Annotated in this window: 57 protein-coding genes, 1 tRNA gene and 1 other RNA gene (1 of these 59 only partly in view); 25 read left to right on the plus strand and 34 right to left on the minus strand. The window is 59.7% G+C overall.

Annotated features, from left to right (window positions below; translation table 11 throughout):
• Nucleotides 1-283: 283 nt before the first annotated feature.
• Nucleotides 284-466, minus strand: coding sequence for a hypothetical protein (locus EV130_RS12665; protein ID WP_074059775.1), 183 nt, complete (start codon nt 464-466; stop codon nt 284-286).
• A gap of 233 nt (nt 467-699) precedes the next feature.
• On the opposite strand from EV130_RS12665, the gene EV130_RS12670 reads away from it, so the two are divergent.
• The 4 genes from EV130_RS12670 to EV130_RS12685 all read left to right on the plus strand — a co-directional run bounded on the left by EV130_RS12670 (nt 700) and on the right by EV130_RS12685 (nt 6,981).
• Entirely contained in the window at nt 700-2,985 is a 2,286-nt protein-coding gene (locus EV130_RS12670; protein ID WP_074059774.1) for a transglycosylase domain-containing protein, read from the plus strand.
• A gap of 280 nt (nt 2,986-3,265) precedes the next feature.
• A complete protein-coding gene (gene dnaK, locus EV130_RS12675) occupies nt 3,266-5,176 on the plus strand; it encodes a molecular chaperone DnaK (protein WP_074059773.1) in 1,911 nt (636 codons plus the stop codon).
• A 78-nt stretch (nt 5,177-5,254) separates the two neighbouring features.
• The gene (dnaJ, locus tag EV130_RS12680; RefSeq protein ID WP_074059772.1) at nt 5,255-6,397 is read left to right on the plus strand and encodes a molecular chaperone DnaJ; all 1,143 of its coding nucleotides are present in this window, start codon (nt 5,255-5,257) and stop codon (nt 6,395-6,397) included.
• A 377-nt stretch (nt 6,398-6,774) separates the two neighbouring features.
• Nucleotides 6,775-6,981, plus strand: coding sequence for a hypothetical protein (locus tag EV130_RS12685; protein ID WP_074059771.1), 207 nt, complete (start codon nt 6,775-6,777; stop codon nt 6,979-6,981).
• An 80-nt stretch (nt 6,982-7,061) separates the two neighbouring features.
• On the opposite strand, the gene EV130_RS12690 is transcribed toward EV130_RS12685, so the two are convergent.
• Both EV130_RS12690 and EV130_RS12695 read right to left on the minus strand, forming a co-directional pair.
• Nucleotides 7,062-7,418, minus strand: a complete 357-nt coding sequence (locus tag EV130_RS12690) for a helix-turn-helix domain-containing protein (RefSeq protein ID WP_022713250.1) — start codon at nt 7,416-7,418, stop codon at nt 7,062-7,064.
• Between the two features lie 103 nt (nt 7,419-7,521).
• On the minus strand, nt 7,522-8,565 hold the full coding sequence (locus tag EV130_RS12695) for a SagB/ThcOx family dehydrogenase (RefSeq protein WP_074063002.1): 1,044 nt from the start codon (nt 8,563-8,565) through the stop codon (nt 7,522-7,524).
• Between the two features lie 402 nt (nt 8,566-8,967).
• On the opposite strand from EV130_RS12695, the gene EV130_RS12700 reads away from it, so the two are divergent.
• Nucleotides 8,968-9,186, plus strand: a complete 219-nt coding sequence (locus EV130_RS12700) for a hypothetical protein (protein WP_074059770.1) — start codon at nt 8,968-8,970, stop codon at nt 9,184-9,186.
• Here EV130_RS12700 and EV130_RS12705 read toward each other — a convergent pair.
• Nucleotides 9,183-9,986 carry a helix-turn-helix domain-containing protein gene (locus EV130_RS12705; RefSeq protein ID WP_074059769.1) on the minus strand — a complete coding sequence of 268 codons (804 nt, stop codon included), beginning with the start codon at nt 9,984-9,986 and terminating at the stop codon, nt 9,183-9,185. The genes EV130_RS12700 and EV130_RS12705 overlap by 4 nt on opposite strands.
• A gap of 342 nt (nt 9,987-10,328) precedes the next feature.
• Between EV130_RS12705 and EV130_RS12710 the strand changes: the two genes are divergently transcribed.
• A complete protein-coding gene (locus tag EV130_RS12710) occupies nt 10,329-11,117 on the plus strand; it encodes a YdcF family protein (protein WP_074059768.1) in 789 nt (262 codons plus the stop codon).
• 4 nt (nt 11,118-11,121) lie between these two features.
• Here EV130_RS12710 and EV130_RS12715 read toward each other — a convergent pair whose 3' ends face one another.
• The gene (locus EV130_RS12715) at nt 11,122-11,589 is read right to left on the minus strand and encodes a hypothetical protein (RefSeq protein ID WP_074059767.1); all 468 of its coding nucleotides are present in this window, start codon (nt 11,587-11,589) and stop codon (nt 11,122-11,124) included.
• A gap of 119 nt (nt 11,590-11,708) precedes the next feature.
• On the opposite strand from EV130_RS12715, the gene EV130_RS12720 reads away from it, so the two are divergent.
• Nucleotides 11,709-12,344, plus strand: a complete 636-nt coding sequence (locus tag EV130_RS12720) for a trimeric intracellular cation channel family protein (protein ID WP_074059766.1) — start codon at nt 11,709-11,711, stop codon at nt 12,342-12,344.
• A gap of 4 nt (nt 12,345-12,348) precedes the next feature.
• On the opposite strand, the gene irrA is transcribed toward EV130_RS12720, so the two are convergent.
• Nucleotides 12,349-12,765, minus strand: coding sequence for an iron response transcriptional regulator IrrA (irrA, locus tag EV130_RS12725; RefSeq protein ID WP_074059765.1), 417 nt, complete (start codon nt 12,763-12,765; stop codon nt 12,349-12,351).
• Nucleotides 12,766-13,062: 297 nt separating this feature from the next.
• Between irrA and fabA the strand changes: the two genes are divergently transcribed.
• The 3 genes from fabA to fabI are packed head-to-tail and all read left to right on the plus strand — an operon-like array spanning nt 13,063 to nt 15,671.
• On the plus strand, nt 13,063-13,578 hold the full coding sequence (gene fabA / locus EV130_RS12730; RefSeq protein WP_027510463.1) for a 3-hydroxyacyl-[acyl-carrier-protein] dehydratase FabA: 516 nt from the start codon (nt 13,063-13,065) through the stop codon (nt 13,576-13,578).
• 58 nt (nt 13,579-13,636) lie between these two features.
• Nucleotides 13,637-14,860 carry a beta-ketoacyl-ACP synthase I gene (gene fabB, locus EV130_RS12735; RefSeq protein WP_132660488.1) on the plus strand — a complete coding sequence of 408 codons (1,224 nt, stop codon included), beginning with the start codon at nt 13,637-13,639 and terminating at the stop codon, nt 14,858-14,860.
• 4 nt (nt 14,861-14,864) lie between these two features.
• Nucleotides 14,865-15,671 carry an enoyl-ACP reductase FabI gene (gene fabI / locus EV130_RS12740; RefSeq protein WP_074059763.1) on the plus strand — a complete coding sequence of 269 codons (807 nt, stop codon included), beginning with the start codon at nt 14,865-14,867 and terminating at the stop codon, nt 15,669-15,671.
• 334 nt (nt 15,672-16,005) lie between these two features.
• Here fabI and EV130_RS12745 read toward each other — a convergent pair whose 3' ends face one another.
• The 10 genes from EV130_RS12745 to rimP form a co-directional block, all read right to left on the minus strand.
• The gene (locus EV130_RS12745; protein ID WP_074059762.1) at nt 16,006-17,022 is read right to left on the minus strand and encodes a class I SAM-dependent methyltransferase; all 1,017 of its coding nucleotides are present in this window, start codon (nt 17,020-17,022) and stop codon (nt 16,006-16,008) included.
• A 73-nt stretch (nt 17,023-17,095) separates the two neighbouring features.
• Nucleotides 17,096-19,237: a polyribonucleotide nucleotidyltransferase gene (gene pnp / locus EV130_RS12750; protein WP_074059761.1), complete on the minus strand. Its 2,142-nt coding sequence runs from the start codon at nt 19,235-19,237 to the stop codon at nt 17,096-17,098.
• Nucleotides 19,238-19,575: 338 nt separating this feature from the next.
• Nucleotides 19,576-19,845, minus strand: coding sequence for a 30S ribosomal protein S15 (gene rpsO / locus EV130_RS12755; RefSeq protein ID WP_026283114.1), 270 nt, complete (start codon nt 19,843-19,845; stop codon nt 19,576-19,578).
• 156 nt (nt 19,846-20,001) lie between these two features.
• Entirely contained in the window at nt 20,002-20,853 is an 852-nt protein-coding gene (locus EV130_RS12760) for an alpha/beta fold hydrolase (RefSeq protein ID WP_074059760.1), read from the minus strand.
• Nucleotides 20,854-20,981: 128 nt separating this feature from the next.
• On the minus strand, nt 20,982-21,914 hold the full coding sequence (truB, locus tag EV130_RS12765) for a tRNA pseudouridine(55) synthase TruB (protein ID WP_074059759.1): 933 nt from the start codon (nt 21,912-21,914) through the stop codon (nt 20,982-20,984).
• A gap of 12 nt (nt 21,915-21,926) precedes the next feature.
• Nucleotides 21,927-22,334 carry a 30S ribosome-binding factor RbfA gene (gene rbfA, locus EV130_RS12770; RefSeq protein ID WP_074059758.1) on the minus strand — a complete coding sequence of 136 codons (408 nt, stop codon included), beginning with the start codon at nt 22,332-22,334 and terminating at the stop codon, nt 21,927-21,929.
• 76 nt (nt 22,335-22,410) lie between these two features.
• Nucleotides 22,411-25,095 carry a translation initiation factor IF-2 gene (infB, locus tag EV130_RS12775; RefSeq protein WP_074059757.1) on the minus strand — a complete coding sequence of 895 codons (2,685 nt, stop codon included), beginning with the start codon at nt 25,093-25,095 and terminating at the stop codon, nt 22,411-22,413.
• Between the two features lie 99 nt (nt 25,096-25,194).
• On the minus strand, nt 25,195-25,881 hold the full coding sequence (locus EV130_RS12780) for an RNA-binding protein (protein ID WP_132551428.1): 687 nt from the start codon (nt 25,879-25,881) through the stop codon (nt 25,195-25,197).
• Nucleotides 25,881-27,485 (minus strand): transcription termination factor NusA, encoded by a 1,605-nt coding sequence (gene nusA / locus EV130_RS12785; protein ID WP_074059755.1) that lies wholly within the window; start codon nt 27,483-27,485, stop codon nt 25,881-25,883. Before nusA ends, EV130_RS12780 begins: the two co-directional genes overlap by 1 nt.
• A 59-nt stretch (nt 27,486-27,544) precedes the next feature.
• Nucleotides 27,545-28,150, minus strand: a complete 606-nt coding sequence (rimP, locus tag EV130_RS12790) for a ribosome maturation factor RimP (RefSeq protein WP_074059754.1) — start codon at nt 28,148-28,150, stop codon at nt 27,545-27,547.
• A gap of 234 nt (nt 28,151-28,384) precedes the next feature.
• Here rimP and EV130_RS12795 point away from each other — a divergent pair, with 234 nt between their 5' ends.
• Both EV130_RS12795 and EV130_RS12800 read left to right on the plus strand, forming a co-directional pair.
• On the plus strand, nt 28,385-30,016 hold the full coding sequence (locus tag EV130_RS12795) for an MFS transporter (protein ID WP_074059753.1): 1,632 nt from the start codon (nt 28,385-28,387) through the stop codon (nt 30,014-30,016).
• A gap of 8 nt (nt 30,017-30,024) precedes the next feature.
• Nucleotides 30,025-30,483 (plus strand): GNAT family N-acetyltransferase, encoded by a 459-nt coding sequence (locus tag EV130_RS12800; RefSeq protein WP_074059752.1) that lies wholly within the window; start codon nt 30,025-30,027, stop codon nt 30,481-30,483.
• 6 nt (nt 30,484-30,489) lie between these two features.
• Here EV130_RS12800 and EV130_RS12805 read toward each other — a convergent pair whose 3' ends face one another.
• Both EV130_RS12805 and recR read right to left on the minus strand, forming a co-directional pair.
• Nucleotides 30,490-31,713: a lytic murein transglycosylase gene (locus EV130_RS12805; protein ID WP_074059751.1), complete on the minus strand. Its 1,224-nt coding sequence runs from the start codon at nt 31,711-31,713 to the stop codon at nt 30,490-30,492.
• A gap of 162 nt (nt 31,714-31,875) precedes the next feature.
• Entirely contained in the window at nt 31,876-32,481 is a 606-nt protein-coding gene (gene recR, locus EV130_RS12810) for a recombination mediator RecR (RefSeq protein WP_074059750.1), read from the minus strand.
• A 58-nt stretch (nt 32,482-32,539) separates the two neighbouring features.
• Between recR and EV130_RS12815 the strand changes: the two genes are divergently transcribed.
• Complete coding sequence (locus tag EV130_RS12815) at nt 32,540-33,163, plus strand: MOSC domain-containing protein (RefSeq protein ID WP_074063001.1); 624 nt, start codon at nt 32,540-32,542, stop codon at nt 33,161-33,163.
• 305 nt (nt 33,164-33,468) lie between these two features.
• Here the strand turns inward: EV130_RS12815 and EV130_RS12820 are convergent, their stop codons facing one another.
• The 4 genes from EV130_RS12820 to ffs all read right to left on the minus strand — a co-directional run bounded on the left by EV130_RS12820 (nt 33,469) and on the right by ffs (nt 36,479).
• A complete protein-coding gene (locus tag EV130_RS12820) occupies nt 33,469-34,080 on the minus strand; it encodes a LysE family translocator (RefSeq protein WP_132551442.1) in 612 nt (203 codons plus the stop codon).
• Between the two features lie 33 nt (nt 34,081-34,113).
• On the minus strand, nt 34,114-34,437 hold the full coding sequence (locus EV130_RS12825; protein ID WP_022713223.1) for a YbaB/EbfC family nucleoid-associated protein: 324 nt from the start codon (nt 34,435-34,437) through the stop codon (nt 34,114-34,116).
• A gap of 21 nt (nt 34,438-34,458) precedes the next feature.
• Entirely contained in the window at nt 34,459-36,336 is a 1,878-nt protein-coding gene (locus EV130_RS12830) for a DNA polymerase III subunit gamma/tau (RefSeq protein WP_074059748.1), read from the minus strand.
• 46 nt (nt 36,337-36,382) lie between these two features.
• An RNA gene (ffs, locus tag EV130_RS12835) (signal recognition particle sRNA small type) lies at nt 36,383-36,479 on the minus strand.
• Nucleotides 36,480-36,568: 89 nt separating this feature from the next.
• Here ffs and EV130_RS12840 point away from each other — a divergent pair.
• The 5 genes from EV130_RS12840 (at nt 36,569) to EV130_RS12860 (ending at nt 39,423) form a co-directional block, all read left to right on the plus strand.
• Nucleotides 36,569-36,979, plus strand: a complete 411-nt coding sequence (locus EV130_RS12840) for an HIT domain-containing protein (RefSeq protein WP_196776299.1) — start codon at nt 36,569-36,571, stop codon at nt 36,977-36,979.
• On the plus strand, nt 36,976-37,938 hold the full coding sequence (gene nudC / locus EV130_RS12845; protein WP_074059746.1) for an NAD(+) diphosphatase: 963 nt from the start codon (nt 36,976-36,978) through the stop codon (nt 37,936-37,938). The genes EV130_RS12840 and nudC overlap by 4 nt, the downstream gene beginning before the upstream one ends.
• 9 nt (nt 37,939-37,947) lie before the next feature.
• The gene (locus EV130_RS12850; RefSeq protein WP_074059745.1) at nt 37,948-38,631 is read left to right on the plus strand and encodes a helix-turn-helix transcriptional regulator; all 684 of its coding nucleotides are present in this window, start codon (nt 37,948-37,950) and stop codon (nt 38,629-38,631) included.
• A 70-nt stretch (nt 38,632-38,701) separates the two neighbouring features.
• A complete protein-coding gene (locus EV130_RS12855; protein ID WP_074059744.1) occupies nt 38,702-38,932 on the plus strand; it encodes a hypothetical protein in 231 nt (76 codons plus the stop codon).
• Between the two features lie 122 nt (nt 38,933-39,054).
• Complete coding sequence (locus tag EV130_RS12860; RefSeq protein ID WP_074059743.1) at nt 39,055-39,423, plus strand: VOC family protein; 369 nt, start codon at nt 39,055-39,057, stop codon at nt 39,421-39,423.
• A gap of 32 nt (nt 39,424-39,455) precedes the next feature.
• On the opposite strand, the gene EV130_RS12865 is transcribed toward EV130_RS12860, so the two are convergent.
• Together EV130_RS12865 and EV130_RS12870 are read right to left on the minus strand one after the other, a co-directional pair.
• Nucleotides 39,456-40,316, minus strand: a complete 861-nt coding sequence (locus EV130_RS12865) for a prephenate dehydratase (protein WP_074063000.1) — start codon at nt 40,314-40,316, stop codon at nt 39,456-39,458.
• An 11-nt stretch (nt 40,317-40,327) separates the two neighbouring features.
• The gene (locus tag EV130_RS12870) at nt 40,328-41,083 is read right to left on the minus strand and encodes a 3-deoxy-manno-octulosonate cytidylyltransferase (RefSeq protein WP_074059742.1); all 756 of its coding nucleotides are present in this window, start codon (nt 41,081-41,083) and stop codon (nt 40,328-40,330) included.
• Between the two features lie 155 nt (nt 41,084-41,238).
• On the opposite strand from EV130_RS12870, the gene EV130_RS12875 reads away from it, so the two are divergent.
• Nucleotides 41,239-41,817: a c-type cytochrome gene (locus EV130_RS12875; RefSeq protein WP_074059741.1), complete on the plus strand. Its 579-nt coding sequence runs from the start codon at nt 41,239-41,241 to the stop codon at nt 41,815-41,817.
• Nucleotides 41,818-41,877: 60 nt separating this feature from the next.
• Here EV130_RS12875 and EV130_RS12880 read toward each other — a convergent pair whose 3' ends face one another.
• Nucleotides 41,878-42,825, minus strand: coding sequence for an AEC family transporter (locus EV130_RS12880; protein ID WP_074059740.1), 948 nt, complete (start codon nt 42,823-42,825; stop codon nt 41,878-41,880).
• 410 nt (nt 42,826-43,235) lie between these two features.
• Here EV130_RS12880 and EV130_RS12885 point away from each other — a divergent pair, with 410 nt between their 5' ends.
• Nucleotides 43,236-44,228: an adenosine kinase gene (locus EV130_RS12885; protein WP_132660490.1), complete on the plus strand. Its 993-nt coding sequence runs from the start codon at nt 43,236-43,238 to the stop codon at nt 44,226-44,228.
• Here EV130_RS12885 and EV130_RS12890 read toward each other — a convergent pair.
• On the minus strand, nt 44,221-44,760 hold the full coding sequence (locus tag EV130_RS12890; protein ID WP_074062999.1) for an SH3 domain-containing protein: 540 nt from the start codon (nt 44,758-44,760) through the stop codon (nt 44,221-44,223). The two genes, EV130_RS12885 and EV130_RS12890, sit on opposite strands and share 8 nt — an antisense overlap.
• 185 nt (nt 44,761-44,945) lie before the next feature.
• Between EV130_RS12890 and EV130_RS12895 the strand changes: the two genes are divergently transcribed.
• The gene (locus tag EV130_RS12895; RefSeq protein WP_074059739.1) at nt 44,946-45,947 is read left to right on the plus strand and encodes a 2-hydroxyacid dehydrogenase; all 1,002 of its coding nucleotides are present in this window, start codon (nt 44,946-44,948) and stop codon (nt 45,945-45,947) included.
• Here the strand turns inward: EV130_RS12895 and EV130_RS12900 are convergent.
• From EV130_RS12900 to EV130_RS12920, 5 genes are all read right to left on the minus strand, one after another.
• On the minus strand, nt 45,944-46,417 hold the full coding sequence (locus EV130_RS12900) for a GNAT family N-acetyltransferase (RefSeq protein WP_132660492.1): 474 nt from the start codon (nt 46,415-46,417) through the stop codon (nt 45,944-45,946). The genes EV130_RS12895 and EV130_RS12900 overlap by 4 nt on opposite strands.
• Nucleotides 46,414-47,238 (minus strand): molybdopterin-synthase adenylyltransferase MoeB, encoded by an 825-nt coding sequence (locus tag EV130_RS12905; protein ID WP_074059737.1) that lies wholly within the window; start codon nt 47,236-47,238, stop codon nt 46,414-46,416. Before EV130_RS12905 ends, EV130_RS12900 begins: the two co-directional genes overlap by 4 nt.
• A complete protein-coding gene (recF, locus tag EV130_RS12910) occupies nt 47,235-48,359 on the minus strand; it encodes a DNA replication/repair protein RecF (RefSeq protein WP_074059736.1) in 1,125 nt (374 codons plus the stop codon). Before recF ends, EV130_RS12905 begins: the two co-directional genes overlap by 4 nt.
• 548 nt (nt 48,360-48,907) lie before the next feature.
• A tRNA-Ala gene (locus EV130_RS12915) sits at nt 48,908-48,983 on the minus strand.
• Nucleotides 48,984-49,131: 148 nt separating this feature from the next.
• On the minus strand, nt 49,132-49,515 hold the full coding sequence (locus EV130_RS12920; RefSeq protein ID WP_074059735.1) for a TIGR02300 family protein: 384 nt from the start codon (nt 49,513-49,515) through the stop codon (nt 49,132-49,134).
• A 216-nt stretch (nt 49,516-49,731) separates the two neighbouring features.
• Between EV130_RS12920 and EV130_RS12925 the strand changes: the two genes are divergently transcribed.
• From EV130_RS12925 to rpsA, 3 genes are all read left to right on the plus strand, one after another.
• Complete coding sequence (locus tag EV130_RS12925; RefSeq protein WP_074059734.1) at nt 49,732-50,022, plus strand: hypothetical protein; 291 nt, start codon at nt 49,732-49,734, stop codon at nt 50,020-50,022.
• The gene (gene cmk, locus EV130_RS12930; protein ID WP_074059733.1) at nt 50,019-50,663 is read left to right on the plus strand and encodes a (d)CMP kinase; all 645 of its coding nucleotides are present in this window, start codon (nt 50,019-50,021) and stop codon (nt 50,661-50,663) included. The genes EV130_RS12925 and cmk overlap by 4 nt, the downstream gene beginning before the upstream one ends.
• Before the next feature lie 176 nt (nt 50,664-50,839).
• Entirely contained in the window at nt 50,840-52,540 is a 1,701-nt protein-coding gene (gene rpsA, locus EV130_RS12935; protein WP_022713201.1) for a 30S ribosomal protein S1, read from the plus strand.
• Between the two features lie 65 nt (nt 52,541-52,605).
• Here rpsA and EV130_RS12940 read toward each other — a convergent pair whose 3' ends face one another.
• From EV130_RS12940 to EV130_RS12950, 3 genes are all read right to left on the minus strand, one after another.
• Nucleotides 52,606-54,105, minus strand: coding sequence for a hypothetical protein (locus tag EV130_RS12940; protein ID WP_074059732.1), 1,500 nt, complete (start codon nt 54,103-54,105; stop codon nt 52,606-52,608).
• Nucleotides 54,106-54,327: 222 nt separating this feature from the next.
• Nucleotides 54,328-54,954: a ribonuclease D gene (locus EV130_RS12945; RefSeq protein ID WP_074059731.1), complete on the minus strand. Its 627-nt coding sequence runs from the start codon at nt 54,952-54,954 to the stop codon at nt 54,328-54,330.
• Between the two features lie 85 nt (nt 54,955-55,039).
• Nucleotides 55,040-55,849, minus strand: coding sequence for a cupin domain-containing protein (locus EV130_RS12950; RefSeq protein WP_074062998.1), 810 nt, complete (start codon nt 55,847-55,849; stop codon nt 55,040-55,042).
• Nucleotides 55,850-56,052: 203 nt separating this feature from the next.
• Between EV130_RS12950 and EV130_RS12955 the strand changes: the two genes are divergently transcribed.
• A protein-coding gene (locus EV130_RS12955) for a 4-aminobutyrate--2-oxoglutarate transaminase (RefSeq protein WP_132660494.1) crosses the window boundary here: on the plus strand, nt 56,053-56,134 show its 5' end (the start). Its footprint extends 1,199 nt past the window's final position; the window shows 82 of its 1,281 coding nt (coding positions 1-82); the start codon lies at nt 56,053-56,055; its stop codon lies off the right edge, out of view.

Consider the following 56,134-nt stretch of genomic DNA (forward strand, 5'->3'; position numbering starts at 1 on the left):
CGACAATCGCAACCGCAGCGGTGGTGACAATGACCGCCGCAGGCCGCAGCGGCGCGCCTGCGAACCGAGCGATCCGGGTTGCCGGAACTAATGTGCTCCCGGGGCGGCAGAGATGCCGCCCTTTTTTTTGCGACAGGCTGCATAGAAAAAGCCCGACGCTCCATGAGGGAGGCGCCGGGCCTGATTTCGATCGGCCGTGTTGAGGGGAGACGACCGATCCATAACGGGACTTGAGGGCTGTCCCGCTACAAAGGAAACTGTCGGGACAGCTAAAGGTTCCAAATTACCAAACGGACGCCTTGCGATCTAAGCCTGCCACCAATTCGCGCATCTCCGCAAACGGACCGTGCAGCATTTTCAGGCGACTTTCCTCCATCTTGCCCAGCCGATGCTGCCGGGCAAACTCATGGATGTTCCAGATCTCGCGAAGACAGGTCTCGTCTATTCTCTTAAGGTCAATGCTCATATCAAATGCCTAGCTATTATGCTTGTTGCTTTTTTCTTGGGCGCAAGGTGGCGCGATATATGTCAGTTTCGTGACAAGCGCAACGAATGGCAGCCATGCGCAAAACGGCGGGCTGAAGCGCTGCCAGATCCGCTTGCGGCGCTCTTAACCACCCCTTAAATCGCCGTATTTAAAGTCCACCCGGATGATTGCGCAGACAGCGCATGCGACATATGGGGTGCGGCCGGTCCACGATGGCAGCTAGGGGCAGATCACGCGATAGAATCGAACCGACCTTCAGCGGCCGCAGCCGCTATGAAGAGGACGACGACTTTTCGCTGGATGACGATGATCGTATCGCGGGTCGACGCGGAACCAAACGTCCTTCCTTGGACGCGACACGAAGCGGCGCACCCGACAGGAAAAGGCGCAGCAAACGCGGGTTGCCGGAACGCCAGGATGGCGGTCTCTTTAGCTTCATCCGACGCATGGTCTACTGGTGCATCGTTTTCGGTATCTGGGCCGGCATCGGCGCAGCTGGGCTGGTTTTTTACTACGGATCGCGCATGCCGAGCGCCAGCACCTGGGCAATCCCTGACCGCCCGCCGAACGTCAAGATCACATCTGTCGATGGCAGCGTGATCGCCAATCGTGGCGCAACCGGCGGCGAGGCGCTGTCGCTCGATCAGATGTCGCCCTACATCCCCGAAGCGATCATCGCGATAGAAGACAAGCGATTTTACTCGCATTTCGGCGTTGACCCAATGGGGCTTGCCCGGGCCGTCGTCAACAACCTGACGGGCCAGCCGATTCAAGGTGGCTCGACGCTGACGCAGCAGCTCGCGAAGAACCTCTTCCTCTCGCCGGAACGCACTCTGGAGCGCAAGGTACAGGAAGTGCTGCTCTCCTTCTGGCTTGAGCAGAAATATACTAAAGATCAGATCCTTGCGATGTATCTGAACCGGGTCTTCTACGGTTCGAATGCCTACGGCGTCGAGGCCGCCGCCCGCCGCTATTTCAACAAGTCCGCGCGTGACGTGAACCTCGGGGAAGCAGCTCTGCTCGCCGGCCTCGTCAAGGCGCCGTCACGCCTGTCTCCGGCGCGCGATCCAGACGCCGCAAACGCCCGCGCCCAGGTCGTACTGCAGGCCATGCGCGACCAGGGCTATATCACCGACAACGAGGTGAAGACGGCAATGACGCAGACGCCGTCCAAAGCGAAGAGCTACTGGTCGGGCGCTGGTCAATATGTAGCCGACATGGTCATGGACGAGCTGTCGGGGCTGGTCGGCGAGGTGAAAGAGGACCTGATCGTCGATACGACGATCGACAAGGGGCTGGAAAAGAAGGCCGAGCAGTCACTCAACGACATTCTGGGCAAGGACGGCGCAAAGCTCGATGCGTCCCAGGCTGCCCTCGTGTCGATCGACGGGACCGGTGCGATCCGGGCACTTGTCGGCGGCAGGGATTATGCCGAAAGCCAGTTCAACCGGGCGGTCAAGGCGAAGCGCCAGCCGGGTTCCTCATTCAAACCTTTCGTTTATGCCGCCGCACTCGAAAAGGGCCTGACGCCCTATTCCGTCTTCAACGACGCCCCAATCCGCATCGGCAACTGGACGCCTGAAAACTACGAAAAGAAATACAATGGCGACGTGACGCTCGCGACTGCGCTTGCGAAGTCGTTGAATACCGTCGCCGCCCAGCTCGTCATGTATGACGGGCCGGAGCAGGTCATCAAGCTTGCGCACCGGCTTGGCATCGAGACCGAGCTGCAGCCGAATGCCTCGATCGCGCTTGGCACATCTGAAGTGTCGCTCATGGAACTCACCGCTTCCTACGCGGCCTTCATGAACGGCGGCTACAAGGCAACCCCGCATGTGATCCGCCGGGTGGCGACTGCCGAGGGCAAGGTTCTTTATGAGAACACCTATGACAACCCGCCGCGCGTTGTTTCTGAAACGGTCGCCGCCAACATGAATGCCATGATGATGGGCACGATCGAGACTGGCACGGGCAAAAGCGCCAAGATTCCCGGCTGGCAGGCGGCCGGCAAGACGGGCACGACGCAGAATTCGCGCGATGCACTCTTCGTCGGCTTCACCAGCAATCTGACGACCGGCGTCTGGTTCGGCAACGACGACGGCACGCCGATGAAGAAGGTTACCGGCGGCGGCCTGCCCGCCAAGGCATGGCAGGAATTCATGATTGCCGCGCACAAGGGTCTTTCTCCCGCTCCGCTTTTCGGCAACGGCCAGTTCATTGCGGACCCCGATGGATTCGGCAATCGCCCGATGGCGCAGGGTGCACCGCAGCCGATGCAGGAGCAGCCGACAACGATCGGCGGCATCATTTCCGGCGTTTTCGGCGGTGGGAGCAGCACGCAGGTGGAAACATCGTTTCCACCTGCCCCCGGTCAGCAACAACAGGCCGTAGCCGTCCCGGGAGGGCCTATTCCACCGGGAGATGTCGGCAGCCCTGCGGCCACCTCCTCCGTCCAGCCGCGCCGCACAACGCTGCTTGACCTGATCATGGGCCAATGAGCGCAGCCGCCTCTTGCCCGGCGCAAGCCGGCTTTGACACGTCCGAGGAGACGCGAACCAAAGGCGGACTTTTTTCGCCCACTGTAGAAAGTGAATACAAGACGTTCGTTTTGCTGGTTTTCGGGCTCATTCTCGCCTTGCAGTCAAGAAAACCGCTCCTTATATACGCCGCATCACCGCAATCACGATTGCGTTAATTCCGAAGACCCACATCCCGTAAGGGGCTGTCAGGGAAATGCCTTCTCGGGGTTCCGACAGCTTGCTTCAAGGAGTAAATGACATGGCAAAAGTAATTGGTATCGACCTCGGAACGACAAATTCCTGCGTCGCTGTCATGGACGGCAAGGACGCGAAGGTCATTGAGAACGCGGAAGGCGCGCGCACGACTCCTTCCATGGTAGCATTTACCGACGACGGCGAACGCCTTGTCGGCCAGCCGGCAAAACGCCAGGCAGTCACCAATCCGACGAATACCCTCTTTGCCGTCAAGCGCCTGATCGGCCGCCGCTACGAAGATCCGACCGTCGAGAAGGACAAGGGTCTTGTTCCCTTCAGCATCTCGAGGGGCGACAATGGCGATGCTTGGGTCGAAGCCAATGGCAAGGGCTATTCGCCCGCGCAGGTTTCCGCAATGATCCTTCAGAAGATGAAGGAAACAGCTGAAGCCTACCTCGGTGAAAAGGTCGAGAAGGCCGTCATCACGGTTCCGGCATATTTCAACGACGCACAGCGCCAGGCGACCAAGGATGCCGGCAAGATTGCGGGTCTTGAGGTTCTGCGCATCATCAACGAACCAACCGCAGCGGCCCTTGCTTACGGGCTTGACAAAAAGGAAGGCAAGACGATTGCCGTCTACGACCTTGGCGGCGGTACCTTCGATATTTCGATCCTCGAGATCGGCGACGGCGTCTTCGAAGTGAAGTCCACCAACGGGGACACCTTCCTCGGCGGTGAAGACTTCGACATGCGTCTCGTCGAATACCTCGTTGCCGAGTTCAAGAAGGACAACGGCATCAATCTCAAGAACGACAAGCTCGCGCTGCAGCGTCTGAAGGAGGCTGCCGAAAAGGCCAAGATCGAGCTCTCGTCCTCGCAGCAGACCGAAATCAACCTGCCGTTCATCACGGCTGACGCTTCCGGCCCGAAGCACCTCACGCTGAAGCTGACGCGTGCCAAGCTTGAAAGCCTAGTCGACGATCTCGTGCAGCGCACGATTGCGCCTTGCAAGGCAGCCCTCAAGGATGCCGGCGTCACCCCGGCCGAGATCGATGAAGTCGTTCTCGTCGGTGGTATGAGCCGCATGCCGAAGGTTCAAGAAGTCGTCAAGCAACTGTTCGGCAAGGAGCCGCACAAGGGCGTCAATCCGGACGAAGTCGTTGCGCTCGGCGCTGCCATCCAGGCCGGCGTTCTGCAGGGCGACGTCAAGGACGTTCTGCTGCTCGACGTGACGCCTCTGTCGCTGGGCATCGAAACTCTCGGCGGCGTCTTCACCCGTCTGATCGAGCGCAACACGACGATCCCGACCAAGAAGTCGCAGACTTTCTCGACTGCCGATGACAACCAGCAGGCCGTCACCATCCGTGTTTCGCAGGGCGAGCGCGAAATGGCTGCCGACAACAAGCTGCTCGGCCAGTTCGACCTCGTCGGTCTGCCGCCGGCCCCGCGCGGCGTTCCGCAGATTGAAGTTACCTTCGATATCGACGCGAATGGCATCGTGCAGGTTTCGGCCAAGGACAAGGGTACCGGCAAGGAACAGCAGATCCGCATCCAGGCTTCCGGCGGCCTCTCGGACGCCGACATCGAAAAGATGGTCAAGGATGCCGAATCGCATGCTGCTGAAGACAAGAAGCGCCGCGAAACCGTGGAGGCCAAGAACCAGGCCGAAAGCCTGGTACACTCGACGGAAAAATCGCTGAAGGATTACGGTGACAAGGTTTCCGAGACCGACCGCACCGCGATCTCCGACGCGATTGCGGCTCTGAAGTCTGCAGCTGAGGCAACCGAACCGGATGCCGAGGACATCAAGGCGAAGACGCAGACCCTCATGGAAGTATCCATGAAGCTCGGTCAGGCGATCTACGAAGCCCAGCAGGCGGAAACCGGCACGGCAGATGCGTCGGCAGGTGATGACAATGTCGTTGATGCCGACTACGAAGAAGTCAAGGACGACGACCGCAAGAAGTCCGCATAATCCGCGGCGAAGCGGTTATGCTAAACACTGCAATCCGGCTGCCCGAGGGCAGCCGGAAATCCATTTCCGGGGTTTAAATTGGCAAAAGCGGACTTTTACGAAACTCTGGGCGTCGCCAAAACGGCGGATGAAAAAGAGCTGAAAAGCGCCTTCCGCAAACTGGCAATGAAATATCATCCGGACAAGAATCCGGACGATAAGAGCGCCGAAATCAAGTTCAAAGAAATCAACGAAGCCTATGAAACGCTGAAGGACCCGCAGAAGCGAGCGGCCTACGACCGTTATGGTCACGCAGCCTTCGAGCATGGCGGCATGGGTGCTGGCGGCTTCGGCGGCGGTGCGGGCTTTGCCGGTGGCGGCGGTTTCTCCGACATCTTCGAAGACATATTCGGCGAGATGATGGGTGGTGGCCGGGGACGGCAGCGCTCATCCGGCGGACGCGAGCGTGGTGCCGACCTCCGTTACAATATGGAAATTTCGCTGGAAGAGGCTTTCTCCGGCAAGACGGCGCAGATCCGCGTTCCAACCTCGATCACCTGCGATATGTGCTCGGGTTCGGGCGCCAAGCCCGGCACGCAACCGAAAACCTGCGGCACCTGTCAGGGCTCCGGCCGCGTTCGCGCGGCGCAGGGCTTCTTCTCGATCGAACGAACCTGCCCGACCTGCCATGGCCGCGGCCAGATCATTCCCGATCCATGCCCGAAGTGCCATGGCCAGGGCCGGGTGACGGAAGAGCGTTCGCTCTCGGTCAATATTCCAGCTGGCATCGAAGACGGCACGCGCATCCGCTTGCAGGGCGAAGGCGAGGCTGGCATGCGCGGCGGACCGGCGGGCGATCTCTATATCTTCCTGTCTGTGAAGCCGCATGAATTCTATCAGCGCGACGGAGCCGACCTCTATTGCGCCGTTCCAATCTCGATGACGACGGCAGCACTCGGCGGCACTTTCGATGTGGGGACGCTCGACGGCACGAAGTCGCGCGTCTCCGTTCCAGAAGGCACGCAGGCCGGCAAGCAGTTCCGCCTCAAAGGCAAAGGCATGCCGGTGCTGCGTTCCAGCCAGACGGGCGACCTCTACATCCAGATCCAGATCGAAACGCCACAAAAGCTCTCTAAGCGGCAGCGCGAGCTTCTCCAGGAGTTCGAGCAGCTTTCCTCGAAGGAGAACAATCCGGAATCGACAGGATTCTTTGCGCGCATGAAGGAATTCTTCGAGGGATAGCGACTGGCGGGCAAACATTAGACGAGTCGAAAGCCGGGGTTTTAATCCCGGCTTTTTTTCATGCCGGAAAGGAGCCCGCCCGGGCTGGCGTCATCGGAGCCGGGAACGGGCACAACTTAGCCTATCACGGTGGCCTCTGGCGGACGACCCGGAAGCCACGGGCCAACGCGCGCCAACCGCCACAGGGGCATGTCTCAAAACCACACGTCTTCAGAGCCGCTCCGTAAAGCCGCCCATTTCTGTTCCAATTCGATACAGAGAGGGCCGGCGATACGTCCTGCGTTAACGCAGGCTGCGGAAGCCGCTTGCAACCTGCTGAAATGGCATCACTACTAGCCGCATAACTCTGGGGAACAAACCAATTGAAGGTCACTTCCATGACGGCAGCAGCCTCCCTGTCCTTTCAGCCGGATGACGTCGACGTCCTCGCCGGGGCAATTTATGCTTGGTGCGCCGAGCGCAACATCAAGCTTCGCAGCCAGCAGGGCCTCTCGATCGCCAGCATCGCAATCGACCTTTATCATGCCGGGCACCACACTCAGGACGACTTGCTTGTAGCGCTTCACGAGCGCGATCTTCATTAGAACCCCGGGACAAAAGAAACCCGCCTGCGGCGGGCATAAGGTACCGGGATGTTCTCTGTTATGGCGCCGCTATTGGCGCGTCAGGCAGCTTTTTCAGCGCTCATCAGCGTCAGAATAGTCTTGACCGCTTCTTTGCCCGCAGGTGAGTGGAGCCTGTCGTAATTGACAGCCAGCTCATAAGCCTCGGGGCTCAACGCAACTTTTGACGGAAATTGCGAGGTTTCCGCGCCTTCAAAGAGTGCGGAGATCTCAACGCCAAGAAAGACCGCGATCTGGTGCAACTTGCTGGCGGAGACCCGGTTGGTGCCCTTTTCGTATTTCTGAATTTGCTGGAACGTCAGTCCAAGGGCTTCCCCCAGTTCCAGTTGCGAGACACGGCGGCGGGCGCGGAGCTGTCTGACATTGCGACCGACGAGGATATCTACGGGATCCGGCACCTAGCATTCCCTCATTTATTAATGAATTTATAACGATACTATGCCGGTTCTTGAGCAGAACTCAACCCGATAGTTGCAAAATTCAACCGACTTTTTTTGGGCTTTACGTTACGTCAGGAAAACCGAGCGTCAGTGCGTAGATCGGCGCATGAGCAGGATTGCGCAGACCAACCAGTTCGCCGATCCGCGAATGGCTCAGAGCTGCGGTTGGGCAAGCCGTCATGCCGTGCGCCGTCGCCGAAAGCATGATGTTTTGCCCAATGTGCCCAGCCTCGATCAAAACCACGCGGTAGGCATTGGCATCGCTGTATTTCCACATGCTGCGGTCCATATGGGCAACAAGCACGATCATGCAGGGCATGGTATCGGCCCATTCCTGGCCGCCCACAAGATCGGCAAGAGGGGGCGTAGCGTCCGATATCTTAGCCAGCGAATGCTCGAAGGCCGAATAGTGATAAATGCCTGGCGATAGCCCGTCGACCGCCTTCACAAAAACATAGGCTTCATAAGGATTGCGCGCCCCCCCAGACGGTGTCATCGACAGCGGCAGCGTCACCACGGAATTTTGCGCAGCGCCGGTGATCCCAAGACCCGCAAAGAGCGCTTCCGAGAGCGCGGGCAATGACACGGCCTTCGCAAGACCTTTGCGTTGAGTCCGCCGCCTCGCCATCAGTTCCAGCAAAGAATTCCCAAAGGGTCGGCCCGATAGCGAAACGACATCGCCTTGCCCCGAATTCAGGCTGTAAAGCTCGATATCGCCATCGCTTGCGAGCGCAGCGCGCTGCAGATCTTCGGCCTCGTCGAGGGACATGTAATCGGGGTCCTGAACGCAAAAATGCATCAGGGCGGCGGGAAGGCCCCACTTCCAATGTTGACAAAAGGCGTCCTCCCGCATTTGAAGTTCTGATCCCTCGACGACCAGTGCAGACATCTCGACAAGCGCCACAAGCGTTTCATCGAGTTCGTCCTCGCTGTGACCGGGCGCTTGATCGCGGATTGCGGCGCGGTCACTCCACTCGGCAATGGCGCGCAAGAAATCCAAAAGGTCCGGGCTGCACTCGAAGACAGCCTTGGTGAGGAAATTGCAGGCGACGAACTCGGCGCCATCATTATGGAAGACGAGCGTGCGGGAGGAACGATAGCGCATCGCAGGAAAATGCCCGCCGCAACTCATTCGTCCGGCAGGCATCTCATTGCTTAATCGATACGGAACATCATGCCGCGCCTGACAAAGGTAGGCTTGGCCTTGGCTGCGGTAACCTTAAGGTTCGGCTTGCTCTTCTTCTGCATGCTCCATCTCCTCGGTTCGAAAGCAATCGGTGTTGATCGCAGCCCGAACAATGAGACGCCAACCGCAAATATTCGATTAATTCACAAATATTAGTTTGATACATCATAGTGTCGCATTGCTTCAATTTAAGTCAAAAATCGCAAATTTCTGAATTAAAATCGTTATATTTGTATTTATACAGAAATATCTAGCCGAAAAATGTGAATTATGCCAATCATAATGCGCGAATGAACTCGACAAGCCGCCGGAGAAAGCACGATGGCCCATAAAAAGACTGCACAAGCCGAACAAACGCTGATTTTGGATGATGGGGTCTGTGACTATACGATCGACATGCTGAACACGCTGATCGCGCAAAGCCGCAGCGCCCGGCAGCCGATGCTGACCTACCTATTGTCTATGGCGCTGATCGAGGCGCACCGCGTCAACGTCGATCACGCACCCACGACCCATGAAGCCGGGTTGTCGCTCAACTAACCGAGGTCGCGTGCGACCGAAGAGATGAAATCGGCACGCTGCTGGGTAATCATGTCCCGCACGATCCGCGGAACGGCCTCATCGGCCGTTCGGTAGACTTTCGCGAGGCGCAGCGCCGTTCTGAGGTTGATCTTCGTGCTCAGCGGCACCATCACAACGGCGCTGAAGGACGGTCCAGCCGGCGTGAAAATCATGGCGTGCCCTCCGAGCAGCTTCTCGGAGAATGGCAGCCACCGAAGACGCATCAGCGTCGGCTCTTGCGTACCAATCTGATTGGCCGCGACGAAGGAAAGGCAGTTGAGCCGCTCGACCACGATGCCTTTGTGATCGCCGGTGAAGCGGGACCAATATTCGCCCTTCTTGATCGCTCGATTGGTGAGGCGCCTAAACGTCGTGGCGTTTCCCTGCTTGGCAATTACAACAACGGCACAAAGCAGGCTCTCCGGCGTACCAGGGATCGACATGTAGGCATGATAAATGCCCGGTGCGATACCGGCGGAAGGATCGGCAAAGAGGAGCGGTTCCAGTGCATCCCGCGCAGCCGAGAGGATGCGCTGAGCCGATGGACGACCGTGGTCCAAATCGACCGCAACCGGCCGCTGGTACATCTCTTCCTCGGTTACAGCGAGATATTCGCAGATCTTCTTTACAGAAGCCCGGCCCGGTGCGCGCCGTGCCTGAAGATAGGATTCAATCTGCGAGCGGCCGATTTGCATGCCGCGCGCGGCAGCGCTGATGCTGCCTGCCTTGGCGAGGCAGAGGCGCCGCAGGTTTTCGGCGAAATTCTCAAGTGCAGACATGTCCGCGATGGCTTCCAGGAGATGAGTCGGCCCCAAACTAGCGGCTCGAAAGACGGAACACAAACGGGCGGCAAGACAAATTCGGGGGTGATCCGAGTAAGCCCGAGCTGGGGGACGATACGCAGTACCGGCAGGCCTGGTGGTCTGCCGGTAGTCCTTTTCTTTTGTATTCAACGACGAATGAAGTGATGCGCCGGACAACCGGCATGACCCAACAGCCGAGAGGAAAAGGGTCTATGCGAGAACGCCGCTCCAATAAGAGCTTTCGATCGCGCCATGCGTCCGTCATTCCCGTCATAATCGAATCGGATAGAATGCGGCTGGTTCTGACAGGGGGTACCGGTGTTTCTGTTCTCGAAGTTAGTCTGGGTCTTCGGCCAGCCGCTTTCGCTGGTGTTCTTTCTAATTCTCTTTGCATTCCTTGCCGTCGTTCTCGGCTTCAGGAGGCTCGCCGCGCTTTTCTCGGCGCTCGCAACACTGCTGCTTTTCGTCATCCTCTTCACCACAACAGGCAATTACCTGCTCCAGGATCTGGAGTTGCGTTTTCCAAAGCCGGACCGAGATCCGGATAGCTTGCAATGCATGATCGTTCTCGGCGGCGCCTTTGAAAATGAAGTGAATACGACCAGCCAGGGAATCGAGTTCAATGCCGGCGCCGACCGTTTTATCGAAGCGTTGCGGCTGGCGCGGCAATATCCACAATCGCGTATCCTGATTTCCGGTGGAGATGGCTCGATTTCTGGAAACTATGAAGGCGATGCAGCCGCCTCGGCGCGCTTCTTTCCGCTTTTCGGGATTGCGCGCGAACGGCTTGTCGAAGACAGAACATCCCGCACGACCTTCGAAAATGCGATCAATACCAAGGAACTGCTTGCAAGCCAGGGACTTTCGAATTGCCTGATGATCACATCCGGCTATCACATGCCGCGTTCGGTCGGCATTTTCCGCAAACAGGGCATCGATGTCGTGCCGTGGCCGACCGATTACCGGACGGACGGTCATGTGGCGCTGGGCATCGACTTCACGCAACCGAGCCTCAATGCCCACAACATGGCGACCTCCGTGCGCGAATGGTTCGGCCTCGTCGGCTATTACTTGGCCGGACGAACGTCAGATCTCTATCCAGGCTGAACCACTATTTCTTTGAAATGGTAACAAACTTGGTGCCGCGAACGCGCGCCGTTACGATGCAGGGACCGCCGTCGGTGCGATCGCAGAAGCGCGGATGCATCTTCATGGCGAGCACCATATTGCCGAAGCGCTTGATGAAGTCGTAGCCGTAAATCTGCGCCGTCGCGATCATGAAATAGCCGCCCTCGGCCACCTGCAGGTAGAAATTATAGGTGCAGCCATCGTCGTTGCACTGGGGCCCCTTTTTTCCGTCGCAGGTCAATTCGCCCTCATTGACCACGGCGTCGACAAGGCCGTCATTGTTGATGTCCTGGCGCGTGACGTAAACGTCAGAAAATTCGGCCTTCGCACATTGCTTGGTGAAATGCTTCTTCTCGTAGATTTCCGGATCCGAGATCAGCGATTGCTGCGCACAGGCGGGCCAAGCCACAAGGAGGGCTATGAGGTTCAGGACGATGAGAAGCGCTTTCACGGCTTTCCTCTTTTGTCGGGTAGGAGACTGACAGGTGCGCATTCTGGACGATCCGCCTTGCGCCGCCCTTGCCGCCGTGATTCAGTTCAGCATCGTCTGCCGGCTCTGGGGGCCAATCAATGTCTCTGCTCGTCTATCTCGATTATGCTGGCATCGCACTCTTTGCCGCGACAGGCGCCCTGGCCGCCTCGCGCAAGCAGCTCGACCTCATCGGCTTCCTGTTCTTCGCGATGGTAACAGGCACCGGCGGCGGCACGGTCCGCGATATCGTGCTTGGCCGCGTGCCTGTGTTCTGGGTGCTGAACCCAGCCTATATCGTCATCTGCTGTCTGGTAGGCATCTTGGTTTTCTTCACCGCCCATCTCGTGGAGTCGCGCTACCGGCTGCTGATCTGGCTCGATGCAGTGGGGCTTTCCGCCTATTGCGTCATGGGTGCGGCAAAGGGACTTGCTGCGACAGGCTCACCGACGATCGCAATCGTGACAGGGACATTGACAGCGACCTTCGGGGGCGTGTTGCGCGATCTGATGGCTAACGAGCCTTCCGTGCTCCTGAGGCCGGAAATCTACATCACAGCAGCGCTTTTCGGTGCGGCAATCTTTACCGGTGCAACCGAACTCGGCCTGCCGCTTTATGGCGCATCCACACTTGGCGTTGTCGCCGCCTTCGCCGTACGCGGCGGCGCATTATGGTTCGGATGGACATTCCCGACCTATCGGCACAGGCCCGGTCGCCACCCTGACGATGTCATGTGAAAATTCAGCGCTTCGGGCGCAGGCGGATTACAACGTCGACATGGGCAATTTCCATGCCGTGCGGCGGCTCCGGCAGATTGCCGATCGTCAGGTTGCTGACCGGAATGTCCAGCACTTCATTGTCGCCTTCGACAAAGAAGTGATGATGATCGGAGACGTTGGTGTCAAAATAGGTCTTGGCACTCTCGACGGCGAGAACACGGATCATGCCGGCTTCGGTAAACTGGTGCAGCGTGTTGTAGACGGTCGCCAGAGAAACCGGAACGCCGGCGCTGACCGCTTCCTCGTGCAGCTCCTCGACCGTCAGATGCCGGTCGCCCTTCGCAAAAAGCAGATCGCCGAGCGCAACGCGCTGACGCGTCGGTCGCAGGCCGGCGCTGCGCAGTCTGGCTTCGATTGCGATTGGGGCTGCAGCCGCCATAAGGAAAGAACTCCGGTATTCTAGCGTAAATCAATCAGGTTTCCTAAGCCATATATCTTCTGCGAGGAAGCCTTTCAATAGTTCCAATGGGGACAATGCCCCCCGAAACGCCGGAAAATCGGGCTTTTGACGCATTTGGGTCTGGCCGGGGCCTTGGCCTTCCTGTATGCGACCACCAAATAAGGCGACAAGTCGGTTCAAGGGCGAGGTAGAACTAGTCATGCTTATGCTTCATTTTCCTTCGAACTTGGACTAAACACTCACTCCATCGACACGTGCGGGGGAAACAGAATTTTGATGACGACGAAACAATCCAGCTTCACCTATGAGGAAATTTTGACCTGCGGCCGCGGTGAAATGTTCGGCCCGGGTAACGCGCAGCTGCCGCTGCCGCCGATGCTGATGTTCAATCGCATTACGCAGATTTCCGAAGATGGTGGACCGCATGGCAAGGGTTTCATTCGCGCCGAATTCGACATCACGCCGGACCTGTGGTTCTTCCCCTGCCACTTCATGGGCGATCCCGTGATGCCTGGCTGCCTCGGCCTCGACGCAATGTGGCAGCTGACCGGCTTCTTCCTCGGCTGGCTCGGCGAGCCTGGCAAGGGCCGGGCAATCTCTACCGGCGAGGTGAAGTTCACCGGCATGGTGACGCCGAAGACAAAGCTTGTCGAATACGGCATCGACTTCAAGCGCGTCATGCGCGGCCGTCTCGTTCTCGGCATCGCCGATGGCTGGATGAAGGCCGACGGTGAGGTCATCTACAAGGCTACCGATTTGCGCGTCGGCCTTTTCCAGGAAAAGGCTGCCTGACTGTACCGGGCGGAACGGCCTGGCATTCCAGATAGAAAAAACGAAAAGGTCGAAACACATGAGACGGGTAGTTGTCACGGGTCTGGGCGTTGTTTCCTCGATCGGCAATGATGCCGCTGAGGTCACGGCCTCGCTGCGCGATGCCAAGTCCGGCATTTCCTTCTCCAACGATTTTGCCGAGCATGGCTTCAAGTGCCAGGTCTGGGGCCGTCCCAGCCTCGATCCGACCGATCTGGTCGATCGCCGGGCAATGCGCTTTCTCTCACAAGGGGGCGCCTGGAACCATGTCGCCATGAAGCAGGCGATCGCAGATTCCGGTCTCGAGGAGTCCGTGATCAGCGGTAACGAACGCACCGGCATCATCATGGGCTCCGGCGGTCCGTCCACCCGCACGCTGATCGAAGCTGCCGAGATCACCATCAAGAACAACAGCCCGAAGCGCATCGGCCCGTTTGCCGTGCCCAAGGCGATGTCGTCCACGGCATCGGCGACACTTGCAACCTGGTTCAAGATCCACGGCGTCAACTACTCGATCTCGTCGGCCTGCTCGACTTCTGCTCACTGCATCGGCAATGCCGCGGAAATGATCCAGTGGGGCAAGCAGGACGTGATGTTCGCCGGTGGTCACGAAGACCTCGACTGGACTATGTCCAACCTCTTCGACGCCATGGGCGCGATGTCCTCAAAGTACAACGAAACACCTGAAACGGCTTCGCGAGCCTACGACGTCAACCGTGACGGCTTCGTCATCGCCGGTGGTGCCGGCGTTCTCGTTCTAGAAGAGTTGGAGCATGCCAAGGCACGCGGCGCGAAGATCTACGCCGAGATCGTCGGCTACGGCGCGACCTCCGACGGTTACGACATGGTCGCTCCTTCCGGCGAAGGCGCCGTGCGCTGCATGCGCCAGGCCCTCTCCACGGTGAAGGGTGATATCGATTATATCAATACGCACGGAACCTCGACGCCGGTGGGCGACAGCAAGGAAATCGGCGCGATCCGGGAGGTCTTCGGCGACAAGATGCCTCACATCCAGTCGACCAAGTCGCTGACGGGTCATTCGCTGGGTGCAGCCGGCGTCCAGGAGTCGATTTATTCGATCCTGATGATGCAGGAACGCTTCATCGGTGAAAGCGCCCACATCAATGAACTCGATCCCGAATTCGATGGAGTGCCGATCGTGCGCAAGCGCATCGACAACGCCAAGATCGACATCGCCCTCTCCAACTCCTTCGGCTTCGGCGGCACCAACGCAACGCTCGTTTTCCAGCGCTACAACGGATAAGAACATGACCGCAATCATGCAGGGTAAGCGCGGGCTCATCATGGGCGTCGCCAACAACCATTCTATCGCCTGGGGTATATCAAGGGCGCTTGCAGCCCAAGGCGCCGAGCTTGCCTTCACCTATCAGGGAGAGGCGCTTGGCAAGCGGGTGAAACCACTTGCAGCAGAAGTCGGCTCGGATTTCGTCGTTCCCTGCGACGTCGAAGACATTGCCTCAGTCGACGGCGTTGTCGGTGCCCTGGAGGAGCGATGGGGCAAACTGGATTTCATCGTCCATGCCATCGGTTTTTCCGACAAGAACGAGCTGAAAGGCCTCTATGCGGATACCACGCGCGAAAACTTCAGCCGAACGATGATCATCTCCTGCTTTTCCTTTACGGAAATCGCCAGGCGCTGTGCACCGTTGATGAGCGAGGGCAGTTCGATGCTGACGCTGACTTATAACGGTTCAACGCGCGTCATTCCGAACTACAACGTCATGGGGGTCGCAAAGGCTGCCCTGGAGGCCTCCGTGCGCTATCTTGCGGCCGACTACGGGCCGCGCGGCATCCGCGTTAACGCCATATCCGCAGGACCGATCCGCACGCTGGCCGGCGCCGGTATTTCGGATGCCCGTGCAATCCTCTCCTGGAATCAGCGCAATGCTCCCCTGCGCAAGACAGTCAGCATCGATCACGTCGGCAATTCTGCCCTCTACCTGCTCTCCGATCTGTCGGCAGGCGTGACCGGCGAAATCCATTTTGTGGACGCCGGCTACAACATAACCTCGATGCCGACGCTGGATACGCTGCGCAAGGCAGATGTCGAGTAAGCGAGACGACGAACTGGCGACGCCTGTTGGCCCAGCAGCAGGAGCCGGTTTCCATCAACGGAACGGCCCGAGCAGGTATATGCTCCTTTGCCGGACAGAGTCCGCAAAGCCTTTAGTCGTCACCGCGCGAGTTCCAGTTCCGAAAGGCGCTCCTTACAGATCGCCGCGACAATCTGGCACAAGCTCAAGCAGCCAGTAATTCGAATGTGCGTCGAGACAGGCGCCTATAAGGCTTCTTGCGGGATGAGCCGGGCGTCAGTCAATGGCGATCCTGGTGTTCTGCCAGCCCTGCGAGGAACACTCAGGTTGAGGGACGGCGGACTGGCCGCCATTCTTATTTCTTCGCCCAGAGCACTTTGAAGCGCGCGTTTCGGCAGGTTTCGCCGCTTTCCTTGAAGTTTGCAGCAAGCACCGGCTCGTATGGCAAACCGCGATTGGCGACGAGCATGAGACGGCCGCCGCCGCGCAGCGCCGATGCAGCCGTCTTGATCATTGCTTGCCCGAGCGAAGGCTCCGCCGCGTGCCCTTCATGAAAGGGCGGGTTCATGACGATCAAATCGTACCTGTCCTTGACCGGTTCGGCCGCCAGATCGTGCCAGAAGAAGCGTGCCGGTGCGTTCGGGCAGTTCTCCGCAAGATTGGCCTTGGCGGCCTCCAAAGCCGCGTGGTTGGCCTCGTAGAGGTCGAGGCGATCGAGGTTCGGCGACTTCTGCGCAAGCTCGACCGAGAGATAACCCCAGCCTGCACCGAAATCGGCTGCGTCGCCGGTGAAATTTGTCGGAAGGCGCGAGGCGAGCAACTCCGAGCCGTCATCGATGCGGTCATGCGAAAACATGCCGGCTGATGCATGGAAGCGCCCGTCCACGCGCACCGGTGACTTGGCAAATTTCGATACGGCTTCGCTGACGTCCACCGGGCGCATAAACCAGAATGCAACACCGTGATATTTCGGCATGTGTCTGATATCGAAGCCGAAGCCTTCCAGATGTTTGCGCAGCGGCTGGATGCCGTCTTCCTTGCCGCCGGCAACGACGATCAGGCCGCCGGCCTTCAAGCGGGAAAGTGCTGCAGCGATATTCGCTTCGTTCTCGCCCTTGTGCTTGGTGCAGAGCACGAGCGCCGCATCATAATCTTCGCCTTCGATCTCAGGCCATACTTCGATCCGCTGCGACAGAAGCTGCCTGTAGAGCGGCCGGAAGCCCTGCACGGCGCTGAGAGACGCGGAAAAGCCCTCCGGCAGCACAAAGCCTGCTTCGGCCCCCAGGAACAGCACGCGCTCGCCCTCGCGCGGCGGATCAATGGTACCGCTCGCAAATGGATGGAGCAGGGTCTTCAACGATTCGCGGCTCATGATCTCTTCTCGATTTCATACAAAAAAGGGCGCGAGAAAATCCCGCGCCCGCGAATGGTTTAAAAGGCGCGGCTTACTCAGCCGCCTCCTCCTTCTTCTTTTCGGCAGCCGGAATTTCCTGGCCAGTCGTCTGGTCGACGACCTTCATCGACAGGCGGACCTTGCCACGCTCGTCGAAACCGAGGAGCTTGACCCAGACCTTCTGTCCTTCCTTGACGACGTCCTGCGTCTTCGCAACGCGCTCGGAAGCCAGCTGCGAAATGTGGACGAGGCCATCACGGGCGCCGAAGAAGTTGACGAAAGCGCCGAAGTCGGCGGTCTTGACGACCGTGCCCTCGTAGATCTGGCCAATCTCCGGCTCGGCCACGATCGAGTGGATCCACTTGCGGGCCGCTTCGATTTCCTTGCCGGAAGACGATGCGATCTTGACGGTGCCGTCGTCTTCGATGTTGATCTTCGCGCCCGTCTTTTCGACGATCTCGCGAATGACCTTGCCGCCGGAGCCAATGACTTCACGGATCTTGTCGACCGGGATGTTCATGACTTCGATACGAGGTGCGAATTCACCGAGCTGGCCGCGGCTTTCGGAAATGGCCTTCGCCATCTCGCCGAGGATATGCAGACGGCCACCCTTGGCCTGGTTCAAGGCGATCTGCATGATCTCTTCGGTGATGCCGTGGATCTTGATATCCATCTGCAGCGAGGTGATGCCTGCTTCCGTGCCGGCAACCTTGAAGTCCATGTCGCCGAGATGGTCTTCATCGCCGAGGATGTCGGAAAGGACGGCGAAGCGCTCTTCCTCCTTGATCAGGCCCATGGCGATACCGGCGACCGGCTTTGCGAGCGGAACGCCTGCATCCATCAGTGCCAGCGAAGTACCGCACACGGTTGCCATCGAGGAGGAACCATTGGACTCGGTGATTTCCGAGACGACGCGCAGCGTATACGGGAACTGCTCGACCGACGGCAGCATCGGGTGGATGGCGCGCCATGCAAGCTTGCCATGGCCGATCTCGCGGCGGCCCGGGGAACCCATGCGGCCCGTTTCACCGACCGAGTAGGGCGGGAAGTTGTAGTGCAGCATGAAGTTTTCCTTGTACATTCCCGTCAAGGAATCGACGTACTGCTCGTCTTCGCCGGTGCCGAGCGTGGCAACGACGATCGCCTGTGTTTCACCGCGGGTGAACAGAGCCGAACCATGCGTGCGCGGCAGCAGACCGACTTCGGCGACGATCGGGCGAACGGTCTCGAGGTCGCGGCCGTCAATGCGGCTCTTGGTGTCGAGAATGTTCCAGCGAACGATCTTTGCCTGCAGGTGCTTGAAAATCGCGCCGACTTCTTCGGCTGTATACTTCGCTTCGCCTTCTTCCGGCAGGAAGTGCTCCTTTACCTTCGCCTTGACGGCATCGACAGCAGCGTAGCGATCAGCCTTCTGGATGATCTTGTAGGCTTCGCGAAGTTCGGCCTCTGCCAGGCCAAGCATTTCGTTTTCGAGGGCGGAATAGTCTTCCGGTGCAAAATCGCGAGGTTCCTTGGCGGCTACTTCAGCGAGCTTGATGATCGCTTCGAGAACCGGCTGGAAGCCCCTGTGGCCGAACATCACGGCGCCGAGCATCACGTCTTCCGGAAGCTCCTTGGCTTCGGATTCGACCATCAGGACCGCGTCATGCGTGCCGGCGACGACGAGATCGAGGCTCGATTCGTCCATCTCGTCGAGATGCGGGTTCAGGACATATTCGCCATTGATATATCCGACGCGCGCTCCGCCGACCGGCCCCATAAAGGGAACGCCGGAAAGCGTCAGGGCAGCCGAGGTCGCGATCATCGACAGGATGTCCGGGTTGTTCTCCAGGTCATGCTGCACGACAGTGACGACGACCTGCGTGTCGTTCTTGTAGCCTTCCGGGAACAGCGGACGGATCGGACGGTCGATCAGGCGGGAAACGAGGGTTTCGTTTTCGCTCGGACGGCCTTCGCGCTTGAAATAGCCGCCCGGGATCTTGCCGGCTGCGTAGGTCTTTTCCTGGTAGTTCACGGTGAGCGGAAAGAAGTCCTGGCCCGGCTTCGGCGCCTTGGCGGAAACGACGGTGGCGAGAACCACGGTTTCGCCGTAGGTCGCGAGAACGGCACCATCGGCCTGACGGGCGATCTTGCCAGTTTCGAGCTTCAGCGGGCGGCCAGCCCACTCGATTTCCACGGTATGGGTATCGAACATATGTCTTGTCCTTCGATGCGGGAGCGCGCGCCGTCGCGGAAAGCGCAGCGCACAGTCGACCGCAATTGGTGTGACGTATCATGGGCAAGACAACGGGAGGCTTTTCATTCCCGGCTTCCTGAGAAACCGGACCAAAGCCCTCCTTGAAAGACTTTGGCCGAAAGCATCCGGCAATCCTGCCCCATGACAGGTCAACGGTTGGTCTGGCAGAACCGGCCCATCCGGCTCCACCTACTTCCTCCACGCGAAGATAGGGCGCGGCGGCAGAATTTCATGGGGCCATCGGCCCCCTCAAAAGCATCCGGCGGGCGTCCATAAGGAACGCCCGCCGGAAATCATTAGCGGCGGATACCCAGGCTGGTGATCAGCTTGGTGTAGCGGCCTTCGTTCTTCTTCTTGAGATAGTCAAGAAGCGAGCGGCGGCTCGAAACCATCGTCAGCAGGCCACGGCGGGAATGGTTATCCTTCTTGTGGCCCTTGAAGTGTTCCGTCAGGTTGTTGATACGCTCGGTCAGGATCGCGACCTGAACTTCCGGAGAACCGGTGTCGCCTTCAAACGTTGCGTATTCCTTGATGAGAGCCGTCTTGCGCTCAGCTGTAATCGACATCGAATGTTCCTTTCTATGAGAGGAGATAAGGTCGCCAAAAGCCGGGATGTCGTCCAGCTTCGGCCGCGAACGCACTCAGGTCCTGCCTGATGCTGGCGCTGCCTATAAACCAAATGAGCCGCGATGGAAAGGGGCCGGCACCAGATGGCCGGTTTATCACCTGCCCGCCATCGCGTCACGGATCATCGCATCGTAGCCTTCGGGATCTTGCAGCATTGCAAAGTGGCTGGCGTCCTTCAAGATGACGAGCTTGGCACCGGGAATCTCCTTGGCCATCCTTTCGGTGTGATCGAGCTTGATCGCTTCGTCGTGGTCACCGATCGCCAGGGTAACGGGCACGGTGATCCTGCCGAGATCGGCAGCAGTCCAGGCCGGCTCACGCATCCACATCGCCGAAATCTGGTTGACGAACGCGTCATATTCGTTCGGTGTCGGCGAGAGCTTCTTGTAGGCCTCGCCCGCGGCATCGACATAGGCGCTGAAGGTCTTGTTCGTCATCACGTCAGACTTCACTCCCTCCGTCGTCACGTTGGCAGCCTGCGCGATGACACGCGTCAACTTCTCGGGATGCTTCATCGCCATGTCGATGCCGATGATGCCTCCATCGGACCAGCCGACAAGCGTGACCTTGTCGAGCTTCAGATAGTCGAGCAACGCGACATAATCGGACGTCATGAGATCATAGCCGAAAGGCTGTCCGCTGCGCGTCGAGCGTCCGTGCCCGCGGCTGTCGGCAACTATCACGAGATGGTCCTTGGCAAAATCCTCGACCTGACGTCCCCAGACTTCGGCACTGCCGAGGCCCCCATGGATGAACAGGATCGGGTCGCCCGCACCGTATTCGGCGTAATACATCTTGATGTCGTTTACAGGGGCCATGCCGCTCGTCTTGGCCGGCGGCATGGGAGGAAAGGCGGGCAATTCCGCCCAGCGCTCGGCCGACCGGGCGCTTGCAGCTGCGAAAACGGCCGAAAATAACAATGCGACTGCGACCACAACTGCGCGCATGACCTGCTCCTCAATCTGGGCGGCCTTTAACCGCAAAGAGGAGATACATAGCTCAAGGGAGATGATTGACAATTACCATCCGCAGCTGGAATTTGCGCGGTAGCCTTCCCGGAAAGACGCATTGCGCATCAAACGAAGACGCGCTTTGGGCGGAACTCTCCCTGACCGATCTCGCCGATCGCGATGAGCTTACCGCGTGCCGTCGCATAGGCTTCGGTTTCGGCAACCGGCGCATCACGGCCACGCACCAGGATGGGATTACCCATTCTCAGGCGATGTGCCTGATCGTCATTGACGGCAAGGTGTGGCAGTGAGGACAAGGCTTCGCTGGTATCGATCAGCAGGGCGTCGAGGGCGGCAAGACGCTCGTCCGTGTCATCAATTTCCTCAAGAGCGACGAGGCTTGCAAGCGGCACCATGCTGTCTTCGGCAAAAGGTGCCACGTAGGTCCGGCGTAGCCCCGAGATATGGCCGTAGCAGCCGAAATCGCGGCCGAAATCGCGAGCCAGAGCACGGACATACGTGCCCTTGCCGCACTCGACTTCGAAATGCGCGGTGTTCTCGTCCAGGCAGGCAAGCAGCGTCAGGCGGAAAATCTCGACTTCACGGGAAGGGATCTCGACCGTCTCGCCTTCGCGCGCCAGATCATATGCGCGCTCGCCGGCGATCTTGATCGCGGAAAACTGCGGCGGCACCTGGCTGATGACACCGGTGTATTTCGCAAGAAGGTTGCGGATCTGCTCTTCTGTCGGCCGCTTGCTGGAACTGCGAACCACCTCGCCTTCGAGGTCGTCGGTTGCACGCTCCTCCCCCCAGGTGACCTTGAATTCGTAGATCTTGCGGCCGTCCATGACATAGGGGACAGTCTTCGTCGCATCGCCAAGCGCAATCGGCAGCATCCCGGACGCCAGCGGATCGAGTGTGCCGGCATGGCCGCACTTCTGCGCCTTGAAGAGCCACTTGATCTTGGAGACGGCCTCCGTTGAACCAAAATCAACAGGCTTATCGAGAATCAGCCAGCCGGAAACCGGGCGGCCCTTGGGTTTGCGTGGTTTGGACATTCGCTTCTTCTGCTATTCTTCTTCAGTGTCGCCGTTAAGGTCGCGCTGGACTTCGGGCGAGCGCAACAATTCATCGATCTTCTTGTAGTTGTCGAAGCTCGTATCGTCGCGGAAACGGACCTCCGGCATATATTTCATCTGCCGAAGCTGCGGGCCGAGACGGCCGCGAATGTACTTTGCGTTGCGGTTCAGCGCATCGATGACGGCGCCGTGATCGGAAATGCCAAGCGGCGTCACGTAGGCTGTCGCGATCTTCAGGTCCGGAGACATGCGGACTTCAGAGATCGAAATGACAGTCTTTTCAATCACGTCGTCGCGCACTTCGCCACGCTGGAGGACCTGCGTGATCGCCGCACGCACTTGTTCGCCGACGCGCAGCATGCGCTGCGAAGGTGCCGAGGATGTGGGTTTCGTGGTCATTCTTCTCTGCCCAAAAAGGTTCGGGCGCCGGCCTCTGAATGATCCGGCGCCCGTCGAAAATTCAAGTCTCGCGCCGTCAGAGCGTGCGGGTGATGTGCTCGACGCGGAAGCATTCGATCGTGTCGCCCGCGCGGATATCTTCGTAATTCTCGAAGGCCATACCGCATTCCTGGCCGGAATGCACTTCCGAGACTTCGTCCTTGAAGCGCTTGAGTGTCTTGAGCTTGCCTTCGTGGATGACGACGTTGTCGCGGATGAGGCGGACGCCGACGCCACGCTCGACCTTGCCTTCGGTAACGCGGCAACCCGCCACCTTCCCGACCTTCGTGATGTTGAACACCTCGAGGATCTCGGCATTGCCGAGGAAGGTCTCGCGCCGCTCCGGAGAGAGCAGGCCCGACATCGCTGCCTTAACGTCATCCACGAGATCGTAGATGATGTTGTAGTAACGGATTTCTATGCCCTGACGCTCGGCCAGCGTACGCGCCTGCGCATTCGCACGAACGTTGAAGCCGATGATCGCAGCGCCGGATGCTTCCGCAAGGGAGATATCCGACTCGGTGATACCACCAGCCGCGGAATGAACGATCCGAGCGCGAACCTCGTCCGTTCCCAGCTTGTCGAGCGCACCGGCGATCGCCTCGATCGAGCCCTGCACGTCGCCCTTGACAACCAGCGGGAACTCCTTGACGCCGGCCGTCTGAAGCTGACTCATCATCTGTTCCAGCGAGCCGCGCTGGCCCGAATGGCGGGCAGCAGCCTTGTCGCGGGCGAGACGCTGACGGTACTCGGAAATCTCGCGGGCGCGAGCTTCGTTTTCGACAACGGCGAACCTGTCGCCCGCCTGCGGCGTGCCCGAAAGACCCAGAACCTCAACCGGAGTGGCCGGCCCCGCTTCCTTGACATGGTTGCCCTTGTCATCGACGAGAGCACGCACGCGGCCCCAGACATCGCCAGCGACGATAATCTGACCGGGACGCAGCGTGCCTTTCTGGACGAGGACAGTCGCAACCGAACCGCGACCGCGATCAAGCTGAGCTTCAATGACCGTGCCTTCCGCGGTGCGGTCGGGGTTGGCCTTCAGATCCAGGATCTCCGACTGCAGCAGGATCGCCTCGAGCAGCTTGTCGAGGTTGGTGCCGTTCTTCGCCGAAACCTCGACGTCGAGAACTTCACCGCCCATGGACTCGACGAAGACCTCATGCTGCAGAAGTTCGGTGCGAACCTTCTGGGCATTGGCCGTCGGCTTGTCGATCTTGTTGATCGCAACGATGATCGGAACGCCTGCCGCCTTGGCATGATTGATCGATTCGATCGTCTGAGGCATCACGCTGTCGTCGGCGGCGACGACGAGAACGGCAATGTCGGTCGCCTGCGCACCGCGTGCACGCATTGCCGTGAAGGCGGCGTGGCCGGGCGTGTCGATGAAGGTGATCTTCTGGCCGTTCTGTTCCACCTGATAGGCGCCGATATGCTGCGTAATGCCGCCGGCTTCGCCAGCAACCACGTTGGCATGGCGGATGGCGTCGAGCAGCGAGGTTTTGCCGTGGTCGACGTGACCCATGATGGTGACGACCGGCGGACGCGAAACTTGTTCGCCGCCTTCATCCGTCACATTGAAGATCCCGAGTTCGACGTCCGATTCAGACACACGCTTGACGGTATGACCGAATTCGCCGGCGATGAGTTCTGCCAGATCGGCGTCGATGACGTCGCCTGGCTTCATCATCTGGCCTTCCTTCATCAGGAACTTGATGACGTCGACGGCGCGTTCCGACATGCGCTGCGACAGTTCCTGGATGGTGATGGTTTCCGGCAGAATGACTTCGCGGGAAATCTTCTCGCGCGTTTCCTGCATCTGGCTGCGGCGGAACTTCTCCTGGCGGCGACGCATGGCGGAAAGCGAACGGCCGCGCGCATTGCCGTCGTCATCGACATTTGCCGTCGTGATCGTCAGCTTGCCGCGGCGACGCTCCTCTTCGGTCTTCGGTCGCGTCGTCACCGGCTTTGCCGGTTCCGGACGAACGACCCTGCCACGGGCAGGAGCCCCACGAGGAGATCCGCGTTCTTCCTCCTCACCTTCCGGACGACGGCCGCGGACCACGGCGGCAACCCCAGCTGGAGCCGGACGTGGAGACGTCGGCGCCGAAGTCTCGGGACGGCGCACGGCCGGCGCCGGGCGCGGAGCTTCCGCCTCAACCTCGACTGCTTCGGGCGCAGGAGCCTCCTCGACCGGCGCAGAAGGACGGGCGGCCTCTTCGGCTGCACGCCGGGCCGCTTCGGCTGCTTCCGCTTCACGGCGGGCGGCTTCTTCGGCTGCACGGCGCTTTTCTTCTTCAGCCCGGCGGACTGCATCTTCTGCATCACGGACCTGGGCCAGCGCTAGCGCGCGCCGTCGGGCGTCCATTTCCTCAGGCGAAAGATGGTTGAGGACAACCGGACGCGGGCGATCCTGCTGGCGAGGAGCCTGCGAAGCCTGCTGCTGAGGGCGCGGCGGCTGGCCGCCGCCAGGCGGTTGGATGCGAGGCGCAGGCGCCTGCGTTGCGACCGGAGCGGATTCTGGCGCGCGGGTTACTGGAGCCGGCGTGGTCGGGCGATCGTCTTCGGGGCGCATCGGGCGCCGCTTGCGGGTCTCGACAACGACCGCCTTGGTGCGACCACGGCCCATATCCTGGCGCACGGTGCCCTGGCTTATCCCCGATGGCTTCAGGGTAAGCGTCTTCTTTGCTCCAAGCGTCTTGTCGTCATTGCTATCTGTCATTCGTTCCCGTTCCTTCGGACAGGGAGCGATGACGTCATCAAACCCTATCGTTCAAATATTTTTCGATCAATGATGGGCCGGCCGGTGCCGGTCGCCGCATCATTGTTTTTGCTGGCCAGCGCCGCCTAGTGCCCGGGATTGACCGCCGCTGCGGTACCTTTCGAGCATCTTTGCGCGCTTCACTACACCCTCACCTGCCTGCCCTGCAAGCACTGCGGCATGGATAAAAGCATTCTGGCCCATCACGCCTTCCATTTCGCTCTCCGAGAAGAGACGAAAAGAAGGTATTTTCTCCTCGGTTTCCATTCCGAGGTGCCAGGCCTTGCGAGCCTGGTCGATTTTTCTAACACCATCGTCCGCCGCATCCGTCGAATGAAACACGGCGATTGCTGCTCCGCTTCTGACTGCGGCATCCACTTTCGAGGAGCCGCTGACGAACTGACCCGCCTTACGCGCCATGTTCATCATCTGCATCAGCTGCTGTGCAAGCAGCCGGTCGACGGTTTCACCGAGATCGGCTGCCGCCTTCACATCGGTCTTCAATGCGCGGGCGAAAGACTTCTTCGCCACAGCCTTGTCGACCGATGCGCGATCGAGCTTGACCCAGCAGCCGCGCCCCGGAAGCTGACGCTTCAGGTCGGCGATCACCGTCCCGTCAGGCGCTGCCACGAAGCGGATCAACTCATCCGGCGATCCGCTTTCACGCGTCACGATGCACATGCGGCTGTTCACGTCATAACCTGCAAGATCATCGTCCTCAGGAGAAGCGTGCAGCTCCGCGATCATTATGCTTCCTGCTCGGCAGCGTTGGCTTCGACAACTTCAGCGTCCTTGGCAAGATCCTCCTCGGTAATCCAGCCGGCGGCAAGGCGTGCCTGGACGACCATCTGCTCGGCCTCGACACGCGAAACGTCGAACTTCGAGAAGAGGCCCTCGAACTTCTTGGTTTCGCCGTTCTTGCGTTCTGACCAGCCGACGAGATCGTCCGCCGCGCAGCCTGCGAAATCTTCCAGCGTCTTGATGCCGTCCTCGCCAAGCGCAACCATCATCTGGGCGGTCATACCGTCGATCTGACGCAGTTCGTCGGAAACCCCGAGCGCCTTGCGCTTCTCGTCCATCTCCGCTTCGAGCTTCTCGAGATATTCGCGAGCACGCTGCTGGATTTCCTGCGCCGTCTCTTCATCGAAGCCGTCGATCGAGGAAATTTCGTCGAGGTCGACATAGGCGAGTTCTTCAACGGCGGCAAAGCCTTCGGAAGCCAGAACCTGGCCGACCATTTCGTCAACGTCGAGCGCATCCATGAAGAGGTTGGTGCGTTCGTTGAATTCCTTCTGACGGCGCTCGGATTCTTCGGCTTCCGTCATGATGTCGATGTCCCAGCCGGTCAGCTGCGAGGCGAGGCGCACGTTCTGACCGCGACGGCCGATGGCCAGCGAAAGCTGCTCGTCGGGAACCACGACTTCAATGCGTTCTGCATCTTCGTCGAGAACGACCTTGGCGACTTCAGCCGGCTGCAACGCGTTGACGACGAAGGTCGCCGGATCCTGCGACCAGGGAATGATGTCGATCTTTTCGCCCTGAAGCTCACCAACGACGGCCTGGACGCGCGAACCGCGCATGCCGACGCAGGCACCGACCGGATCGATCGAGCTATCGTTCGAGATGACAGCGATCTTGGCACGCGAACCCGGATCGCGGGCGACCGAGCGGACCTGGATGATGCCGTCGTAGATCTCCGGCACTTCCATGGTGAAGAGCTTGACCATGAACTGAGGATGCGTGCGCGACAGGAAAATCTGCGGACCGCGCTGTTCGCGGCGCACGTCATAGACATATGCGCGAACGCGGTCGCCGTAGCGGACGTTTTCGCGCGGGATCATTTCGTCACGGCGGATGATTCCTTCGCCACGGCCGAGATCGACGATGACGTTGCCGTATTCGACGCGCTTGACGGTACCGTTGACAATTTCGCCGACGCGATCCTTGAACTCGTCGAACTGCCGGTCACGCTCGGCTTCGCGAACCTTCTGGACGATGACCTGCTTGGCCGACTGGGCGGCAATACGGCCGAAATCCATCGGCGGCAGCGGATCAGCGATGAAGTCGCCAAGCGCTGCGTCCGGGTTGCGGTCGCGGGCCAGCTCCAACGGGATCTGCGTGGAGTAGTCTTCAGCCTTGTCGACGACTTCAAGCAGGCGCTGCAGGCGAATTTCGCCGGTCTTCGGATTGATATCGGCGCGGATGTTCGATTCCGTGCCATAACGGGAGCGCGCCGCCTTCTGAATCGCATCCGCCATCGCGGCGAGCACGATTTCGCGGTCGATGACCTTTTCGCGCGCCACTGCATCTGCGATCTGCAGAAGTTCGAGCCGGTTCGCACTAACTGCCATTGTCTTATCTCTCCGTCCTGGCCCTTAGGGTTCCCTTCCCTGGAGCCGTAGTTGATCGGTTATTCTTCGTCTTCCGCCTCGTTCTGGTTCGCTGCCTGCGCTTTCGCGGCCTTATCGGCGCGCAGCGCATCGCGAATCAGATCGTCGGTCAGAATGAGCTTCGCATCGCTGAGCGCCGTGAAGGGAATGGTGACCTTCTGCTCTTCGCCATCGGCAACCTGGTCACGTTCGAGGGTGAAACCATCCGCGTCCGCTTCGATGATCTTTCCGCGAAAGCGCTTGCGGTTGCCGATCATGATCGACGTTTCGCACTTCACAAGGTGCCCTTGCCAACGGCTGAAATCGGATTTCCGAACCAAAGGCCGGTCGATACCGGGCGAGGACACTTCCAGATGATACTCCCGATCGATCGGATCTTCCACATCAAGAACCGGAGAAATGGCCATCGAGACCTCTTCGCAGTCTTCGACGCTCATCGCACCATCGTTACGCTCTGCCATGATCTGCAGCGTAGCGCCGTTCTGGTTGAGCATGCGCACGCGGGTCAGGCGGAAGCCCATGCCGACGAGCACGGGTTCGATGATGTCGGCAAGGCGCTGGTCAAGCCCAGTTTCGGTAATCAGCCGCGGCTCAAGTTCATTGTCTGCGTTCGTCGGATCCGACAAGCGATGCGCTCCTTGCAATTTTCATGCATCCAGGCGATCGCGCTAATAAAAAAGAGCGGGTCCTTGCGGCCCACTCTTCATCGCACGATCAAGAATTTGAGTGGCATATAGGCCGGTTTTTACGAAATTGCAAGCTCTCGGCTCAAATGCGCCGCCGCAGGCCAATCGCGCCTAGCCACGGTCGAGCTTCCTCATATATTGGAGCCGAGGAAGAATTTAGCAAGCGGAGGAATCGTGCCATCCAATTCGTCAACGCTGGCGCCGCTGAAGCATGAAACCTACCGCACAATCTGGTTTGCAAGCCTGGCCTCGAATTTCGGCGGGTTGATCCAGGCGGTAGGGGCCGCGTGGATGATGACGACACTTACCGCTTCCGAGGACATGGTGGCGCTGGTCCAGACCTCGACAGCGCTTCCCATAATGCTGTTTTCGCTCATCTCAGGCGCGCTCGCCGACAATTTCGACCGGCGGCAGGTGATGCTGACGGCGCAATTCCTCATGCTTGCCGTCTCGACGATCCTCACCGCCTGCGCCCTGCTCGGCTGGATCACGCCCTGGCTGCTCCTGTTCTTCACCTTCCTGATCGGCTGCGGCACCGCCCTCAACAACCCCTCCTGGCAGGCCTCCGTCGGCGATATGGTGCCGCGGGCAGACCTGCCGAATGCGGTGACGCTGAACAGCATGGGGTTCAACATGACCCGGAGCGTTGGACCCGCCATCGGCGGCGTCATTGTCGCGACGGCGGGTGCTGCTGCTGCCTTTATGGTGAATACGGTCAGTTATTTTGCGCTCATCTACGCACTCACGCGCTGGAAGCCATCGCTGCCCGCTTCCAGCCTGCCGCGCGAAAGCCTCGGGAGCGCGATCTCCGCCGGCCTTCGATATGTCTCGATGTCGCCCAACCTTGAAAAGGTGCTCATCCGCGGCCTGATCTTCGGCGTGGGCGCAAGCTCGGTGCTCGCTCTTCTGCCGATCGTCGCAATCGATCTCGTCGCCGGCGGGCCGCTGACCTACGGCTTCATGCTCGGCTCCTTCGGCATCGGCGCGATCGGCGGCGGGGCGCTCAACGCGCGGCTGCGCGAGATGTTCAGCAGCGAGACCATCATCCGCTACGCCTTTGGCGGTTTTGCCATCAGCATGGTGATCGCCGCGTCGAGCCCGTTTGCCGTGCTCACCTCGGCGGGGCTGCTCGTTTCGGGCGCGTGCTGGGTACTTGCGCTTTCATTGTTCAACACGATCGTGCAGCTTTCGACGCCGCGCTGGGTCGTCGGCCGGGCGCTGTCGCTTTATCAGACGGTCACCTTCGGCGGCATTGCCGGTGGCAGCTGGCTCTGGGGTGTGGCCGCCGATCGCTTCGGCGTTTCGAATGCGCTTTATGGCTCAGCCGCGGTGATGCTGGTTGGCATCGTTGTCGGTTTTCGCCTCTCGATGCCGGCCTTTGCCTCGCTCAATCTCGACCCGCTCAACCGCTTCATCGAGCCCGCACTCGGGCTCGATATCACGCCCCGCAGCGGGCCGATCGTCATTCAGGTCGATTATCAGATCGGCGACAGCGACCTTCCCGAATTCCTGACGCTGATGGGGGAACGGCGGCGCATCCGCATCCGCGACGGCGCACGCAACTGGGCGCTGATGCGCGACCTCGAAAATCCCGGTACCTGGACCGAAACCTACCACACGCCGACCTGGGTCGAGTACATCCGCCACAATCAGCGCCGCACACAGGCCGATGCGGAAAACGCCGATCGCCTGCGCGCCCTCCACGGCGGCACGGCAGCGCCGCATGTTCACCGCATGATCGAGCGACAGACCATCCCCCCATCCGACGACGTGTTTCACAAGGCGCCGATCGATCTTCACCACTGAGGCCCGCGATGAACCACGCATTTCGAAAAGCCTGCCAAACCGATCTTGTCGACATCATCCGGCTGCTTGCCGACGACGATATCGGCCAAGGCAGAGAGGTCGTCGCCGATCCCGTCGATCGACGCTATCAGACGGCCTTTGACGCAATCGACGCGGACAAGAACCAACTGCTTGCGGTTGCCATGGATCAAAAGCATCACGTCGTAGGCTGTCTGCAGGTCTCCTTCATTCCCGGATTGTCGCGCACCGGCACGTGGCGCGGGCAGATCGAGAGTGTAAGGATTGCAAGGCAAGCACGCGGCAGCGGGCTGGGGACCGAATTCATCGAGTGGGCGATAGAGACATGCCGTGCGCGCGGCTGCAAGATCGTGCAGCTCACCTCGGACAAATCCCGGGCCGGCTCAATCCGCTTCTATGAAAAGCTCGGCTTTGCTGCGAGCCATGAGGGGCTGAAGCTTAGCCTATAGGCACGCTCACTTCAGTCTGCCCTTCATCGAGGCATCGGGAAAACAGGTCGGTCGCATACCGTTCTTTTCCTGCCACCGTCCGATGGACCGGCGGGTCTTGTAGCCCGGCAAGCCGTCCGATCCGCCCACATCGTAGCCTTGGCGCTCCAGCGCCTTCTGCATTGCCGCCACATCGGATCGCAGCATCTTACCGACATCGCCCCAAGCACCTTGAAAGGCGCCGGAGCCATATGCGATCCGGTCGGCGAGGTTGCCGATATAGAGCGCGTAGAGATCCGAGTTGTTGTATTCCTTGATGATATAGAAGTTCGGCGTGACGATGAATTCAGGCCCATCGCGCCCGGCTGGCACAAGCATCATGCCCGCAGCCATCATTTCACCGGATGGAAAGCCCTTGCCGGACTTGCGATTGATGCCAAGCGAAGCCCAGTGGGCAAGCGGCTGTGCGATGTCGGGACCTTCCTGTGCGCAGGAAACCGCCGCCGGAATCGTCACCTCGAAGCCCCAGTCACGATTTCGCTGCCAGCCTTTCTTAACAAGATAGTTGGCTATAGATGCCAGTGTATCCGGCACGGACGTCCAGATATTGCGGTGGCCGTCACCATCGAAGTCGACCGCGTATTTCAGATAGCTGGTCGGCATGAATTGCGGCTGGCCGAGCGCTCCCGCCCAAGAGCTCCTGAAGCCAGCCGGCGTTACGTCACCGCCTTCGAGAATGTGAAGCGCCGCAATCAGCTCGATCCGGAACATTTCCCTGCGAGTCGACATGAAGGCCTTCGTCGCCAGCACCTCGATCGCCGAATTCGGGATCTTCGCCGCGCCGAAGCCGGTCTCGCGGCCCCAGATCGCCAAGACGATCGAACCCGGCACCCCATAGGTCTTTTCGATACGTTTCAGCGTCGAGGAATATTGCGAGGCTAAACCGCGTCCGGTTGTCGCCAGCTTCTTCAACCGGTCCTCGTTGAAATACGGACCCGGCGACGAAAACTCGGCCTGCGTCTGCTTTCGTTCTTTCGCAGGCGGAAACCCGGGAGGCGCAAGATCGGGAAGATTCCAGTTGAGCGCGATTCCCCTGAATGCGGCCTGCAGCGTCTTTTCCGAAATGCCGGCCTTCTTCGCTTCAGGGCCAAGATCGCTGATGATCCATTGCTGGAATTGTCTTTCCACCGCTGGCTTGCTTTGGGCAAGTGCAGGCAGAGGGAGGAGAGCGAGAAGACATGCCAAGGCCATGGCCAAGCGGCCAATGCTGCTCCACTCTGCCCTGCCGAGTATCTCTCTCTCAAGCGGGCAGATCGGCAGGCAGCGCCCTCGCCGAGCGCCGTGTGATCTCCCCCCTTGTTGGAAGGATGACACCAAATGATAGAGGGGGGTGTCGTTTCGCATTTTTCCTCCTCAGATCGCAGTCCTTGCCCTCAAGGCAGCAGCCAGTGTCCCTTCGTCGAGGTAGTCGAGTTCGCCGCCGACCGGCACGCCATGCGCCAGCCGAGTGATCTTCACGTCCAATCCCGTCAGCTGGTCCGTTATATAGTGTGCTGTGGTTTGGCCCTCGACGGTGGCGTTGACGGCAATGATCAGTTCGCGAATTCCGCCTTGGCCGATGCGATCGATCAGTCCGCGAATGTTGAGGTCATCCGGTCCGACGCCATCAAGCGGCGAAAGCGTGCCGCCCAGGACATGATATGTTGCGTTCATTGCTCCGGCGCGTTCCAATGCCCAGAGGTCTGAAACATCCTCAACGACGATGATGACGGAGTGGTCGCGGCGCTCGTCCAGGCAGACGGTGCAGGGATCGACGGTATCGACATTTCCGCAGCGCGAGCAGACCTTCACCTTGTCATAGGCTTCGCCCATCGCGGTCGACAACGGTCCGAGCAGCTGATCCTTCTTCTTGATCAGGTGCAGTGCCGCGCGCCGCGCCGAGCGAGGCCCGAGACCCGGCACCTTCGCCAGAAGCTGGATGAGTTTTTCGATTTCGGGGCCGGTGACTCGCTTTGTCATGTGCCGTTCTTAGCCCATATGTTGCCGAAACGGAATCACGGAAAGAGTAGACCATATGATGAAAATACGTGCCGTCTGCATCGGCAATTTCGAGCGGCTGCCCGGCAAGAAATACAGGACGGGTATCCATAAGCATGCCGTCAACGGCGCCGTGATCATCGACTGCGAAGGCCTCGTCGGCGACGCCATCGGCAACCGCGAGCATCACGGCGGTGTCGATCAGGCCGTCTATGTCGAAGGATCGCTGACACTCGATTGGTGGACCGGAGAGCTCGGGCGCCCCATCGAACCAGGCACGTTCGGCGAAAATCTTGTCATCGATGGCCTAGACAACCGCACAGTTTCAGTTGGAGACCGCTTGGTAGCGGGCGACCTCGTTCTCGAGGCGACGTCGGCGCGCATTCCCTGCGCGACCTTCGCCGCAAGGATGGCCGATCCGAAATTCGTGCGACGCTATACCAAGGCCAGCCGCCCCGGCATCTATTGCCGGGTGATCACCGGTGGGGTGGCAAAGGCCGGATTGCCCGTCGAATACGTGCCGTACGCAGGTCAGAAGGTCACCATGCCCGAGATGCTTGCGACATTCGGCAAGTTGCTCTCGCCCGAGGACCGTGCGCGGTATCTCGCCGCGCCCATCCACTTCAAACTGCGCAACCTTCTGGAAGCGCAGCTGTCACACTAGCGCAGGCGTGCTGGGAAAGCCCAAGGCCTATTGCTGGAGCCGGCCGGGCACGCATCGACACCGCCGCGCTCCGGCTTGACAATGATTAAGGTCATCCGGCTGCGGCCGCGCGCGCATATGTCGACAACTGAAACCATTGTTGAGAGCATCTGCGCCAAGGCGCGGTCACGCTTGGCTCGTGTCGCGCGCCGACGCCAACGAGATCGGTCGCGATCTGTTGCGACTGACCGCATACACTCCTGACCCGATTTAACCGTCCGCGGCTTCTAAGGAAGGCAATGTTCCAAATTTCCCACAGACGTCGCTCAGCGCATCGCGATTGCGACGGCGGCGCCGGCCATGGTTCCGGCACTGGCCCGATTTGCGATCCTGATCGCACGGCGGCTCTTCAGGAAGCCGCGGGCTTTTGCGGCAAGGAGTGCCCAGCTGAGGTCGATCACAATCAGTACAACAAACATGGTCGCGACGAGTTCTGTCCAGCCAACAATCGTCACAGAATGAATATCGATGATCGAAGGCAGCAGGGCGACGTAGAACATCATGATCTTCGGATTGCCGAGCGTCACCGTCATCCCCGCAAGGAACAGCTTTGCGGTGGAGCGGGCTTCAGGCAGCTTTTCCTCGCTCGCATCATGAGAGGCGAACCACATCTTCCAGGCAAGATAGAGCAGATAGCAGACCCCGAGCCACTTGATGGCGACAAAGGCCAAATGGAAGGTTCCGGCAACCGCAGCAAGGCCAGCCACCGCGCAGGTCAGCCAGATCGCTTCGCCGATCCACATGGCGGCGAGGAATGGCAGAACGTCACGGGTGCCCTTGGACAATACACGGGCGACAAGCGCCGCAACGCTTGGCCCCGGTGAACCGGCGGCCAAGAAGAGAGAGCCGGCAAAAACAATGAGACTGGTCAGCGTCATCGGCGCTCTCCCCGGCGTAGATGGCTGCAAATCTCAAAACGGCATCTTGAAGCCGGGCGGGATCGGCAGCCCGGCAGTCAGCGCCTTCGTCTTTTCGGCTGCAGCGGCTTCCGCCTTGTCCTTGGCATCCTTGTGGGCGGCAATGATCAGATCCTCGAGGATCTCGACGTCGTCTTCCTTGAACAGCGAAGGGTCAATCTTCAGGCTCTTGAGTTCGCCCTTGCCACTCATGACAACGGTGACGAGACCGCCGCCCGCCTTTCCTTCAGCCTGGAGCTCGGCTATTTCCGCCTGCATCTGCTCCATCTTGGCCTGCATTTCCTTGACTTTGCCCATCATGCCCATGAGGTCGCGCATCGTCTGGTTCCTTCTTTACCTTCAGAAATCTAGGTCGTCGCCGGGCAGAATGTCACCCTCTTCGGATTCGGCGACTGCAGGCGGTTTCGCCTCGCCCTCTTCCTCCGGTTCGGGTGCCCTTACCCGCACGTCGATGATCCTTGCACCGGGGAAATGCGCCAGGATCGCGGCCACATCCGGATCCTGCCGGGCGTCGCTCACCTGCTGCTCCTTGGCCTTGGCCTCTGCCTCGACCATCGTCGGGTCGCCGGCCTCGCGGCTGAGGCTGACGATCCAGTGTATGCCGGTCCATTCCTTCAACTTGACGGCAAGCTCGTTGAGCAATGTCGCCGGCGCCCCGTCGGTGAGGTTCACGTCGAGACGGCCCGATTCAATTTTCACGGGCCGCACGAAATTGCGCACGAGTGCTTTCAGCTTCGGGTCGCGCTTTTCCGTAGCGAGGTTGACGATATCGGCGATCGCATTGACAGAAACGAGCGGCTTGGGCGCTTGCGCTGGCTTCGTCTCGATGCGGCCTGGCGCCTGCATCGGCTGCGGATCGGGATCGGGTACGGCACGCAACATGGCCGGTCCCCCTGAAGGCTGCGGCCTCGGCGTGCTCTCCGTCGCGCGCACGGCCACCGCCGATTGATAGGGTACACGGGCGCCATTGCTGCTGCCGTTACCCGACGGCGTAGGCGAAGGACGCGAACTGCTGCCGTTTTCGGAGAGCTCGGCAAGGCGACGCGCGGCATCTTCGGGCGAGGGCAGGTGCGCCGCATGTGCCAGCCGGATCAGCACCATTTCCGCCGCACCGGCCGTGCGCGAAGAGCTTTCCGTTTCCGCAATGCCCTTCAACAACATCTGCCAGATCCGCGACAGCGCCGTTACCGCAATCCCTTGAGCGAACTCGCAGGCCCTGGTTCGCTCGACTTCGCTGAGCGACGGGTCATTGGCAGCGTCCGGAACATATTTTAGCCGGGTAACGAGATGGGTGAAATCGGCAAGGTCGGTCAACACGACGACGGGATTTGCGCCGGCCTCGTACTGCGCCTGAAATTCGGCGAGCGCTGCGGCGACATCGCCTCTGGCAACATGCTCGAAGAGGTCGACGATGCGAGCACGATCGGCAAGGCCCAGCATGCCGCGTACCGCCTCCGCCTGGACGACACCGCTGCCATGGGCGATCGCCTGGTCAAGCAGCGAAAGGCCGTCGCGTGCCGAGCCTTCGGCGGCGCGTGCGATCATCGCCAGCGCATCCGGCTCCGCATCGATGCCTTCCTTCGCTGCGATGGTCGTAAACAAGCCGACGAGATCGGCCGCGCTGATGCGGCGGAGATCGAAGCGCTGACAGCGCGAAAGAACGGTAATCGGAACCTTGCGGATTTCCGTGGTCGCGAAAATGAACTTCACGTGCTCCGGCGGCTCTTCGAGCGTCTTCAGCAAGCCGTTGAAGGCCTGTGTCGAAAGCATGTGGACTTCGTCGATGATATAAACCTTGTAGCGCGCAGACACCGGCCGATAGCGTACCTGCTCGATGATCTCACGAATATCGTCGATACCGGTATGGGAGGCAGCGTCCATCTCGATCACGTCGACATGGCGGCCTTCCATGATCGCCTGGCAATGCTCGCCCGGTACGCGCAGGTCGATCGTCGGCTTGTCGATCTCGGGCGTTTTGTAATTCAGCGCGCGCGCCAGAATACGGGCTGTCGTCGTCTTGCCGACGCCGCGGACGCCCGTCAGCATGTAGGCCTGCGCAATGCGGCCGGTCTCAAAGGCGTTGGTCAGCGTGCGGACCATCGGCTCCTGGCCGACCATCAGGTCCGTGAAATCCTTGGGGCGGTATTTGCGTGCCAGCACCCGGTACCCGGTGCCCGTCGAGGCGGCATCTTGTGACTGTCGCTCGGTGTCGCTCATCGCCCTGCTTATCGCCCGGAACGCCGGGCATTTGGAAGAAAGAAGGGTGGGAGGCTGGCACGATGACCCGTGCCGGGCTCGTTAGGGCTGCTTCCTTCCGGACCTGACCCGGTTGGCGAGTGGCTCGTCCACCACCAACCTCCCGGATGCACATATCGGCAATATCGCCATCAAAAGCAAGCCAAGCTCAAAAAAAACTGCTAATCATAGGAAAAATATGGAGGAATGCCTGTTGGACGATTTCATTCTCGACCGTCGGCTGGAGAGCGACAGCGACAGAGTCATGCAGACGGGTCTGTGTGATCTCCGTTTATCGAAGGACGCCCGCTGGCCCTGGCTGATCCTGGTGCCACGCAGGGCCGGCATCACGGAGATCTTCGAACTCACGCCGCTCGATCAGGTGCTTCTCGCCTTCGAAACCGAAATGACTGCGGCTGCGCTGAAGAAGATCACCGGCGCCACAAAAATCAACATCGGGGCCCTTGGCAATATCGTCCGCCAGCTTCATGTTCATGTCATTGCCCGCTTCGAAGGCGATGCCAACTGGCCAGGCCCTGTCTGGGGCTTCGGTAAGGCCGAGCCCTACGAAGCGGGCAAGAGAGACGAATTCATAGCGAAGTTGCGGGAAGCCCTTTCATCATGAACCGTTCGCTTTTCGATTCGGATGTTCCACATCCGGAACCCAGCAATCTCACTGCCTTTGCCGCAAACGACCTCAACCGTGATTCCGAACATCGCGACGAGGAGTCCGTCGAGAAGGCACTGGCGAAGGACGGCACCCACATCTTCGCCTTCGCCAAGGACAAGCTTGTCCTGAAGCATGATGGGCAGGTGCTGGATCCGCTGTTTGCCCGCTACGAACTGCAGGAACTGCAGCCACATTGGGACGAGACGATCCTGCTCGGATACCGCAAAACGGGCGAACCGCGGCTTGCCGTTCCCGTCGGCATTCCGGCCGACGATCTTGAAAGCCATTACAAGCCCGCCGACGCGCGCACGCTCTACCGCGACCAGCTCGTCGATGACGTTCTGCTCGGCGAATACGCCCAGGCCGCAAGCCTCATCCGCTGGAACGGCGACAACCGCTTCTGCGGCCGCTGCGGTGGCACGATGGAGATGCGCATCGGCGGCTACAAGCGGATTTGCATGGCCTGCGAAAACATGATCTTCCCGCGCACCGACCCTGTGGTTATCATGCTGGCGGTCGATGAACAGCGCGACCTTTGCCTGCTCGGCCGCAGCCACCATTTTACGCCGGGCATGTATTCCTGCCTCGCCGGTTTCGTCGAGCCCGGCGAAACGATCGAAAACGCCGTGCGCCGCGAGACGCTGGAGGAGTCCGGCATCAAGACCGGCCGGATTCGCTACCACGCGTCGCAGCCGTGGCCGATGCCGCATACGCTGATGATCGGCTGCTATGCCGAGGCGAAATCGACAGAGGTCCATCGCGACGAATCGGAACTGGAGGATTGCCGCTGGTTCACCCGCGAGGAAACAATTGAAATGCTCGAACGCCCAGGCGCCAACGGCCAGGCTTCGCCGCCCAAAGGCGCTATCGCCCACCGCCTGATGCGCGATTGGGTGGAGTGGAAAAAGCAATAGGGCAATGCGATGGCGCGCTCGGAACGCCTTCTGACCCTGCTTCAGACGTTGCGGCGCTTCCGCCGTCCGGTAAGCGGTGCCGTCCTGGCAGCGGAAACAGGCGTCAGCATCCGCACGCTCTATCGCGATATCGCCAGCCTCCAGGGCCAGGGCGCTCTGATCGAAGGAGAACCCGGCGTCGGCTACGTCTTGAAACCCGGTTTCATGCTGCCGCCGATGATGTTTTCGCAGGAGGAGATCGAGGCGCTGGTCCTCGGTTCGCGCTGGGTCGCCCGCGCGGCAGATCCGCGACTTGCTGCTGCCGGCGCCGATGCGCTGGCGAAGATTGCCGATGTCCTTCCACATGAAATGCGCGACGAAATCGAGACCTCGACGCTTCTCGTTCACCTGCGTCCGCCCGTTGCCGACAAGGCCGATCTTGACGCCATTCGCAAGGCGATCCGCAGCGAACGGATTCTCAAACTGACCTATTCCGATGAGAGCGGGACCGTCTCCGTCCGCAATATCTGGCCCTTTGCACTCAGCTACTTCGAGCAGGTCCGCGTCGTGGTGGCCTGGTGCGAACTGCGGCAGGATTACCGTCATTTCCGCACCGACCGGATCGTCGAAATGAGACCCCAAGACGTACGGTATCCGCGCCGCCGCGCCGTGCTTCTCAAGGAGTGGCGGGATCAGCAGGAAATTTCGTCTTAGCCTCGACACTACTGCCATAAACTGACAGTGGTCAGCGCTATTATCGGGACAATCCCAAACTGGAGGACCGATGATGACGAGCTTGAACCCCACTCGATCGACATGCCGAAATGACGTTGCCGAGGACACATCTACCCAAGCGAAATTCCCGCAATCTCTGATGCTGCGAATGATGTTGAACGCATCGCGCAACCTGGTGCGGAGCCGCTATCCTCAGCTCGATCTCGATGCGATGTCCGACTATATGAAGCGCGATATCGGGTTCATGGACTGGATCCAACCACACCACGAGAGCAACTGAATTCGCCCCACCGCCCAGTGGCCAGCGCCGCCCAATCAGCGGCGGCTTTGGCGCTTGCCGCCGTTGATCGCCGGCAAGCGCTGAACCTGTGCAACCCATTCCAGAACCGAGGGACATCCGATATGACCAGCCCCAACCTCATCATTCTTTACGTCAAGGATCCCGCCGAAAGTGCGATCTTCTACAAAGACCTGCTCGGCCGCGAGCCTGGGGTTGCCGCGCCGAATTTCGTCGCTTTCCCACTCGACGGCGGTTTCACGCTCGGCCTGTGGCGGCGCAGCACGGTCGAGCCGCAACCTTCCGCGATCGGCAATCGCGGAGAGGTCGCCTTCATGGTGGCTGGCGAAAATGCCGTTGCCAAACACTACGAGGATTGGCGAAAACGCGGTCTGCCGATTGCTCAGAAGCTGACCGATCTCGATTTCGGCCCGACCTTTGTCGCGCTCGATCCGGACGGCCACCGGCTGCGCGTGTGCGAACCCGACAAGTGAGAGAGCAGGAAGGGCGCCACCGGCGCCCCTCCTCACTTGTGCAGCTGGCCCCGCATCGGATGGCCCCTGTAGACCCCGAGAATGCGGACATTTTCTGAAAAGAACCGCAACTCTTCCAAAGCCCGGCGCACATGGGGATCGTTCGGATGTCCTTCGATATCGGCGTAAAACTGCGTCGCCACGAACTTGCCACCCAACTGATAGCTTTCGAGCTTCGTCATGTTGATGTTGTTCGTCGCAAAACCACCGAGGGCCTTGTAGAGCGCGGCCGGAATGTTGCGGACGTTGAAGACGAAGGTCGTGACGATCTTTTCTTCCTCGGAGCCGCGGTTTGCCCATTCCTCGTCGCGCGAGAGCACGACGAAGCGTGTAACATTGCTCTCGGTGTCCTCGACATTTTCGGCAACGACGTCGAGGCTATAGAGCTCGGCGGCAAGACGCGGCGCGAGCGCCGCCATCGTTCGGTCGCCGGTTTCCTTGACGAGCTTTGCAGCACCTGCCGTATCTCCGGCAATCACCGGCTTCCAGCCATTTGCGCGCACGATCTTCCGGCATTGACCCAGCGCGTGGATGTGGCTGTGCACGGTGCGAATTTCGTCCTTCGAGACGCCGGGCAGCACCATCAGCTGGAAACGGATCGGCATGAAGTATTCGGCGATGATGTGCAGCCGCGACTCCGGCAGGAGGTGATGGATATCGGCGACACGGCCCGCGATCGTGTTTTCAATCGGGATCATCGCAATATCGGCATCGCCATTGTCGACCGCCGTGAAGGCGTCTTCAAACGTCTGGCAAGGCAACGGCTCCATTGTCGGGAACATGTCACGGCAGGCCATGTCGGAGTTAGCGCCGAATTCGCCTTGAAACGAGATTCGATTGGTCTTGATGTTCATGACGATGTCCTTCATGCCTTCCTTGCCGAAAGAATGCGGCGGGCCTTCTCCAGATCGACCGGCGTATCGACCCCAAGTGGAACGGTTTTGACGATCTCCACGTCGATGCGCATGCCGGCTTCGAGCGCGCGAAGCTGCTCCAGGGATTCGCGCTTCTCAAGGGCCGACGGGCCGAGCGAGACGAATTTCTCGAGCGCAGCCCGGCGATATGCATAAAGACCGATATGGTGATAGAGCGGCCCTTGGCCATAAGGTGCTGTGGCGCGGGTGAAATAGAGCGCATGAAGACGGGTTTCGGAGAGCGGAGACCCCACGACCTTGACGACGTTCGGATTGATCCTCTCTTCCTCGTCGGTGATCTCGACGGTGAGCGTCGCAATATCGACGGTCTCCCCTTCCAACGGGCGCAATGCAGCTCGGATCGTTTCTGGATCAATGGTCGGCAGGTCGCCTTGGACGTTGACAATGATCCTGGCCCTGGCGTCCGGATCGACCTTGTGCAGGGCTTCGAAAATGCGATCGGAGCCGGATTGGTGGTCCTTGCGGGTCATAACGACTTCGAAGCCGGCTTTCGAAACTGCCTCGAATACCTCCTCGTCGTCGACCGCGATGACAACACGGCCGATCTGCGCTTCCTTCGCCCGCAAAGCGACCTGGACGATCATCGGCAATCCGCAAATATCGGCCAGCGGCTTGCCGGGAAGGCGGGTGGACGCCATGCGGGCGGGGATCAGAACCAGCACGTCATCTAAATTTGAAGCAGTCATCGTTCGGACCTTCTATTCCAGGCAGGAAAGTGTCAAAAAGTCTCACGTACAAGACCATTTAGACAGTTGCAACGAACTGCCAAAAGACATAGGTTCCGCGCGATTTCAAGATGGTGCCTATTCAGGGTCTGCCGACTGCACGGGGAGCATTGCAGATGAATTCTTATGTCAATATGGGCGTTGGGGCGCTTCTCGGAACAATTTTCGTCCTGATGTCAGTGTCGATCGCGTCCGAAGGGATCTTCCATTCCGAAGCGCCGGAGAAGGAAGGTTTCGCTATCGTTGCTGAAGAGGCGCCCGCTGCCGGCGGTGGCGAAGCTGCACCTGCAGCAGCTGTGGTTCCGATCGCCAAGCTTCTTGCCAGCGCCGATGCCAAGGCTGGCGAAACGGTATTCAAGAAGTGTCAGTCCTGTCATGACGTGACCAAGGGAGGGCCAAATAAAGTCGGTCCGAACCTCTATGGTCTCGTCGATCGTCCGATCGCTTCGCATGAGGGCTTCGCCTATTCCTCCGCCATGAAGGATTTCTCCAAGGGCGGCAGCGAAAAGTGGACCTTCGATCACCTGAACCATTTCCTGCTGGCACCGAAAAAACAGATTCCGGGCACGGCCATGGGCTTTGCCGGCCTGCCGAAGGAACAGGATCGCGCGAACGTAATCCTTTACTTGCACACGCTGGCAGACGCACCGGTTCCGTTGCCGGATCCGAACGCGCCCGATACCGTTACGCAGTAATCCTGCAGCAGAGCTTTCCCGACGAAATCGAGAGCCCGGCCGACGCCGGGCTTTTTGCGGTCAGGCGCCGAGCAGATAAGCCCAGAGCGAAACCGATATGGCGCCGAGTGCCGTCGTTACCGTGATCGTGGAGGCCGCGAGGCTGTGGCCGACGCCGAAACGATTGGCGATCAGCCAGGCGTTGACGCCGGTGGGAACAGCGGCGATCAACACCAGCGCCGCGGTCCAGCTGGCAGTCAGTCCAACCAGATGGCTTGCGGCCCAGACGCAGCATGGAAGCAACACCAGTTTGAAGGCAGATGTGACGCTGGCGATGCCGACATTGCCGGAGACGCCATACCTCTCGAGAGCCATGCCCAGGGATACAAGGGCCACAGGTCCAGCAACGCCTGCCAGCTGGTCGACAATCGACGCCACCGGCTGCGGCATTGGAAGACCTGCAAGGTGAACCGCTGCACCGGCGACAAGGCCGATGACGAGCGGATTACGGACAAGATTGAGACCGATCTGTCGAAGCAGTTTCAGCATGCTGCGCTCGCCTTTGCCCGCAATCTTCCGCTCCGCCCGCTCCATCATGATCGTGCCGATGACCATCATGACGGGCAGATGCACGGCGATCAGGATTGAAAGCGGCACAAGACCCTCATTGCCGACCGTGCGTTGAACAAGCGGCAGACCGACGAAGATGGTATTTGCAAATGCCGACGAAACGCCGGCAAGCACGCCGATGCGATCATCACGGCCAAAAAACCGGGTCGCCGCAACGTGACCTGCCGTCCAGGTCACCGCAACCCCGGAGAAATAAGCGATCCAGAGACGAAACGGCGAAGCACCGTGGAAATCCGCTTCGGCGATCGTGCGGAAAAGAAGCAGTGGGACGGCAATCTTGAAAACGAAATCGCTCAAAGCGTCGCCGACATCTGCCTTCATCAGTCCCGTTTTGACGATCAGCCAGCCGATCAGAATCATGATGAAGATGGGAAGAACGTCGAAGATGATGGCTATCATGTGGAGGGATGCCTTGCGCGGGGATATCCTGCTCTAGCAGCAAAACTTCTTCGTTGACAAATGGATTGGCAAAGGCGCGCGGGCACGGCAGAAACAAAAAAAGCGGGCACTGCCCGCTTTTTCGCATCCGGACGGGCCGGACACCCGGTTCCGGTGCTGCCAGTTCATCCGTGGTCAGCGCCTGCTCCGGTACAGTCGAAGGGCATTTCGCCTTCTCATCCGGCCACAACTCAAAGGCTGCTCGTGCCGGCCTGCTTGCAAGTGTGTCTAAAGTCTCAACGTAACAAAGACATGACGGACCGACGGCACTTGCGAAGAAATGGGCCAGCGGCGGCGTTTTTTCTTCCAAAGCCAGGAAATTCCGGTAAGACCGGATCCCGGCTATCATCTAATCGGGAACCTCCCCTTTCATGACAAAATTCGATGTTCTGACTGTCGGCAACGCCATCGTCGATATCATCGCGCGCTGCGACGACCAGTTCCTCATTGACAATGATATCACCAAGGCGGCGATGAACCTTATCGACGCCGCCCGCGCCGAACTCCTTTACTCTCGAATGGGACCGGCACTCGAAGCTTCAGGCGGAAGCGCTGGCAATACGGCAGCGGGCGTTGCAAGCCTCGGCGGCAGGGCCGCATATTTCGGCAAGGTCGCGGAGGATCAGCTCGGCGAGATCTTCGCCCACGACATCCGGGCTCAGGGCGTACATTACCAGACGAAGCCAAACGGCACGTTCCCACCGACCGCGCGCTCGATGATCTTCGTCACGGATGACGGCGAACGCTCGATGAATACCTATCTCGGCGCCTGCGTCGAACTCGGCCCGGAGGATGTCGAGCCCGAGATCGTGGCACAAGCCAAGGTGACCTACTTCGAAGGCTATCTCTGGGATCCGCCGCGCGCCAAGGAAGCGATTCGCGAATGCGCCCGCATCGCCCACGAGAATGGCCGCGAAGTATCGATGACGCTCTCGGACAGTTTCTGCGTCGATCGCTACCGCGCGGAGTTCCTCGACCTCATGCGCTCCGGCACTGTCGACATCGTGTTTGCCAACCGGCAGGAAGTACTCGCTCTTTACGAAACGGACGATTTCGAGGAGGCGCTCGACAAGATCGCCAAGGATTGCAAGATCGCGGCTGTGACGATGAGCGAAAACGGCGCCGTTATGCTGAAAGGCAAGGAACGCTGGTATGTCGACGCGATTCGCATCAAGGAAGTGGTCGATACGACCGGCGCCGGCGACCTCTTCGCCTCAGGTTTCCTCTATGGCTACACCCATGGACGGACGCTGGAAGATTGCGGCAAGCTTGGCTGCCTAGCAGCTGGCATCGTCATTCAGCAGATCGGGCCGCGGCCGATGAAATCGCTTTCCGAAGCCGCCCGCGACGCGCAGCTTATTTGAAGGCTTCGCCCGGGTAAGCGCCCCAGATTTCCGACTGCGCCACCCAACCTTCGGCGCTGTCGGCTTCGGCATGACACCAATCGCCGTTGCATTCGGCGATATGGATCATCACACCCGGCTCCAGCTTGGCGACAACGGTCGCTGACGACTGCGGCTCTCGGCGCATATTGACATAGACAAACTTGCCCTTGCCCTTCATCCACGGTGCGGCAATCGCCGCGCGCTGCCCCGACAGGAGCGATTGGTTTACCCAGCCTTCCGTGCCATCCGCATCGCGGATACGGCGCCAGTTGTCGTACTCCTGGATGATTTCGACCGGCAGGCCGGCCTTGAGATACATCCACGATGCGGCATAATCCGTGCCCGGGCCGATGCGCAGATTGACGCGCTTCGACTTCAGCGTGACGAAGCGCGGAAGCGGTAGGCCGCTCGGGCCCTTTGCCACTTGCGCATAAGCGGGTTCGGCGGCGTGGGCCGCAAACACCAGACCAACCGCAAAGACGAGGCAGACCTTAAGATATTTTCCACGCATGGAGATTTCCGTTCGCTCAAGTTCGCCAGCAGATCCAGCCTGCTTGCCGCCGGGCTTTGACATTCACCTAACGTACCCGCGAGTTTTGTTTGTCTTCGCGTGTGGGTCTGGTAGAAAATGCCCGAGACGGGAAAATTATCCCCCGTCTTGGTTAAAGACCTCTGAACAGGGCATGGCCGGCCGCGATGACATCAAAGAAAAAACCGAAGGTCTACATCACCCGGAAACTGCCGGATGCGGTGGAAACCCGCATGCGAGAACTTTTCGACGCCGAGCTCAATATCGATGATTCGCCACGCTCTGCCTCTGAACTCATCGAGGCCGTAAAGACGGCCGACGTCCTGGTGCCGACGGTGACGGACCGCATTGATGCCGATCTTATCTCGCAGTCTGGTCCGCAAATGAAGCTGATCGCGAGCTTTTCGAACGGCACCGACCACATCGATGTCGAGGCGGCAGCCCGCAAGGGAATTACCGTTACCAACACGCCGAATGTTCTGACCGAGGACACGGCCGACATGACAATGGCGCTGATCCTGGCCGTGCCCCGGCGCCTCGGCGAAGGTGCACGGGTGCTTACCGACAAGCCCGGCGAATGGGCCGGATGGTCGCCGACCTGGATGCTCGGCCGGCGAATTCACGGCAAGCGCATCGGCATCGTCGGCATGGGCCGGATAGGCACAGCCGTTGCCCGCCGCGCCAAGGCCTTCGGCCTGTCGATCCACTATCACAACCGCAAGCGGGTGAGCCCGGCGACCGAGGACGAACTCGAGGCAACTTATTGGGAAAGCCTCGACCAGATGCTGGCACGGGTCGACATCGTTTCCATCAATTGCCCTTCGACGCCAGCAACCTTCCACTTGATTTCCGCTCGCCGCCTCGCGCTGCTGCAGCCGACCGCCTATATCGTCAACACCGCGCGCGGTGACGTCGTGGATGAGAGCGCCTTGATCAAATGCCTGAGGGAGGGAAAGATCGCCGGCGCCGGCCTCGACGTTTTCGAGAACGAACCTGCCGTCAACCCGAAGCTTGTCAAACTTGCAAACGAGGGCAAGGTGGTGCTGCTGCCGCACATGAGTTCGGCAACGATCGAAGGTCGCATCGATATGGGCGACAAGGTGATTATCAACATCCGCACCTTCATCGACGGCCACCGGCCGCCCAATCGCGTGCTGCCCGGCCGCTAGAGGGCGAGAACCTTGCGCATTTCGATATAGGTGATCCGATCGAAACCCGGATGAGATTTTTCGGCCGTCTTCGCAAAACCCCAGGCGGCAAAGACCGAATGGTTCTCGGTCAATTCGATTCGCGTTTCGAGCCGCAGCGCCGATAGCAGGCGCTCTTTCGCAGCCACCTCGGCTACCTGCAGCAAGAACTTTCCAACACCCCTGCCCTGCGCCTCCGGCGCGACCGCGAGTTTGCCGAGATAAAGACATCCAGGCTCAGGCCTCAAGAACATGCAGCCAAGCAAATCCTCGTCTTCAAGCGCGACGTAACCGATTTCTCTTACGGTTTTTTCGGCAAGTGATTGCGATGTCAGGCTCAGGGCCGAAGACGGCGGATTGATGCGGCCATTCATATGGGCGAAGGACGAGAGGATTAGTTGCAGCAGCTCGCTCCAGCGGTGGAAATTCCCATCGATCCGGACGATCTTCATGAACCGCTCGGCCCTTGAGCGCGGCGGCGCTTGTAACGGACGCTGTCGAAACGGACAGCAAGCGCATCGTAGAGCAGCAACCGGCCGATAAGCGGTTCCCCGGCGCCGGTAATGACCTTGATCGCCTCCATCGCCATCAGCGTGCCGATGACACCGGTCAATGCCCCGATGATGCCGGTTTCGGCGCAGGCGGGAATGAGGCCCTCCGGCGGGATTTCCGGAAATAGATCGCGATAGGCGGGGTTGAGCGCGCCGTCTTCGGCTCGTTCGTAAGGCTTCAGGACGGTCAAAGATCCGTCAAAACGGCCGACAGCACCGCTCACGAGCGGAATTTCCGCCAGTTCAGCGGCATCGGCTGCAGCGTATCGCGTCTCGAAATTGTCCGACGCATCGATCAGCAAGTCGAAGCCAGAAAGATGGCGGCGAGCGGACTCGGACGAAAAGCGCTCTTCGAAGCGGATGACGTTCACATGCGGATTTAGCCGGGCGATTGCAAAGGCGGCGCTTTGCGTCTTCAGATCGCCAATCGTGCCGGAATCATGGATGACCTGGCGCTGCAGATTGGAGAGCGAAACGCGATCGTCATCGGCAATGCCGAGTGTGCCGATCCCGGCAGCTGCGAGGTATTGCAGAACCGGTGCGCCGAGCCCGCCCGCGCCGATTACCAGCACACGCGCTGCCTTCAGTCTTTGCTGACCCGCTCCACCGATCTCAGGCAGCAGAATATGACGCTGATATCTTGCGATTTCTTCCGGGCTCAAGGGTTCCATGGACGCAATGCTATCATGGCCTGAAGGCGCGGGGAAAGCGGCATCCGTCATTCGAATACCCGGCCATCGGCAACAGTGAAGAATTGAGCGCGGTCGCCGAGGAGAGAAAACATCGAGCGATCGGTGCCGGTCATGAAGGCCTGGCCGCCAAGCGCATCGATGAGATCGAAGAGCGCGCCGCGGCGGGCCTCGTCGAGATGGGCGGCGATTTCATCAAGAAGCAGAACCGGCGCATGGCCAGTGAGATTGGCGACAAGCTTGGCATGGGCGAGGACCAGTCCGACAAGCAGCGCCTTCTGTTCGCCCGTCGAACAACGCTCCGCCTCCATCTGCTTTTCGCGGTGCCGGACCAGCAGATCGGCTCGGTGCGGGCCTTCAAGCGTGCGGCCGGCCCCGGCATCACGATAGCGGTTTTGAGCGAGCATCGCGGCATATTCATCTTCCAGGTCTACGGAAGGGCGCGCCAACTGACCATCCATGAAACCGGAAAGTTCGAGTGTGGCGGAGGGGAAAGGCGAAGTTTCGCGCGTTTCCTCTATCAGGCGGGAAAGCAGGCCGAGCATTTCTTCGCGCGCAAGCGCCATGGCGATGCCCAGGCTTGCCATCTGCTCTTCGATACCCGACAGCCAGGAGGGGTCGAAACGGCCGTCGTCCAAGAGTTTGTTGCGGCTGCGCATGGCGCGCTCGAAATCGGTGGCGCGGCGGCCGTGTGCAGGATCGAGCGATAGCACGAGGCGATCAAGAAAGCGGCGGCGGTCTGAAGATCCGCCGGCGAAAAGGCCATCCATGGCAGGCGTCAACCAGAGCACGCGCAGATGATCCGTCAACTCGTCGGCCGTCTTTGCCGGCGTGCCGTTGATGCGCAGCTTGCGGCCGGTATTGTCATCGCCAGAATCGATGCCAGTCCCGATTTCGACCTCACCTTCCATGCCGTCGAGCTCGGCAAAGATCGAAAAGCCCGCGGGGGCCCCGACCCGCGTGACATCTGCATAGGTGGCGCGGCGAAGACCACGGCCAGGCGAGAGGAAGGAAACCGCCTCCATCAGATTGGTCTTGCCGGCACCGTTGTCCCCCGTCAGCACGACATGGCGCCCATCGAGCGTCAGCGAAGCCGCCGCGTAGTTGCGGAAGTCGGTGAGCTTCAGGCGGGAAAGGGAAACCTTGTGGGGCATCGCACATCCGGATTCGGGGCATTGGGGCAGAGCTATGCCGAACGGAAGTTCATGGCAAGGGTCGGCTACGAGACAAGCCGCTTTAATAGCTGTGGGGGGCGGCTCTCGTTTCCGTTTTCGTATTTCCCAGGTGTTTCCACGGATATTCCTCTGGCAAAGAAAGAAGCCCCGATCAACTCCGCGATTTCGGCAGAAATCACTTTAGGCCACCGCAAAATTCTGAGACAACAAAATGTTCTGTGCTCTTAGACGCCGCGCCGGATCTGACAGGCAAACACCGGTTGAGTTTGCCAGGAGAGCAGACATGGAAACGGCGCCACCGGAGAGATTGTCTTCTCGATCGTCCTCACAGACGTCGCGCGTGACTACGTTAGACGAGGCAATATCCGCAGTCTGTAAACTTTTTTATGAGGCCTTGGGTTCCAGCGAAAGAGCCATCCACGGCGCAAAGCGACTGGAAATCGATCGTACTTCCCCGGTACTTTCCCATCGAACGACAGAACGGTTGAACGGAAGAAAACTTACAATTGAACTGGCTTGGGGAGATTTGGTGGAGCTAAGCGGGATCGAACCGCTGACCTCTTGCATGCCATGCAAGCGCTCTCCCAGCTGAGCTATAGCCCCATCAGGGTGGTCCGGGTATTGTATCCGGTCCTGGGATACTCCGTGGCATATGCCCGGCGGAGTGGCGGCTTCTTACTTGCGGTTTTCGCAGATGGCAAGCCAAAAAAACCGGCCCGGAGATTTTTTGTCGTCCGGGCCGTGCTTACGATCAGACTTCGTCGTCGTCGCCGGTGACGCCGATGATATCGCTCATGTCATCATCTTCATCGTCTTCGTCGGCTTCGAGGAACGTATCGTCGTCATCGCCTTCGATTTCGACGTCGTCGTCGCCGATATCCGGGATATCATCGCCGGATGCGCCTTCATCGGCGTCTTCCAGCGACACGAGTTCGACTTCGGTGTTTTCGGTATCGACTTCCTGAACCTCGTCTTCTTCGGCGATCTCGGCTGCTGCTGCCGATGTTTCCTGGAAGAAGGACAATGGGTAGGACTTTCCGGTATAAGGAGAAACGATCGGATCCCGGTTCAGATCGTAGAATTTCTTGCCGGTTTCCGGATCGGTGCGCTTGGTTCCAAGTTCCGCTTTCGCCACTATAAGCCTCGTGAGAATGGCCGAATGCTAAATTCGGCAAATGCCGTTCAAACCGGCGTTTCATCGGAATTTATAAGCCGGTCCCCATAATCGTTGCGGCCAACGATGTCAAAGCGAAACTTCGCGCTGCAATCAGTATGGACGAATGATCGTCAGATGACCGGCAAATAACATTGTGTTAGGTAGCGCCCGAAACGATAAACCAGCGAGACACAGATGTATCAATCGCCCCGTTTCAGGGAAAATGATCTGGCGACCCAGCAGCAGTTGATCCGCCCCCATCCATGGGTCGTGCGTGATGCTCCTGCGCATTTCATCCGAACGCAACCGAAAGCCGTCACCGGCGCCGAACCGAGATCACGACGATCCAAGCCAAGGTGGAAGGTCAGCCAAAACCGGCCGGTCGCCCATCGCGAAGGCGTGGCGGTAAGCATCGGCGGGACGACTGGTGAGGCCGAGATGCTGGATCTTGTGAAGCGCGACCGCAGGCTGGAAGGAAACCATTGAGCAAGACATTTATAATCGCCATCGATGGACCCGCAGCCGCGGGCAAGGGCACGCTTTCGCGGCAGATCGCCGATGAGTACGGCTTTCATCATCTCGATACTGGCCTGACTTATCGAGCGGCTGCGAAGGCGTTGCTCGATGCCGGCCTGCCGCTCGATAACGAGCAGGTCGCCGAAAAAATAGCTCGCGAAGTTGAACTGGGCGGCCTCGAGCGCGATATACTTTCAAGGCATGAGATCGGCGAAGCCGCCTCAAGGATTGCCGTCATGCCCGCCGTGCGCCGGGCGCTGGTGGACGCGCAGCGGCGGTTTTCGCAGAAGGCTCCCGGAACAGTGCTCGACGGACGTGATATCGGCACCGTCGTCTGCCCGGATGCTCCGGTTAAGCTTTATGTGACTGCTTCCCCGGAGGTGCGCGCCAGGCGCCGCTACCAGGAGATCATCGGCAAGGGGGCAACGGCAGATTTCGATGCGATCTTCGAGGACGTGAAGCGGCGCGACGAACGCGATATGGGACGGGCCGACAGCCCCTTGAAACCAGCGGAAGAAGCACACTTGCTTGATACGTCGGAAATGAGTATAGAGGCCGCGTTTCAAGCTGCGAAATCGATCATCGACGCAGCATTGAGGCGAAACAGCTGAATTCGAGCGATCGTTCCGTGCTTTTGCCGGGAAGCGCTTTATTAAAAGCCTGAAATTCCGTCCAAGCGCCGGATTGCTTCCTTGCAAGGAGGCGGACTGGGTTCAGGCCCGTTCAACACGAACCAACCGGCGCATACGTGGGCCTTGTCAGTATCAAAGGTCACGCAGGAGATTTTATGTCAGTAGCTACTCCCTCTCGCGAGGATTTCGCGGCCCTTCTCGAAGAGTCCTTTGCCAAGAACGATCTGGCTGAAGGCTATGTCACCAAGGGCATCGTCACCGGCATCGAAAAGGATGTCGCCGTTGTCGACGTCGGCCTGAAGGTCGAAGGCCGCATCGCGCTCAAGGAATTCGGCGCGAAAGCCAAGGATGGTTCGCTGAAGGTCGGCGACGAAGTCGAAGTTTATGTCGAGCGTATCGAAAACGCGCTTGGCGAGGCGGTTCTGTCGCGCGAGAAGGCTCGCCGCGAAGAAAGCTGGATCAAGCTTGAAGCAAAGTTCGAAGCCGGCGAGCGCGTCGAAGGCGTGATCTTCAACCAGGTCAAGGGCGGCTTCACTGTCGACCTCGACGGTGCGATCGCCTTCCTGCCGCGTTCTCAGGTCGACATCCGTCCGATCCGCGACGTGTCTCCGCTGATGCACAACCCGCAGCCCTTCGAAATCCTCAAGATGGACAAGCGCCGCGGCAACATCGTGGTTTCGCGCCGTACGGTTCTGGAAGAGTCCCGTGCCGAGCAGCGTTCTGAAATCGTTCAGAACCTCGAAGAAGGCCAGGTTGTTGACGGCGTCGTCAAGAACATCACCGATTACGGTGCGTTCGTTGACCTCGGCGGCATCGACGGCCTTCTGCACGTCACCGACATGGCATGGCGCCGTGTGAACCACCCGTCGGAAATCCTGAACATCGGCCAGCAGGTCAAGGTTCAGATCATCCGCATCAACCAGGAAACCCACCGAATCTCGCTTGGCATGAAGCAGCTCGAGAGCGATCCGTGGGATGGCATCCAGGCAAAGTATCCTGAAGGCAAGAAGATTTCCGGTACGGTCACGAACATCACCGACTACGGTGCTTTCGTCGAGCTGGAGCCGGGCATCGAGGGCCTGATCCACATCTCCGAAATGTCCTGGACCAAGAAGAACGTACACCCCGGCAAGATCCTGTCCACGAGCCAGGAAGTCGAAGTGGTCGTCCTCGAAGTCGATCCGTCCAAGCGCCGTATTTCGCTCGGCCTCAAGCAGACGCTGGAAAATCCGTGGGCAGCTTTCGCCCGCAATCATCCGGCCGGCACTGAAGTCGAAGGCGAAGTCAAGAACAAGACCGAATTCGGCCTGTTCATCGGTCTCGACGGCGACGTCGACGGCATGGTGCATCTCTCCGATCTCGACTGGAACCGTCCGGGCGAACAGGTCATCGAAGAGTTCAACAAGGGCGACGTCGTCAAGGCAGTCGTTCTCGACGTCGACGTCGAGAAGGAACGCATCTCGCTCGGCATCAAGCAGCTCGGCAAGGATGCGGTTGGCGAAGCAGCTGCTTCGGGCGACCTGCGCAAAAATGCTGTCGTTTCCTGCGAAGTGATCGCAGTCAACGACGGCGGCATCGAAGTGAAGCTCGTCGACCACGAAGACATCACTTCGTTCATCCGCCGCGCCGACCTGTCGCGCGACCGCGACGAGCAGCGTCCCGAACGCTTCTCGGTTGGTCAGGTTGTTGACGCCCGCGTCACCAACTTCTCCAAGAAGGACCGCAAGATCATGCTGTCCATCAAGGCTCTGGAAATCGCAGAAGAGAAGGAAGCTGTCGCTCAGTTCGGTTCGTCCGATAGCGGCGCTTCGCTCGGCGACATCCTTGGCGCGGCTCTGAAGAACCGCGGCGAGTAATCGTTAAGCTTTGAAATAATGAACCCGCTGGAGCGATTCCGGCGGGTTTTTTATTGCTTGGACGGCTATTCCCAGCCGACCATCCGCTGATAGAGTGCGTAAACCGGATCGGCGACGGCATTGCCGCTTGTGCCAGCGTCGACCTCGGGCAGATCCTGAGGCGCGACGCCTTCGGCGCGTTGCTGGCCTTCAGCCTCTTCCTCCCGATGATCGCTGCCCCTGTCGGCCTGCTGCTCGCCCTCGCAGCCACTGCCTTCGTAGTCGCGACGATGCATTTCGCCGTCGCGGCGTTGGGCACCGTCCTTGGCGAACTGGTAAGGATGCTGGGTGTATGGCATCCCATCAATCGGCTTCAGCAAACCTGATTTCTCCATGACCTCGGCAATATCGGCAGGGAGAAGCTGCGGCTGCGCCACGATGTCTTTCTGCTGGTGGATAATCTGTGCGGGTTCGGCAACCGGCAACCGCGCACTCACCACTGCCTGCTGCAGCTTCAAAGGGGTCGCAGCTTCCGAAAGGTCAGCCGGCGCCGGCACTTTCTCGGCCACCGTATCCGCGGTTGTCGTTTCGGTTGTCGCCGGCACCGCTGCCAGATCATCCAGGAGCATGGCTGTTTCCTGCTCGCCGATGATTGCGACGATGAGCTCGGAAGCTTCTTCGGTCATCGAGGCAAGAACACCGGTCCAGACCTTCGGAATAGCCGGCTCCGAATGATCAGGGCGCACCGCCGGGATCTGAGCTTCAACGCCCGTCGGCTCGTCGACCAGCGTCAGCGTTTCCGTCGAGACCGGATCCATGGCCTGCACGTCGATCGCGTCAGGGAGTTCGAGCCGATTGCCTTCTGCGCGCGCAGGCTCTTCATAGGCCGCCTCGGCCGGTTTGACCGGCTGCTCCGCCAATTCGGCAACGAGCACGGCTGGCGCAAGCAGCACTGCTCTTCCGGTTGAAAGCGGTGCCTGAGCCTCCCCTACAGGCGATTGCTGAGCCTTTGCGATTGACAGCAGTTTCTCTTCCTGGATCAGGATGTTTGGCCGTGCTTCCGGGCGCAGAGGCGAAGCATCGTTCTGGCGATAGGAGCGAACGACGGCGCGGGCCGCCAGATCACGATCCTTATAACGGATCGTTTCAAGATAGGCGATCACACGGGCTGCCTGCGGACCGGCCGGATTCTTCAGCGCCTCGGCAATCAACCGCAGCGGCAGAGTATGACCCGCTCCCACGAGCTTGGTCTCGATCTCGTTGATCCGGGCAGCCGGAAGCTTTTGGATGGCTTCTGCGAGGCGCGATGCAAAAGCGAGGTTGCTTTCCGATTCCCTGCGCGGCAGCGGCAGCGCGCGCGAGGCGGCATTGATGGCATCGAGCAGCGCATCGAACATGCGCTCGCGAGCGGCTGCCAGAAGGATATTGAGCTTGCCGGCAATCGCTGAATTGAGGTCTGTGGCTTCGACTGCCTGGGCCGGCGTCGGCGCAACGGCGGAACGACCCAGCCCGCTGGCAACGATCACCTCGGTTTGGCCGTGGGAGGAAAGGCTTGCATTTGACGCTGCACGAACCGGAGTCAACATGGCATGCTCCTTTTGTCGCAAAGTGACGATGGAAGCAGATCACAAGAGGACCGCGCTCATCCGGCCCCTCGCATTCTCCCGCAGATCCTCCTGTCCGCATGGCGCGTCATCGCACCGACGAATGCATAAAAATTGATGATAATCTTACCGAAATCTCTTTAACGAAACGCTAACAGCCGGACGCGATCAAGTCTCGCCCGGCCGCGACAGCATTTGAAGACTTCAACTATGGGCGAAGATATCGGCCTCTTCCCAGCCGAGCAGATCGAGTTTGGCGCGGGTCGGCAGAAATTCGAAGCAGGCGGTCGCGTGGTCGATACGACCGTCGCGGATCAGCCGCTCAGTCAGCTTGTCGCGCAACGCATGCAGGTAGAGCACATCGGAGGCGGCATATTCGAGCTGAGCCGGCGATAGGGTCGCCGCTGCCCAATCCGACGACTGCTGGACCTTGGAGATGTCGACGTCGAGCATTTCCTTGAGATTGTCCTTCAGGCCGTGGCGATCCGTATAGGTGCGACATAGGCGCGATGCGATCTTGGTGCAGAAGACAGGCGCCGTGGTGACGGCGAAGGTGTGGAACAGCACGGCGATATCGAAGCGTCCATAATGGAAGATCTTTAGGCGAGCAGGATCGGCGAACATCGCGACCAGATTCGGCGCTTCCTTCTGTCCGGCGGCAATGCGGATGACATCGGCGGTGCCGTCACCCGGCGAAAGCTGTACGACACAGAGCCGGTCGCGGCGTGGCACGAGGCCGAGCGTTTCCGTATCGATCGCGATCGCGCCCGTATAACGGGCGGCGTCCTGCTCTGAAATATCGCCTTCGTGGTAACGGATGGTGGCGGCCATGGCTGTCTCTTATCGTTTCAATGTCTCACGTCGCGCTATAGCGCAAAGGCAGCCGCAGCGATACCGCTTTGAAGCTCTTCGAGCGTTAGAATGTCGGTGGCGTGTTGATCCACAGGAGAACAGTCTCGCCATCGTGGCGATTGCGCCAGGAATGATAGCGGCGGCTTTCGAAGTAGAGCGAGTCGCCGGGGCCGAGATCGAAGAACTGGTCGGAATCGAGAACGAGCTCAAGGCGGCCGGAAAGCACATGCATGAATTCCTCGCCTTCATGCCGGTAGGCGCCTTCGCTGGCAGCCCCCGGTGCCAGCACGAAACGATGGCAATCCATCATACGTCGGCCTTCGGCCAGCAGCTGTACCGAAACGCCGGGCGTCGTCTGCGGCCAGGTGCGCCATTCGCCCGAACGGACGATTGCGGGAACGTCCTGGCTCTCCTCGCCGGAGAGGCGCGAGACTGTGGTGCCGTAATATTCGGCGAGATCGTGCAGCGTCTTGAAACTGACGCCCTGCGACGTGCGTTCCAGTGTCGACAGGGTCGAAGAGGTGATGCCCATCTCGCTCGCCACCTGCTCGAGCGTCTTTTCTGCCGCATGACGAAGACTGCGCAGCCGGCGGCCGATGTCGGACGTGCTGCTGCTCTCGGCGTTTTCGGTCGACGGTTCCTCGCTTTCCAGTGCCTCGCGGATCGCCGCCGGGTTTAGCCCGCGCTCGACGCGATACCACGAAATCCGCTTCAGACGGGCGACATCCTCGGCACTGTATTGGCGATGGCCGGTTTGGGAGCGGTCGGGAACGACCAGGCCCTGGCTTTCCCACAGGCGGGCCGTTGAGGCGGAAATGCCTGCCAGTCTTGCCGCTTCGGCCACCTTGTAGCGTACCGGACCGTTGTTGTTCATCAAGCGATAAATCCCTGGTTCCATTTTTGTCTTTGGCGCTGTGCGGGCACACTCTTCCGGCGCGGGCATCCATCAAAAAGCGTGATGTTTGAAGCAAAAAATGCCGCTTGATTTCCTGCAGGAAAAATGTAGGTATTTGTAACTTCCTTGCAGAAATTATGCAAGATAATTCCTCCCTTCCAGCGCAGGAGCGCGAGCCCACGATGAACACGATCACCCTTACGAACCGGAAGAATGCCGCTATATCGCGCGGCGTTGGCATGACCACGCAGATCTATGCCGACC

It is taken from the genome of Rhizobium azibense (assembly GCF_004342325.1).
GTDB classification, from domain to species: domain Bacteria; phylum Pseudomonadota; class Alphaproteobacteria; order Rhizobiales; family Rhizobiaceae; genus Rhizobium; species Rhizobium etli_B.

Bases quoted from the DNA above. Each gene is read 5' to 3' on its own strand.
- EV130_RS12665 (WP_074059775.1), bottom strand. From the start codon at position 466: ATGAGCATTGACCTTAAGAGAATAGACGAGACCTGTCTTCGCGAGATC.
- EV130_RS12670 (WP_074059774.1), top strand. From the start codon at position 700: ATGGCAGCTAGGGGCAGATCACGCGATAGAATCGAACCGACCTTCAGC.
- dnaK (WP_074059773.1), top strand. From the start codon at position 3,266: ATGGCAAAAGTAATTGGTATCGACCTCGGAACGACAAATTCCTGCGTC.
- EV130_RS12685 (WP_074059771.1), top strand. From the start codon at position 6,775: ATGACGGCAGCAGCCTCCCTGTCCTTTCAGCCGGATGACGTCGACGTC.
- EV130_RS12695 (WP_074063002.1), bottom strand. From the start codon at position 8,565: ATGCGCTATCGTTCCTCCCGCACGCTCGTCTTCCATAATGATGGCGCC.
- EV130_RS12700 (WP_074059770.1), top strand. From the start codon at position 8,968: ATGGCCCATAAAAAGACTGCACAAGCCGAACAAACGCTGATTTTGGAT.
- EV130_RS12705 (WP_074059769.1), bottom strand. From the start codon at position 9,986: ATGTCTGCACTTGAGAATTTCGCCGAAAACCTGCGGCGCCTCTGCCTC.
- EV130_RS12720 (WP_074059766.1), top strand. From the start codon at position 11,709: ATGTCTCTGCTCGTCTATCTCGATTATGCTGGCATCGCACTCTTTGCC.
- irrA (WP_074059765.1), bottom strand. From the start codon at position 12,765: ATGGCGGCTGCAGCCCCAATCGCAATCGAAGCCAGACTGCGCAGCGCC.
- fabA (WP_027510463.1), top strand. From the start codon at position 13,063: ATGACGACGAAACAATCCAGCTTCACCTATGAGGAAATTTTGACCTGC.
- fabB (WP_132660488.1), top strand. From the start codon at position 13,637: ATGAGACGGGTAGTTGTCACGGGTCTGGGCGTTGTTTCCTCGATCGGC.
- fabI (WP_074059763.1), top strand. From the start codon at position 14,865: ATGACCGCAATCATGCAGGGTAAGCGCGGGCTCATCATGGGCGTCGCC.
- EV130_RS12745 (WP_074059762.1), bottom strand. From the start codon at position 17,022: ATGAGCCGCGAATCGTTGAAGACCCTGCTCCATCCATTTGCGAGCGGT.
- pnp (WP_074059761.1), bottom strand. From the start codon at position 19,237: ATGTTCGATACCCATACCGTGGAAATCGAGTGGGCTGGCCGCCCGCTG.
- rpsO (WP_026283114.1), bottom strand. From the start codon at position 19,845: ATGTCGATTACAGCTGAGCGCAAGACGGCTCTCATCAAGGAATACGCA.
- EV130_RS12760 (WP_074059760.1), bottom strand. From the start codon at position 20,853: ATGCGCGCAGTTGTGGTCGCAGTCGCATTGTTATTTTCGGCCGTTTTC.
- truB (WP_074059759.1), bottom strand. From the start codon at position 21,914: ATGTCCAAACCACGCAAACCCAAGGGCCGCCCGGTTTCCGGCTGGCTG.
- rbfA (WP_074059758.1), bottom strand. From the start codon at position 22,334: ATGACCACGAAACCCACATCCTCGGCACCTTCGCAGCGCATGCTGCGC.
- infB (WP_074059757.1), bottom strand. From the start codon at position 25,095: ATGACAGATAGCAATGACGACAAGACGCTTGGAGCAAAGAAGACGCTT.
- EV130_RS12780 (WP_132551428.1), bottom strand. From the start codon at position 25,881: ATGATCGCGGAGCTGCACGCTTCTCCTGAGGACGATGATCTTGCAGGT.
- nusA (WP_074059755.1), bottom strand. From the start codon at position 27,485: ATGGCAGTTAGTGCGAACCGGCTCGAACTTCTGCAGATCGCAGATGCA.
- EV130_RS12800 (WP_074059752.1), top strand. From the start codon at position 30,025: ATGAACCACGCATTTCGAAAAGCCTGCCAAACCGATCTTGTCGACATC.
- EV130_RS12805 (WP_074059751.1), bottom strand. From the start codon at position 31,713: ATGGCCTTGGCATGTCTTCTCGCTCTCCTCCCTCTGCCTGCACTTGCC.
- recR (WP_074059750.1), bottom strand. From the start codon at position 32,481: ATGACAAAGCGAGTCACCGGCCCCGAAATCGAAAAACTCATCCAGCTT.
- EV130_RS12815 (WP_074063001.1), top strand. From the start codon at position 32,540: ATGAAAATACGTGCCGTCTGCATCGGCAATTTCGAGCGGCTGCCCGGC.
- EV130_RS12820 (WP_132551442.1), bottom strand. From the start codon at position 34,080: ATGACGCTGACCAGTCTCATTGTTTTTGCCGGCTCTCTCTTCTTGGCC.
- EV130_RS12825 (WP_022713223.1), bottom strand. From the start codon at position 34,437: ATGCGCGACCTCATGGGCATGATGGGCAAAGTCAAGGAAATGCAGGCC.
- EV130_RS12830 (WP_074059748.1), bottom strand. From the start codon at position 36,336: ATGAGCGACACCGAGCGACAGTCACAAGATGCCGCCTCGACGGGCACC.
- nudC (WP_074059746.1), top strand. From the start codon at position 36,976: ATGAACCGTTCGCTTTTCGATTCGGATGTTCCACATCCGGAACCCAGC.
- EV130_RS12850 (WP_074059745.1), top strand. From the start codon at position 37,948: ATGGCGCGCTCGGAACGCCTTCTGACCCTGCTTCAGACGTTGCGGCGC.
- EV130_RS12855 (WP_074059744.1), top strand. From the start codon at position 38,702: ATGATGACGAGCTTGAACCCCACTCGATCGACATGCCGAAATGACGTT.
- EV130_RS12860 (WP_074059743.1), top strand. From the start codon at position 39,055: ATGACCAGCCCCAACCTCATCATTCTTTACGTCAAGGATCCCGCCGAA.
- EV130_RS12865 (WP_074063000.1), bottom strand. From the start codon at position 40,316: ATGAACATCAAGACCAATCGAATCTCGTTTCAAGGCGAATTCGGCGCT.
- EV130_RS12870 (WP_074059742.1), bottom strand. From the start codon at position 41,083: ATGACTGCTTCAAATTTAGATGACGTGCTGGTTCTGATCCCCGCCCGC.
- EV130_RS12875 (WP_074059741.1), top strand. From the start codon at position 41,239: ATGAATTCTTATGTCAATATGGGCGTTGGGGCGCTTCTCGGAACAATT.
- EV130_RS12880 (WP_074059740.1), bottom strand. From the start codon at position 42,825: ATGATAGCCATCATCTTCGACGTTCTTCCCATCTTCATCATGATTCTG.
- EV130_RS12885 (WP_132660490.1), top strand. From the start codon at position 43,236: ATGACAAAATTCGATGTTCTGACTGTCGGCAACGCCATCGTCGATATC.
- EV130_RS12890 (WP_074062999.1), bottom strand. From the start codon at position 44,760: ATGCGTGGAAAATATCTTAAGGTCTGCCTCGTCTTTGCGGTTGGTCTG.
- EV130_RS12895 (WP_074059739.1), top strand. From the start codon at position 44,946: ATGACATCAAAGAAAAAACCGAAGGTCTACATCACCCGGAAACTGCCG.
- EV130_RS12900 (WP_132660492.1), bottom strand. From the start codon at position 46,417: ATGAAGATCGTCCGGATCGATGGGAATTTCCACCGCTGGAGCGAGCTG.
- EV130_RS12905 (WP_074059737.1), bottom strand. From the start codon at position 47,238: ATGACGGATGCCGCTTTCCCCGCGCCTTCAGGCCATGATAGCATTGCG.
- recF (WP_074059736.1), bottom strand. From the start codon at position 48,359: ATGCCCCACAAGGTTTCCCTTTCCCGCCTGAAGCTCACCGACTTCCGC.
- EV130_RS12925 (WP_074059734.1), top strand. From the start codon at position 49,732: ATGTATCAATCGCCCCGTTTCAGGGAAAATGATCTGGCGACCCAGCAG.
- rpsA (WP_022713201.1), top strand. From the start codon at position 50,840: ATGTCAGTAGCTACTCCCTCTCGCGAGGATTTCGCGGCCCTTCTCGAA.
- EV130_RS12940 (WP_074059732.1), bottom strand. From the start codon at position 54,105: ATGTTGACTCCGGTTCGTGCAGCGTCAAATGCAAGCCTTTCCTCCCAC.
- EV130_RS12945 (WP_074059731.1), bottom strand. From the start codon at position 54,954: ATGGCCGCCACCATCCGTTACCACGAAGGCGATATTTCAGAGCAGGAC.
- EV130_RS12950 (WP_074062998.1), bottom strand. From the start codon at position 55,849: ATGAACAACAACGGTCCGGTACGCTACAAGGTGGCCGAAGCGGCAAGA.